The sequence below is a fragment of the Vreelandella populi genome, assembly GCF_003989825.1.
In the GTDB taxonomy this organism is placed as follows: Bacteria; Pseudomonadota; Gammaproteobacteria; order Pseudomonadales; family Halomonadaceae; genus Vreelandella; species Vreelandella populi.
This window is the reverse complement of record NZ_RZHE01000006.1, coordinates 399873-457543: the sequence shown is the minus strand read 5'-3', so window position 1 is coordinate 457543 and position 57671 is coordinate 399873. Positions and strand designations below refer to the sequence as shown.

The window sequence follows — 57671 nt, the reverse complement described above, 5'->3', positions numbered from 1 at the left end:
CAAGTTTACCGCGCTTGTCAGCCAGGACGACCCGGCCTTTGCCAGCCATACGCTGGTAATGGGTTATGACCCTGAGCAGCAGAGCCTCAAACAGGCGCTGGCCGCGCTGTGCCAGGAAGCCGAAAGCCAGGTTAAAGCGGGCAAGGTGATTCTGGTACTGACCGACGCTGATCTGCCCAAGGGGCAGATTCCTATTCAGGCGGCGCTGGCTGTGGGCGCGGTGCATACCCATCTGGGCCGTCTGACGCTGCGCCCGAATGCCAATATCATCGTGGAAACCGGCTATGCCCGGGATGCCCACCAGATGGCCGTGCTGTTCGGCGTGGGCGCTACCGCGGTTTATCCGTGGCTTGCCTACCAGGTCATGGCGGATATGCACCGCTGCGGCGAGCTGACCGGTAACCCGGCCGATGGTCGCGAAAACTACCGCAAGGGGCTGCAGAAAGGCCTGTTCAAGATCCTTTCCAAGATGGGGATCTCGACGCTCGCTTCTTATCGCGGCTCGATGCTGTTTGAAGCGGTCGGTCTTTCTGCTGAAGTCATGGACACCTGCTTTGTAGGTATGGCATCACGCATAGAGGGCGCAGGCTTTGCGGAACTGCAGATTCAGCAGGAGCTGCTTGCCAGAGATGCCTGGATTCCCCGTAAGGGAATCTCCCAGGGCGGCATGCTCAAGTATGTGCACGGTCACGAGTACCACGCCTATAACCCGGACGTGGTGATGTCGCTGCAAGCCGCTGTACAAGAGGGCAGCTACGCCAAGTGGAAGAAGTTTGCCCAGCTGGTCAACGAGCGTCCGGTGGCCACTATTCGTGATCTTCTGATCCTCAAGCCTGCACAAACGCCCGTGGCGCTGGACGAGGTCGAGCCGATTGAAGCTCTGTTGCCGCGCTTTGATAGTGCAGGCATGTCGCTTGGCGCGCTGTCACCCGAGGCCCACGAGGCGCTGGCTCAGGCCATGAATGAAGCCGGCGGGCGCTCCAACTCGGGCGAAGGCGGGGAAGACCCGGCGCGTTATGGCACAATCCGCAGCTCCAAGATCAAGCAGATTGCTTCTGGCCGCTTTGGAGTTACACCTGCTTACCTAGTCAACGCCGAAGTGCTCCAGATCAAGGTGGCTCAGGGAGCCAAGCCGGGCGAGGGCGGTCAGTTGCCAGGCGGCAAGGTCAACGAGCTTATCGCTCGCCTGCGCCACGCGGTGCCCGGCGTGACGCTGATCTCACCGCCGCCACACCACGATATCTATTCCATCGAGGATTTGGCGCAGCTGATTTTTGACCTTAAGCAGATTAACCCGGAAGCCCAGGTATCGGTCAAACTGGTATCTGAGCCGGGTATCGGCACTATCGCTACAGGTGTGGCCAAGGCCTACGCCGACCTGATTACCGTGTCCGGTTATGACGGCGGCACTGCGGCAAGCCCGCTCACCTCGATCAAGCATGCGGGTTCGCCTTGGGAGCTGGGCCTGCCTGAAGTACACCAGGCGCTGCGTATCAACGGCTTGCGCGACAAGATTCGCCTGCAGACCGATGGCGGCCTCAAAACCGGATTAGACGTCGTCAAGGCGGCGATTCTTGGGGCAGAGAGCTTCGGCTTCGGTACCGCGCCAATGGTCGCGCTGGGCTGCAAGTTCCTGCGTATCTGTCATCTGAACAACTGCGCCACCGGGGTCGCCACTCAGGATGACTTCCTGCGCGGTGAGCATTTCCGCGGCACCGTGGATATGGTCAAGAACTACTTCCGCTTTATCGCCGAAGAAGTGCGTGAATTGATGGCGCTGCTGGGTGTGCGCCAGTTGACCGACCTGATCGGGCGTACCGATCTGCTGGAAGTGCTTGAAGGCAACACGGCAAGCCAGCGCAAGCTGGATCTTACTCCGCTGCTGGCGAACGATTTTGTACCTTCTGATGCGCCGCAGTTCTGCACGGTGAGCCGTAACGTGCCGCACGACCCGGGTGCCAAAAACCAGGAAGTGTTGGCTGCATTGCAAGAGGCTATCGAGAACCAGTCGGGCGGCGAGTTCAGTTTTACTATCACCAACTGCGACCGCAGTGTGGGCGCGCTGACTTCAGGTGCTATCGCCAAACGCTACGGTGAGGAGGGGCTGGAGAGCGCCCCGGTCACCGCCCGCTTTACTGGCGTTGCGGGGCAAAGCTTCGGGGTGTGGAACGCGCGTGGCCTGAATCTGTATCTGGAAGGCGATGCCAACGACTACGTGGGCAAAGGCATGAACGGTGGCAGTATCGTGATTGTGCCGCCGAAGGTCAGCCAGTTTGAGAGCCATAAAACGGCCATTATCGGTAACACCTGCCTATACGGCGCTACCGGCGGCACGCTGATGGCCGCAGGTACCGCAGGCGAGCGTTTTGCGGTGCGTAATTCAGGCGCTACGGCTGTTATCGAGGGAGCGGGCGATCACTGCTGCGAATACATGACTGGTGGCCTTGTGTGCGTGCTGGGTGAAACCGGCGTCAACTTTGGTGCGGGCATGACCGGCGGATTCGCCTACGTGCTGGATGAAGATCGTACCTTCGTGGACAAGTACAACCACGAGCTGGTCGAGATTCATCGGGTCAGCACCGAAGCCATGGAGGCGTATCGCCGTCATCTTCGCGAGCTGATTACCACCTATGTGGAAGAAACGGGCTCCAGTCGGGGAGCGGCGATTTTGGAAGACTTTGGCGACTATCTGCGCCACTTCTGGCTGGTGAAGCCAAAAGCGGCAAGCCTGGGCAGTCTGCTGGATCAATCTCGGCGTCAACCGCAATAAACTGCCTACGCTTCGAGGAGAAATATCATGGCTAACCGTTTGAACAACGATTTCCAGTTTGTTGATGTGGGTCGCATGGACCCGCAGAAAAAGCCGGCCCATACCCGTGCCAAGGAATTTGCCGAAATCTACGAGCCGTTCAAGCCTTCTGATGCGGCAAGCCAAGCGCACCGCTGTCTGCACTGCGGTAATCCGTACTGCGAGTGGAAGTGCCCGGTACACAACTATATTCCCAACTGGCTACAGCTGGTGGTGGAAGGCAATATCATCGAGGCCGCCGAGCTTTCGCACAAGACCAACTCGCTGCCGGAAGTGTGTGGCCGTGTATGCCCGCAAGATCGGCTGTGCGAAGGCGACTGTACGCTTAACGATGGCTTCGGGGCGGTCACTATCGGCTCTGTCGAGAAGTACATTACCGATACCGCGTTTGCCATGGGCTGGCGCCCGGATATGTCCAAGGTGGTATGGACCGACAAGAAGGTCGCCATCGTGGGTGCGGGCCCTGCGGGCCTGGGCTGCGCCGATATTCTGGCGCGCAACGGCGTCAAGCCCGTGGTGTTTGACAAGTACCCGGAAATTGGTGGCCTCTTAACCTTCGGTATTCCTGAGTTCAAGCTGGAAAAGAACGTCATGGAGCGTCGCCGGGCGGTATTTGAAGAAATGGGCGTCGAGTTTCGTCTGAATACTGAAATCGGTACCGATATTGAATTCGATACCCTGCTTCAGGAGTACGATGCGGTCTTTTTGGGCATGGGTACCTACAAGTACATGGAAGGCGGCTTCCCCGGTGAGGACCTGCCGGGCGTGTACAAGGCGCTCGATTTCCTGATTGCCAACGTCAATCGCCGCCTGGGGTTTGAAAAAGACCCCAGCGATTATATCTCTATGGAAGGCAAGCGCGTGGTGGTGCTCGGTGGTGGTGATACGGCCATGGACTGTAACCGCACCTCCATTCGTCAGCATGCGGCAAGCGTGACCTGCGCCTACCGCCGTGACGAGGGCAACATGCCCGGTTCGCGCCGCGAAGTGGCCAATGCCCGTGAAGAGGGCGTCGAGTTCCTGTTCAATCGTCAACCGGTCGCTGTGGTGGGCGAGGGTAAAGTTGAGGGCGTGAAAGTGGTGCGCACTCGCCTGGGCGAGCCCGACGAAAACGGCCGTCAGCGTCCTGAAGTGGTGCCGGGTTCTGAAGAGATCATTCCGGCCGATGCGGTGGTGGTGGCCTTTGGCTTTCAGGCAAGCCCGGCGCCGTGGTTTGAAGGCTCGCGTATCGAGCTGAACGAGCGCGACCTGGTGAAAGCCCCCGAGCATGGTCAGTACGCTTTCCAGACCAGCAACGAGAAAATCTTTGCCGGTGGCGACATGGTGCGCGGCTCTGACCTGGTAGTTACCGCTATTCATGAAGGGCGTCAGGCCGCAGATGGCATCATGAACTACCTGGGCGTCTGATTCGTTATTATAGAGGCTGAGCGGGGCCTTCATGGCCTCGCAACCCCACCGGGCGCCATCATATGGATCAATGCGCTGCTATCTTTGGCAGTTCAAATTGAGCCTTAAGGCGTAGTCTGCTATTCTGTCGTCCCATCCTGGTGTGGCTTTCTGTTACGCCTTTTGATCACGTTTCGACAGGTTTTCCATGACACGATATATCTTCGTGACCGGCGGCGTTGTGTCCTCTCTTGGCAAGGGCATCGCGTCGGCCTCGCTGGCGGCGATTCTAGAGGCCCGCGGCCTCAAGGTCACCATGCTCAAGCTCGACCCGTACATCAACGTGGACCCGGGCACCATGAGTCCCTTCCAGCACGGCGAGGTGTTCGTCACCGAGGATGGCGCCGAGACGGATCTGGACCTTGGTCACTACGAGCGCTTTATTCGTACCAAGATGACTCAGGGCAACAACTTCACCACCGGCCGCGTGTACGAGCACGTGCTGCGCAAAGAGCGTCGTGGTGATTATCTGGGCGGCACGGTGCAGGTCATTCCGCATATCACCGATGAAATCAAGCAGCGCGTCTACGCCGGCGGTGAAGGCTTCGACGTGGCGCTGGTGGAAATCGGCGGTACCGTGGGCGATATCGAGTCGCTACCTTTCCTGGAGTCCATTCGCCAGATTCGCAGCGAGCAGGGCGCCAACCGTGCGCTGTTCATGCACCTGACGCTGGTGCCCTATATCAAGACGGCGGGCGAGACCAAGACCAAGCCTACCCAGCACAGCGTCAAGGAGCTGCGCTCGATCGGTATCCAGCCGGATATCCTGATCTGCCGCAGCGAAGTCGAGCTTGAAGAGAGCGAGCGCCGCAAGATTGCGCTGTTCACCAACGTCGAAGAGCGCGCCGTGGTACCGCTTCAGGATGCCGATACCATCTATCGCATTCCGCTGATGCTCCACGAGCACGGCCTGGACGACATTGTCTGCGACAAGCTGCGTCTTGAAGCCGAACCCGCCGATTTGTCCGAGTGGGTGAAGGTGCTGGATTCCAAGCTCAACCCGCTGAAGTCGGTCAGCATCGCCATGGTCGGTAAATACATGGAGCTGCTGGACGCGTATAAGTCGCTTAACGAAGCCTTGATTCACGCCGGTATCCAAGGGCGCATCAAGGTCAACGTTGACTATATCGACTCTGAAGATATCGAGCGCCACGGTACTGAGCGTCTGGCAGGTAAAGATGCCATTCTGGTGCCCGGCGGCTTTGGCGAGCGCGGCGTGGAAGGCAAGATTCTGGCCGCTCAGTTTGCGCGCGAAAACAACGTGCCTTACCTGGGTATCTGCTTAGGGATGCAGGTGGCGGTCATCGAGTTTGCACGTAACGTGGCCGGCTGGAAAGACGCCAACTCCACCGAGTTTACCCACGATACCCAGCACCCGGTGGTCGGTCTGATTACCGAATGGATCAACAAGGAAGGCAAAATCGAGCTGCGCGATGCGGCATCCGACCTTGGCGGTACCATGCGTCTGGGCGGTCAGGTGTGCCACCTGAAATCCGGCAGCAAGGCGCGTGAAGCCTACGGTTCTGATGAAATTTTCGAGCGCCACCGCCACCGCTTCGAAGTCAATAACCAGTTTATTGATGAGCTGGAGCAGGCCGGACTTGTGATCTCGGGTAAAAGTGTTGACCAGTCGCTGGTTGAAATGGTCGAGTTGGCTGATCACCCTTGGTACGTGGCCTGTCAGTTCCACCCGGAATTTACCTCTACTCCGCGTGACGGACATCCGCTATTCTCGGGCTTTGTGAATGCCGCGTTTGAGTACAAGACGGCGCGTACCCGGGCCCACGCGACACCTCAGGAATAAGGGGGAAGAAGATGTCTTCTCAAGCACCTTTCCAAGAGCGTCATATCAACGTTGCCGGCCTAACCGCCGGCAATTCTTTGCCGCTAATGTTGTTGGGCGGCATGAATGTGCTGGAGTCGGCCGAGCTTGCCGACGAAGTGGCCAGTGCCTATGTCGAGGTGACGAAAAAGCTCGGCATGCCCTATGTGTACAAGGCGAGCTTTGACAAGGCCAACCGCAGCTCCGTCCACTCCTATCGCGGCCCGGGAATCGAGAAGGGCTTGCAGATTTTGGCCGATATCAAGTCGCGCCATGGCGTGCCGATCATCACTGATGTTCATGAGCCCTGGCAGGCCGCACCGGCGGCCGAAGTGGCCGATATCATCCAACTGCCCGCTTTTCTGGCGCGCCAGACCGACCTGGTAGTGGCCATGGCCAAAACCGGCGCAGCCATCAATATCAAGAAACCCCAGTTTCTCGCGCCTCATGAGGTGCGCCATATCATTACCAAGTTTCAGGAGGCCGGTAACGACCGTCTGATGCTTTGCGAGCGCGGCTCAAGCTTTGGGTACAACAATCTGGTAGTGGATATGCTCGGCTTTGGCGACATGAAGCAGACCGGCTACCCACTCTTTTTTGATGTCACTCATGCGCTTCAACGCCCTGGCGGGCGCGCCGATAGCGCCGACGGCCGTCGTGCGCAGGTGGCAGAGCTTGCCCGTGCAGGTGTGGCGGTAGGTCTTGCCGGGTTGTTCCTTGAAGCGCACCCAGACCCGGACAATGCAAAGTGCGATGGCCCTTGCGCCTTGCCGCTTGACCAGCTTGAACCGTTTTTAACCCAGCTTTCGCAACTGGATTCACTGGTGAAAAATTTTGCGCCGTTGAGCATTCGCTGATCGCGGCCATCCATGCAGTACTCAATCTTCTATTAGACCGACAAACAAGGACACTGTCATGACCAAAATTGTAGATATCAGTGCACTGGAAGTACTCGATTCGCGCGGTAATCCGACGGTACTGGCGCGCGTGCGTCTTGAGAGCGGAGCGGTAGGCGAGGCCTGCGCGCCGAGCGGTGCTTCCACCGGTTCACGCGAGGCGTTAGAGCTGCGTGACGGCGACAAGGCACGCTACCTTGGCAAAGGTGTACTGAAGGCAGTTGAAGCGGTCAATGGCAAGATTCGGGATGCGCTGCTGGGAATGGATGCGCGTGATCAGCGTGGGCTGGACGACGCCATGCTGGCACTCGACGCTACCGAGAACAAGGCGAATCTGGGCGCCAACGCGATTCTAGCGGTTTCCCTGGCAGCTGCCAAAGCGGCCGCTAATGCCAAGGGCGTGCCGCTCTATGCACATATTGCCGAGCTTTATGGTCAGCCGGGCCAGTACAGCATGCCGGTACCCATGATGAATATCATCAATGGTGGCGAGCATGCCGATAACAACGTGGATATTCAGGAGTTCATGGTGCAGCCGGTCGGCGCCAAAAACTTCCGTGAAGGCCTGCGGATGGGCGCGGAAATTTTCCATGCCCTGAAAAAGGTACTGTCTGCCAAAGGGCTATCAACAGCCGTTGGTGATGAGGGTGGTTTTGCACCTGACCTGGCTTCCAATGCAGACGCTCTGGCGGTCATCAAGCAGGCCGTGGCTGATGCCGGTTATACCTTGGGTCAAGATATCACGCTGGCACTCGATTGCGCGTCTTCTGAGTTCTACAAGGATGGCCAGTATAATCTGTCCGGTGAAGGCAAAAGTTACGACGCTCAGGGCTTTACCGACTACTTGGCAGGCCTTTGCGACGAGTATCCAATCGTCTCCATCGAAGACGGCATGGATGAGTCTGACTGGGACGGCTGGAAAGCGCTGACCGACAAGCTGGGCGACAAGGTGCAGCTCGTAGGTGACGATCTGTTCGTGACCAACACGAAAATTCTCAAGCGCGGTATCGATGAGAAAATCGGCAACTCGATCCTGATCAAGTTCAACCAGATCGGCTCGCTTTCTGAAACGCTGGATGCCATCAAGATGGCTCAGGATGCCGGTTTTACCGCAGTTATTTCGCATCGCTCCGGCGAAACGGAAGACACTACGATTGCCGATTTGGCGGTCGGTACCTGTGCAGGCCAGATTAAAACAGGTTCGCTATGCCGTTCTGACCGAGTAGCCAAATACAACCGTTTGCTGGTAATTGAAGCAGAGTTAGGCGATGTTACTTACCCAGGTTTGAAGGCGATCAAGGGTCAGTAAAGGCTGTTTTCGCTTGTCACGTAAGAGATGTCTCAAAAATTTGTAAGACATCTCTTACAAATGACGACGAAAATCGCTCGGTTTAGGGTAAGAAAGATCGAAGTTTCTCATTAGTTAAACTTCATACTTTTGATTTCAAAACGTTTTTTAAAGAAAGGCGGACCCTAAGGGCTCGCCTTTTTGCATTTTGCCCGCCTTGAGAAGCCATCGTTATCTGCCACAATGCTTAACAGGACAGGGGAGGCAGGGATGCTTTAGACAGGATGCAATGTAACGGGGTGTAGACAGGTACGCCGGGTGCCACATTGATGTGAGCCTTGGTAGGGAAGTTACCTGAGGAGTTTGACACAGGGAGTGGTCAGAGGAAGTGCTTGGAGCGGGCGGCCTACGGGCCGCCTTTTTTTATGCCTGCTCGGTACTGAAGCGCCAAGAACTGTTTAAATACAATCAATTATGAAAAGTATTATTAGGTTATAAGTAAAATACATTTTTATTCCATGCTGCTATTACTTACCATGGCGCGCAAGAGTTAGCAGGCTACATTTCACGCCGGGCTGACGTCAGCGGTACATCACTGATGTGCCGTTTTTTTAGTTTAGGGGAGACGGTAAATATGCTTGGGTGGGTTACGATCAACGTGTTGGTCTTTGTGCTGGCCATCGCGTTGTTGGCGCGCTGGCAGCGAAGCGGCGCAAGCCTGTCGAAGGTGGTGTTAGCAGGGCTGGTAATCGGCGTTGGGTTGGGAGCGCTATTACAGTGGCTGTTTGCGGATTCGGCGGTACTTGAGGGGACTATCGACTGGGTCAATCTAGTAGGCGGCGGTTATGTTCAGCTGCTGAAAATGATCATCATGCCTTTGGTGCTGGTCACCATTCTTTCTGCTGTTACCCGGCTGCATGATGCCAGTGCGCTAGGCAAGATCAGTCTGGGCGTACTGGCCATGCTGATGATCACTACCGCCATCTCTGCCGTCATCGGTATCAGCATGACCCAGTTATTTGGTCTTTCTGCCGAAGGACTGGTGCAGGGGGCTCGTGAACTGGAGCGGGGGCAGGCTATCATTGAGCGCAGTGCCCAGGTTGCAGACCTGAGTGTGCCGCAACTGCTGCTTTCGTTTATTCCTGCCAACCCGTTTCAGGACCTGGCGGGTGCGCGCCCCACTTCCATTATCAGTGTGGTGATCTTTGCCACGTTTCTGGGCATGGCGGCGCTGGGTATCAAGCGTGAAAATGCGGCACTTGGCGATAAGCTGATCGAAGGTATCGACCTTGTGCAGAAGTGGATCATGCGCTTGGTGCGCATGGTGATTCGCCTGACGCCTTACGGGGTAATGGCGCTGATGACCAAGGTGGTATCCACCTCTAACATGGGCGATATTCTCGGCCTGCTCGGCTTCGTGGTCGCATCCTACGTCGGCCTGACGCTGATTCTGGTCATGCACGCGCTATTCCTGCTGGGTGTTGGGGTCAATCCGCGGCGCTATTTCTATAAGGTATGGCCGGTGCTGACCTTCGCCTTTACCTCACGCTCCAGCGCGGCCACGATTCCCTTGAATATCGAAGCCCAGGTGAGCCGTATTGGCGTGCCGCCCGCGATTGCTAATTTTGCTGCCTCCTTTGGCGCAACGATTGGGCAAAACGGCTGTGCGGGCCTGTATCCTGCGATGCTGGCCATGATGATCGCGCCTACCGTAGGTATCGATCCGCTATCGTTTGAGTTTTTGGCTACGCTGGTATTGGTGGTTACACTTGCGTCTTTCGGCATTGCCGGTGTCGGCGGTGGGGCAACCTTTGCGGCCATCATCGTGCTTTCGACGCTCGATTTGCCGATTGCCCTGGCGGGCCTTTTGATCTCCATCGAGCCACTGATCGACATGGGCCGCACAGCGATTAACGTGAATGGCTCGATGATGGCGGGCACGGTGACCAGTCGCCTACTCAATCAGCACGATGGCGATGTCTTTGCATCTAATGATGATCAGTTGGGCGAGCCTAAAGCGGCGTAAGCTTATGGGTGTATCGTTCAGCCAGTAGAAAGCAGACAGAGCAGTAGAAAGTCAAAAGCCACCTCCGGGTGGCTTTTCGCTTTTTGAGCGCTATAACAGTCGCCAGGATGGAGAGGCGGCCATAAAAAAACCAGCGAGGACGCTGGTTCTTCAATACGCTGACGCGGCGAGGTTAACGTTCGAGCTTCTCGATTTTGCCGCTCTTGCCATCCCACTCTTCAGCATCCGGCAGGGCATCTTTCTTTTCAGAAATATTGGGCCACACTTCCGAAAGCTCGGCGTTAATCTCGATAAACTGCTCCTGGCCATCGGGCAGCTCATCTTCTGAGAATATCGCCTCGGCCGGACACTCGGGCTCGCACAGGGCGCAGTCGATGCACTCATCCGGGTGAATAACCAGGAAGTTGGGGCCTTCGTAAAAGCAGTCAACCGGGCAAACTTCGACACAGTCGGTGTATTTGCATTGGATGCAGTTTTCGGTAACGACAAACGTCATCGCGCTATCCCTCTTGCGGGACCGGGGTAGGTCCCGGTCATGGTCAATCGTGAATGGTTATAAAACAGCCGTTTTTTATAAGCTAAAAAAAGTATGGGCGACATTCTAGTGGTGCCCATACCTAACGGCAAGCTCTTGGCCGTGTTCTCTTGCGCCAATTACAATAAGTCGCGCCATTGATAGATCAGGGCCAGCGCTTCTCGGGGCGATAAATCATCCACATCCGCCCGCTCAAGTGCCTCTATTACCGGGTGGGGGGAGCTTGCAAACAGGTCGTTTTGCTGAGGTGGCGAAACTGCGGCCGACGATGGCTGGGCCGGGGTTTGCCAAGACGATGGCCGCATCTGCTGAGTGTCCACATCGCGCTGCTCAAGCGCAACCAGCTTTTCGCGGGCGCGGCTGATCACGTGGGTAGGCACACCGGCCAGCTGCGCCACCTGAAGGCCATAGCTCTGGCTGGCGGGCCCTGCTTCAATACGGTGCATGAAGACGATAGTGTCGCCGTGTTCGGTCGCGGTTAGGTGGATGTTGGCAACACCTTCGGCCTGTTCAGGCAGAGCGGTCATTTCAAAATAGTGGGTAGCAAACAGGGTAAGCGCGCGCGCCTGAGCCAGGTGCTCGGCGCTGGCCCATGCAAGGGATAGACCGTCAAAAGTGCTGGTACCCCGGCCAATCTCATCCATCAATACCAGGCTGTGCTCGGTGGCGTTATGCAGAATATTGGCCGTTTCGGTCATCTCGACCATAAAGGTGGAACGCCCCCCGGCCAGGTCATCCGATGAGCCTATACGGGTGAATATGCGATCAATGGGGCCGATCTCTGCCGCATCGGCGGGCACGAAACTGCCGCTATGGGCCAGCAGGGCAATCAGAGCAGTCTGGCGCATATAGGTCGATTTACCGCCCATGTTGGGCCCGGTAATGATCAGCATGTGACGCTCAGGCGATAGCACCACGTCATTGGGGACAAAGGGCTTGTCGCTTACCTGTTCCACCACCGGATGACGACCTGCGGTAATGGTGATGCCAGTTTCGTCACTCAAGGTTGGGCGTACCCAGCCAAGCGCGTCGGCCCGCTCGGCAAAGGCGCACAGCACGTCCAGTTCGGCAAGCGCCCGGGAAGTGCCCTGTAGTTCATTGAGCATCCCATTAAGCTCGCCAAGCAGTCGATCATACAGCCACTTTTCACGGGTAAGGGCGCGCGACTTGGCAGAAAGCGCCTTATCTTCGAACTCCTTGAGTTCGGGAATAATAAACCGCTCGGCGTTTTTCAGCGTCTGGCGGCGAATATAGTCCGCAGGCGCTTGCTGGGCTTGGGAGCGGGGCAGCTCGATAAAGTAGCCGTGCACGCGGTTGTAGCCGACCTTCAGGTTGGCAAGCCCTGTGCGTTCGCGCTCGCGAAGCTCTAGTTGAACCAGGTAGCTGCCCGCGTTTTCGGCCATGCCGCGGTGTTCATCAAGCTCGGCATCAAAACCATCGGCAATCACGCCGCCATCACGGATCACCACCGGCGGGTTCTCAATCAACGCGCGGCTCAGTGTGTCGGCAAGCTCGGGGTAGGGGCGAATGTGAGGGCGCAGGTTATCCAGCGCACTGCCTTGCTCGACGGCGCCCAGCTGCTGCTCAAGAAGCGGTAGCGTATTAAGGGCGTCCCGCAGGCGGGCCAAGTCGCGCGGGCGGGCACTATAAAGGGCCACGCGGGCCAGAATGCGTTCCACATCGCCCACATCGTTAAGCGTATCACGCAGTGACATATACGCTGCGTCCAGGCTTAGTAGGGCAACGCCGGCCTGACGGCCCTGCACGATGTCGCGCTGGCGTAGGGGCCGGTTCAGCCAGCGTTTCAAAAGGCGGGAGCCCATGGCGGTGGTGCAGGTGTCCAGGACGCTTGCAAGCGTATTGTCAGCACTGCCGCCGAGATTGATGTCAATTTCCAGGTTGCGTCGACTGGCGGCATCGATCACTACTGCATCGTCGCGGTTCTCGACGCTGATGGCGGTCACATGCGGCAGGCGCGAGCGTTGGGTGTCGCGAGCGTAATCGATCAACACCCCGGCCGCCACCAGGGCCGTGCTCAGGTGGGCGCAGCCAAATCCGCGTAAATCCTGCACTTCAAACTGGTCGCACAAACTGCGGTTGGCGCTTTCCAGATCGAACAGCCATTCGCCCTGACGCCGCAAGCTACGCTTTTGCGACCACATGTCGGGTAGTGTGAGGCTTTCCGGTACCAGCAGCTCCGCAGGCGAGAGACGGGTAAGTTCAGCGAGCATTTCAGCTTCGCTTTCCACTTCCAGTACGCTAAAACGTCCGCTTGACAGTTCAAGCCAGGCAAGCCCCCAGCGGTCGCTGCCGGGCGCGAGGGCCACCAGCACGTTGTCACGCCGCGCATCCAAAAGCGCCTCATCGTGCAGGGTGCCGGGCGTCACGATACGCACTACCTGCCGCTCAACCGGCCCCTTGCTGGTAGCCGGGTCGCCAATCTGCTCGCAGATAGCCACGGATTCGCCGGTTGCCACTAGGCGTGCCAGGTAACCTTCGGCGCTATGGTAAGGAACGCCCGCCATAGGAATGGGCTTACCCCCTGATTGGCCGCGCTGTGTGAGCGTGATATCCAAAAGCGCCGCCGCGCGCTTGGCATCATCAAAAAACAGCTCGTAAAAGTCCCCCATCCGGTAAAACAGAAGGACTTCAGGGTGTTCGCGTTTGATCTTCAAGTACTGCGTGATCATGGGCGTATTGGGGGGGATGGCCTGTGACATGGGCGTCCTGATTGAGCGTAGCGCAAGCCTCTTGGCTCGCAGCATGTTCATGGGGCAGTTTCTTCTGAACGGTTTTTAAGCAATTTCGTTGAGAAAGCTAAACGCAGTATTCTACGCTGACTGATATCTTACATGAAGGAGCGGTCATGACGCCCAGCGTATCCAGCCTGAAGAATCTTGATTTGTCCCTGCTGGCGCAGCGCCTTGGAAAGCTTTGCCAGCAGTTGCAGGTAGAAGTGACCACGGCAGAGTCGTGTACCGGGGGTGGCATAGCTTGCGCAATTACCTCGGCACCAGGCAGTTCGGCCTATTTCACGACGGGCTATGTGACCTATGCAAATACGGCAAAAACGCGGCTTGTTGGCGTTTCAGACGCTACACTACAGGCACATGGTGCGGTCAGTGAGGCAGTGGTTAAAGCAATGGTCGCCGGTGCCTGCCAAGATAGCGGCGCGCAGCTTGGGGTAGCAGTCAGCGGCGTGGCAGGCCCCGATGGTGGTAGTGCTGAAAAGCCGGTAGGTACCGTGTGGTTGGCCTGGGGTAACGTTAATCACCAGGAGGCCGAGTGTTTTCATTTTCCCGGTGATCGTCAGGCGGTACGCGAGCAGGCGGTACGCGAGGCCCTGGCAGGGCTGGTCGCACGTTTAGATGCTCAGGCTGATGGTCAGGGTGAGAAATAATCGTTAAAAACCGCGTTGAGGATTTATTTAGCGACGGATTTTTGGCATAATACTGGTTAATTATACAGTCTGTGATGAGGGTGTTTGCATGGCTCAGGATGACAATCGTACGAAAGCGTTAAACGCTGCACTTAGCCAGATTGATCGTCAGTTCGGCAAGGGCACGGTCATGCGCTTGGGTGACGCGCCCCGCGTCGTGATGCCGTCAGTATCTACAGGCTCCCTGGGGCTGGATATTGCCTTGGGCATTGGCGGTTTGCCCTTTGGCCGTGTGGTGGAAATTTACGGCCCGGAGTCCTCGGGTAAAACCACACTAACGCTTTCCGTGATCGCCCAGGCGCAGAAGCAGGGTAAGGTATGTGCGTTCGTGGACGCCGAGCACGCGCTCGACCCAACCTATGCCGAAAAGCTGGGCGTCAACCTGGATGACCTGCTGGTATCCCAGCCGGATACCGGTGAGCAGGCGCTTGAAATCACCGATATGCTGGTGCGCTCCGGCGGCGTCGACGTCATCATTATCGACTCCGTGGCGGCGCTGACACCTCGTGCGGAAATCGAAGGTGAAATGGGCGATTCCCACGTTGGTCTGCAGGCGCGTCTTATGTCTCAGGCACTGCGCAAGATTACGGGTAACATCAAAAACGCCAACTGCCTAGTGGTGTTTATCAACCAGATCCGCATGAAGATCGGCGTGATGTTTGGTAGCCCCGAAACCACCACTGGTGGTAACGCACTGAAGTTCTACGCCAGTGTGCGCCTGGATATTCGCCGCACCGGTTCGGTAAAAGCAGGTGATGAAGTCACCGGTAACGAAACCCGTGTGAAAGTGGTGAAAAACAAGGTGGCACCACCATTCCGTCAGGCTGAGTTCCAGATTCTGTACGGCAAGGGGATCTATCATGCCGGTGAGGTGGTTGATCTCGGCGTGCAGTGCAACCTGGTCGACAAGGCGGGTGCCTGGTACAGCTACAAAGGCAGCAAGATCGGTCAGGGCAAGGCAAATGCTGCTCAGTACCTTGAAGAACATCCGGAAATCATGGAAGAGATCGAAAGCCAGATCCGTGATCAGCTGCTGGCCAAGGCCGACCCGAAAAAAGAAGAGGCCCCGGCGGCTGATGTATCGGCCGATGCTGACGACGATCTGCTGTAACGCTTATGTTCGCTTCGTCACGTGATGCAACGCCACGCGACATTGCTGTTCAGCTGCTATCTCGGCGCGAATACTCGCGCGCCGAGATAGCGCAAAAGCTAAAACAGAAAGCGTTTGATAACGCAGATATCGAAGCGTGCTTGGACACGCTTGAAGAGCAGGGACTTCAATCTGACGCCCGCTTTGCCGAAAGCTTTGTGCGGTCGCGGATCATACGCGGCCAAGGTGTGATACGTATCAAGGGTGAATTGCGCCAACGCGGCGTTAATCAGGAAACCCTTAATGAAGCGCTAGCCCACGTCGAAGAAAGCGAAGGCGTGGACTGGTTTGAACTTGCCAAGGAAACCTTGGCACGACGCTTCTCCTCCCCGGGTGAAAACCCCAAAGAGCGAGCCAAGCGTGAGCGCTTTCTAGCGTCACGTGGCTTCGATTTTGAACAAATTCGTTACGCGCTCTCTTGCCTGTAAAGCCTTATTTCATCACTATTATGTCTGATCAACTTCTGGCGTCTTTAGCTTTCAGCCACTAACTGCCGCTTTAGTCGTTTGACAACTGCGCTATAATGGCGCTTTTGCGACCCCAGCGGGTAGTAGCGACAGCGCCCTGGGGCATCATGCTTTATTGTTACGGATACCCTATGAAAAGCGCAGAGATTAGGCAGGCCTTTTTATCCTTTTTCGAAGAGCAGGGACATACTATTGTCCCCACCAGCTCGCTGGTGCCAGATAACGACCCTACGCTGCTATTCACTAATGCGGGTATGGTGCCTTTTAAAGATGTGTTCCTTGGCCGCGATCCGCGCCCCTACGTTCGCGCAACGTCTTCCCAGCGCTGCGTGCGCGCGGGCGGTAAGCACAACGACCTGGATAACGTGGGCTATACAGCGCGTCACCACACCTTTTTCGAGATGCTGGGCAACTTCAGCTTCGGCGATTACTTCAAGCGTGATGCCATTCGTTTCGCCTGGACGTTTCTGACCGAAACACTGGGGCTTCCCAAGGAGAAGCTCTGGGTAACGGTACATATCAGCGACGATGAAGCCGAGCGTATCTGGAAAGATGAGATCGGCATCGACCCCGAGCGCTTCTCCCGCCTGGATGAAGACAACTTCTGGCAAATGGGTGATACCGGCCCTTGCGGCCCCAGTTCGGAAATCTTCTTTGATCATGGCCCTGAGGTCTGGGGTGGCCCTCCCGGCAGCGCCGATGAAGATGGCGACCGCTACATCGAGATCTGGAACCTGGTCTTCATGCAGTTCGACCGCGATGCCCAGGGCACGCTGAACCCGCTGCCCAAGCCTTCCATTGATACCGGCATGGGCCTTGAGCGCGTATCTGCCGTTATGCAGGGCGTGCACTCCAACTACGAGATCGACCTGTTTCAGAACCTGCTTCAGGCGGCGGCCAAGGCGACGGGGCACGCCGATACCGCAACCCCATCGCTGCGCGTTATTGCCGACCATATCCGTTCGTGTGCCTTTTTGATTGCCGATGGCGTGCTGCCGTCCAATGAAGGCCGTGGCTATGTGCTGCGGCGTATCATCCGTCGGGCCATTCGTCATGGCCATAAGCTGGGCGCTACCAAGCCGTTCTTCCATACCCTGGTAGACGCTTTGGATGCCGAAATGGGTGAAGCCTACCCTGAGCTTCGCGATGCCCGTGCGCAAATCGCCCGCGTGCTGCTTAAAGAAGAAGAGCAGTTTGCGCGCACCCTGGATCACGGCATGGGCTTGCTGAATGCGGCCCTTGAAGAGCTTGACGGCGATGTGCTTTCTGGCGAAACCGTGTTCAAGCTTTACGATACCTACGGCTTCCCGTTTGACCTGACGGCCGATGTCTGCCGTGAGCGTGGCGTCACGCTTGATGAAGCAGGCTTTCAGCGCGAGCTTGAAGCCCAGCGTGAGCGCGCCCGCGCCGCCAGCCAGTTTGGCGGGGACTACAGCGCGTCAATCGAGCTTGAGGGCACAACCGACTTTACCGGCTACGACCGGCTGGAAGATCAGGCCAAGGTAACCGCGCTGGTCGACAGCGAAGGCAATGCCCTAGCGGCGCTAGAGGAAGGGCAAAAAGGCACCGTGGTGTTGGATCGCACGCCGTTTTACGGCGAGTCGGGCGGTCAGGTAGGCGATACCGGTTACCTGCATGTAGACGGTGGGCGTTTTCAGGTCACCGATACCCAGAAGCAGAGCGGTCACCACCTGCACCAGGGCATCATGGTGGCAGGTACCCTTGAGGTAGGCGCCAGCGTACGCGGCGAAGTGGACGCCAGCCTGCGTTCGGCAACGATCCGCAATCACTCGGCGACCCACCTGCTGCATAAAGCACTACGCATGGTGCTGGGCGATCACGTACAGCAGAAGGGCTCACTGGTGAATGCTGAGCGCCTGCGCTTTGACTTCAGCCACTTCGAGCCGATGAGCGCTGATCAGCTGGCAGAGGTCGAGCGTCTAGTGAACGAGCAAATTCTGGCCAACGCGGCGACGCAAGTCGAGCAGATGAGTCTGGAGCAAGCCAAGGCCAAAGGGGCGGCAGCGCTGTTTGAAGCCAAGTATGCGGAAAATGTGCGCGTATTGACCATCGGCGCTGACGACTTCTCAATCGAGCTGTGCGGCGGTACTCACGTTGCAAGAAGCGGCGATATCGGCTGCTGCCATATCGTCAGTGAAGTGGGTATTGCTTCTGGCGTGCGACGCATCGAGGCAATTACCGGCGAGAATGCACTGGCTTATTTCTGTGAGCAGGAAGCCCGCGTGCAGCGTCTGGGCGAGCGCTTGAAAACCAAGCCCGAGCAGGTTGAAGCCCGCGTCGAGTCGCTGGTTGAACGTAATCGCAGCCTGGAAAAAGAGCTTGAGCAGTTGAAGGCTAAGCTGGCCAGCGCGGCGGGTAGCGATATGCTAGGTCAGGCGCAGGAAATAGGCGGCGTTAAGCTGCTTGCAACACAGCTGGAAGGGGTATCCGGTAAGGATCTGCGCGGCGTGCTCGATCAGCTGAAAAACAAGATTGGCTCCGGCGTCATCATTCTGGGCGTGGCCGATGAAGCGGCCGGCAAGGTGAGCCTGATTGCCGGCGTGACCCAGGATTTGACCGGGCGTGTTAAAGCCGGTGAGCTGGTGAATCATGTGGCCTCGCAGGTAGGCGGCAAAGGCGGCGGCCGCGCTGACATGGCGCAGGCCGGGGGTAGTCAGCCAGAGGCGCTGCCCGATGCCTTGAATAGCGTGCCTGCGTGGCTTGAAAATATACTTAGCTAATCAAAAAGGCCGGTGGCATTATCAGCAACCGGCCTTTTGCCAACTTAAGAGAAATTACGTTTCATCCTCCATTCCCGAACGAATAGGAAAAAACGGCATATGGCACTATACGTACAGAAGTTCGGTGGCACCTCGGTAGGCTCAGTCGACCGTATTAAAGCCGTGGCGGAAAAGGTCAAGGGCTTTCGTGATCAGGGGCATCAGGTCGTGGTCGTGGTCTCCGCCATGAGCGGAGAGACCAACCGATTGACCGATATGGCCAACGCGCTTAATGAAGACCCCGCCCCGCGCGAAATGGATATGCTGCTCTCCACCGGTGAGCAGGTCACCATTTCACTTCTTGCCATGGCGCTGCAGCAGATTGGTGTATCAGCCACTTCTCACACCGGTGCGCAGGTAGGTATTCATACCGATAGTGCCTACACCAAAGCCCGTATTCAGCGCATTGAAACCGATGATCTCAAGGCCGACCTGGAAGCAGGCAAGGTTGTGGTAGTCGCCGGTTTCCAGGGCGTTGATGAGAACGGCAATATCACGACCCTGGGCCGCGGCGGCTCGGACACCACCGGCGTGGCGCTGGCGGCGGCCCTGGGCGCCGACGAGTGCCAGATCTATACCGATGTCGACGGGGTTTATACCACCGACCCCCGCGTATGCACCAAGGCGCAGCGCCTGGAAAGCATTACGGTGGAAGAAATGCTGGAACTTGCAAGCCTGGGCTCTAAAGTGCTGCAGATTCGCGCGGTAGAGTTTGCAGGCAAGTACAACGTTCCCCTGCGGGTACTGTCGAGCTTCGAAGATGGCCCCGGTACCCTAATTGTTGCAGATGCTGACCAAGACGAGGACTCCATGGAAGAACCGCTGATTTCCGGTATCGCGTTTACCAAAAACGAAGCCAAGCTGACGCTGTTGCATACCCCCGATGTACCGGGTGTTGCCTCGCGTATTCTTGGCCCGATTGCCGATGCCAATATCGAAGTCGACATGATCGTGCAAAATGTGGCGCCGGCAGGTGACTACACCGATTTCACCTTTACCGTCGCGAAAGGCGATTACAAGGCTACCAAGAAGCTGCTCGAAGAAACCGTCATTCCCGATCTGGGCGGTGGCGAGCTGCGTGGCGATGATAATATCGCCAAGGTATCCTTGGTGGGTGTAGGCATGCGCTCGCATGCCGGGGTTGCCTCAAAAATGTTCCGCGTTCTGGCCGATGAAAACGTCAATATCCGCATGGTTTCCACGTCCGAAATCAAGATCTCGGTCGTGATCGATGAAAAGCATATGGAACTGGCGGTTAACGCGTTACATAAAGCATTTGGTTTAGATAAATCAAACATAGAATCTGAATAACGTTTCTGCCTTAAACCTTCTACGCTAAAGAGGTACTCGCTACCGTTGGTGGTGAGCTTTCTTTCAACGGGAGGTTTAAGTGTCATGGAGCAACAGCCATTGGTGACAGCGCCACTATGCCGCATAATGGCGTAGTGGTCCCCTTTGGCGGACACAACCCGTTGTATAAAACGTCTGAGAAGGAGATCAGCCATGCTCATCCTAACTCGCCGTGTTGGCGAAACGCTGATGATTGGTGATGAAATCACCGTCACAGTGCTAGGTGTGAAAGGTAACCAGGTACGTATCGGCGTCAATGCGCCGAAAGATGTTGCTGTACACCGTGAAGAGATCTATCAGCGCATTCAGCGCGAACGTAATAGCGAAAGTGAAACAGAGTAAATGGCCGATTGTGTCACGCCCATTAAAGGGCGTTTAAACGGTAACGTTAAGCTGGCGCGAAAAAAATCGACACAGGGCTAGACACTAGCCGCTAAAATCGGTAACATTCGCGCCGTGCTGTTGAGGAGAGGTGGCCGAGTGGCTGAAGGCGCTCCCCTGCTAAGGGAGTATAGGGTTTATAGCCCTATCGAGGGTTCGAATCCCTCCTTCTCCGCCAGCTGCACATTAGAAGATGCGCCCGTAGCTCAGCTGGATAGAGTACCTGACTACGAATCAGGGGGTCGGAGGTTCGAATCCTCCCGGGCGCGCCATCTTCTAACCTGATGTAAGGCGATAGCCCTTGTGTACTCCATTTTCTTTAATGAGTATTTACATCTCTAAAGCGCCCGTAGCTCAGCTGGATAGAGTACCTGACTACGAATCAGGGGGTCGGAGGTTCGAATCCTCCCGGGCGCGCCAGATTCCAAACCCGTTCTCTTCTTGAGAGCGGGTTTTCTGTTTTCTAGCCTGATCGAGATGGCTCGCGTCTCGATCTTGGATCGTTTAGAGCGCCCCGCTTAGCGTGGGCGCTTTTTTTTGGCCTGTGGTTTGGCCTCCATGCTTCAATTAGAGGCTAAGGCTTTCAAGTTCAGCCAGAGGCATGTCCGCCACCAAGCTTGAAAGCAGGGTCTCAAGGTCGGTTAGGCGCTTGACCCGATGGAAGTGCTGATTGGCCTCTGCGTTGCCCTGGCGCATCTGGGCAAGCCACTGCTTTACCAGTGAAACTACAATGCGGTCGGGTAAATGCTGGCGCTGTAGATCGGCATACTCTCTAAGAACGCTGGCGCGCATTTCCCAGGTGGTTTCAGGCAACCGCTCGCCGGTTTGCTGCCAGTGACGAATGCGCGGCGCAAGCCAGGGGTCAGCCAGCGCGCTACGCCCCAGCATCACATCCCGACAGCCTGAAAGCGTGCGCGCCTTCCAGTAAGCCTCCAAAGACCATATATCCCCATTGGCGACTACCGGTATCGATACTTGCTGACGTACTCGGCCAATCCATTCCCAGTGAGCCGGAGGACGATAGCCTTCATCCCGGGTACGCCCATGTACTACTAATCGCGCAGCGCCCCCCGATTCGGTTGCCTGAGCACAAGCAACCGCCAGACGACGATCAGAAAACCCCAGGCGAATTTTAGCGGTTACCGGGATTTCTCCGCCAAGCGCTTCAGCTACGGCCTTGACCGCCTGATAGACACGCTCAGGACGGCGGAGTAGCGAGGCGCCGCCATCGTGACGATTGACCAGTTTGGCCGGACAGCCGAAATTAAGATCAACGCTTAGCGCGCCGAGCGCAAGCGCCTGGCGGGCGTTCTCGGCAAGCGCCTCAGGATCAGAGCCAAGTAGCTGTATATGCACGGGAACGCCACTTGGCGTCGCCACAGGGCGCTTGGCAAGCTCGGGGCAGTGACGGTAGAACACGCGGGGTGGTAAGCGCGTATCCACCACGCGGACAAACTCGGTAACAGTCCAGTCGAATCCTGCCTGACGCGTCAACAGCTCACGAGTGAGCGCATCGATGACGCCTTCCATCGGGGCAAGGCCAATCTTTCCGTTTTGTAGTAAATTAACAACCATGACTTCCACTATGGCGCGATTGCAAACTATGCTAGGTGTGGCAGGTTAGTGTATTACTTTCATTACGCCAAGGAGCTTTTATCGTCCTTAGGGGCTTGATGAGCGCCTAACAACAGGAGGGGAGTTATGCAGGATTCGGAGCTGCTCCAGGAGGGCCTGGCCATTATGGGGCTGGGTATGGGGTTTGTTTTTGTTTTTCTTACAGTTTTAGTGGTTAGTGTTACGTTGATGTCAAAATTGGTTGGGCGTTTTCAGCCGTTGTCGGCACCGGCCTCGCCAGGTTCTCAAGGCGTGCGTGCACCAGTGCATGCGGATAACGACGCCGAGATTCAGGCGGTCATCAGTGCTGCGGTGCATCGTTATCGTTCTTCGCCACCAAATTAAACGACCCGCACTTTGTTGACTACGACATTCAAATCGGCTTTTTTTGTTAGTTTTACTACATATCTATAATTTCAACGTGTGAGCTATCGCCATGAACGAGACAAAACGCCCGCTGGGAATTACCGATGTTGTGCTGCGCGACGCCCATCAGTCGCTGTTTGCCACTCGCCTGCGCCTTGAAGACATGCTGCCTATCGCCGAAAAGCTGGATCGCGTCGGCTACTGGTCGCTTGAAACCTGGGGCGGCGCCACCTTCGATGCGTGCATTCGCTACCTGGGCGAAGACCCTTGGGAGCGTATTCGGGCTCTGAAAGAAGCCATGCCCAATACGCCGCAAGCCATGCTGCTGCGCGGCCAGAACCTGCTGGGCTATCGGCACTACGCCGATGATGTGGTCGACAAGTTTGTCGAGCGGGCCAAGTATAACGGTGTCGACGTGTTCCGTGTGTTTGATGCCATGAACGACCCGCGCAATTTAGAGCGCGCTATCAAGGCGGTGCGTCAGGTAGGCGGCCACGCTCAGGGCACCATTTCCTATACGGTAAGTCCGGTCCATACCCTGGATAGCTGGGTCGACCTTGCCTCAACCATTGCGGCAATGGGTGCAGACTCGCTGGCTATCAAGGATATGGCGGGGCTTTTGACGCCGTATACAGCGTTTGAGCTGGTAACCCGTCTGAAGAAAAACTTATCTATTCCCGTTCACCTGCACTGTCACGCCACCACCGGACTATCTACCTCCACCATACTTAAAGCGGTAGAAGCCGGCATCGATAACGTGGATACGGCCATTTCCTCCATGTCCATGACCTATGGCCATAGTCCGACTGAGTCCGTTGTGGCGATGCTTAAAGATACCGACCGCGATACCGGATTGGATCTTGAACTACTCGAAGACATCGCCAGCTACTTCCGCGAAGTGCGCAAGAAATATGCCGCCTTTGAAGGCTCGCTGCGCGGTATCGACTCGCGCATTCTAGTAGCACAGGTGCCGGGCGGCATGCTTACTAACATGGAAGGCCAGCTCAAGGAGCAGGGCGCGGGTGACAAGCTGGACGACGTGCTGGAAGAAATCCCCCGCGTGCGCGAGGACTTGGGCTTTATTCCGCTGGTCACGCCTACCTCGCAAATCGTCGGTACCCAGGCGGTCATGAACGTGATGATGGGTGAGCGCTACAAGTCGATCTCCAAGGAAGTGCAGGCGCTTCTGAAAGGCGAGTACGGCGCAGCCCCCGCGCCGTTCAACAAGGAGCTTCAGGCGCGCGTGCTGGAAGGCGGTGAACCGATCACCTGCCGCCCAGCGGATAACCTTCAGCCGGAAATGCAGCGCCTCGCAGCGGAACTTAAAGAGAAGGCCGGTGCGGAAAAAATACGCATGGCCGAAGGCGAACGCGAGCTGGACGACGTATTGACCTACGCCCTGTTCCCTCAGATTGGCCTCAAGTTTCTCAAGAACCGCGACAACCCCGATGCCTTTGAGCCCGCCCCCCAGGCTGCCGGCAGCGAAATGGCCAAGGTGCCGAGTACGATCAAGGCTAGTACCCCGGCGCCCGCCCGTGGCCCGGAAACCTATACCGTCAAGCTCAATGGCAAGGCATTTGTCGTTGAAGTGTCTGAAGGCGGGGATATCGGCCAGGTTCAAGAAACCACGAGCGCCTCGTCTGTGCCTTCACCGGCACCTGTTGCGAGCAGCGGCGAGAGCATTGCCGCGCCGCTTGCCGGCAATATCTTCAAAGTGAACGTGCGCCCGGGCGATCAGGTCGCCGAAGGGGATGTAGTGATCATCCTTGAAGCGATGAAAATGGAAACCGAAATTCGTGCCAGCAGCGCCGGTACGGTCTCGAAAGTTAACGTTAGCGAAGGCGACAGCGTAGCTGTTGGTGACGCACTGATTGAGCTTTAAGGGCACCCGGGCATGGAAAAACTAATCACCTTATGGGAAGGCTCGGGGCTTTATAACCTCGAGCTTGGCCAGGCGGTCATGATCGTGGTGGGGTTATTGCTACTCTACCTGGCGATTCACAAGAAGTTTGAGCCGCTCTTGCTGGTGCCTATCGGCTTTGGCGGGATTCTGGCCAATATCCCAGAAGCGGGGCTTGCCATCTCGGCGTTGGACCAGGCCATTGAAGTGGCAAGGCCGGCAGTGCTGCAACAGATAAGTGCCGCGCTTGGCACCACCCTTGACCCGCTTGCTGGCGTAGAAAATTGGCGCGAGACGTTGAAGCTGCTGGCTCATGGTGACGTAGCGCCGGATCAGCTGCGCGCCGCCAGAGATATCGCGATGAGCGTCGGCTACAGCGACGGCATGTTGTATAACTTCTATCGGGTGGCCATCGCATCAGGCATTGCACCGCTGCTGATCTTTATGGGCGTGGGTGCGATGACCGATTTTGGCCCGCTTCTGGCAAACCCGCGCACGCTGTTTCTGGGGGCGGCCGCCCAGTTTGGGATCTTCGCCACGCTGTTTGGCGCCGTGCTCTTAACCTCGATGGGCGTAATGGATTTCTCGCTCAACCAGGCGGCGGCCATCGGCATCATTGGCGGGGCTGACGGGCCGACCTCGATCTACGTCTCGAGCGTCCTTGCGCCTGAACTGCTTGGCGCGATCGCGGTGGCCGCCTATGCCTATATGGCGCTGGTGCCGTTGATCCAACCGCCTATCATGCGTCTTCTCACTACTGAGAAAGAGCGCCAGATCACCATGACGCAGCTGCGCCCGGTATCCAAGCTGGAAAAGATCGTTTTTCCGCTGATGCTGCTGATTCTGGTAGCACTGTTTCTGCCCGATGCGGCACCGCTTTTAGGCATGTTCTGCTTTGGTAATTTGATGCGCGAATGTGGCGTCGTCGAGCGGCTTTCCGATACGGCTCAGAATGCGCTGATCAATATCGTGACCATCATCTTAGGGCTTTCGGTGGGATCAAAGCTGATGGCCGACAGTTTCCTCTCGGTGCAAACCCTGGGCATTCTAGGCTTGGGTATCATCGCCTTCGGAATTGGTACGGCGGCGGGTGTGTTAATGGCCAAGCTGATGAACCTGATGAGCCGTATGCCGATTAACCCGCTGATTGGCGCGGCCGGCGTATCCGCCGTGCCCATGGCTGCACGGGTAGCCAATAAGGTCGGGCTTGAAGCGAATCCACATAACTTCCTGTTGATGCATGCCATGGGCCCGAATGTGGCGGGAGTGATCGGCTCTGCCGTGGCCGCTGGGGTCATGATTAAATATCTGGGATAAACCCTGAGAATAGGTGGGCGCAGCAGTAATGCCCAATACACGGCTTACGGGTTACTCCGTAAGCCGTTTTTTATGGCTCAGGAAGCGGGTATATTTACCAGGCTAACGTCCAGAGTGCATTTTAAGCGGTTTTCCAGCGGGGAAATATCAAACACCTGATCGCGAGGCCAGCCAATGGTCAGCTGCGCGCCGTTACCGTCGTAATCGACCTGTTCAACGGGAATGGACTGCTCACTGCACCAAGTGCGGGCAATGGCTTCATTAGCAAACGACAACCGCAGATGATAAGCATCGCGCTCGATCACTTCACGGGTAGGCAGGCTTTCCAGCGCATGGCTGACCGCATGGGCATAAGCGCGCGCCAAGCCACCGGTACCCAGTTTGGTGCCACCAAAGTAGCGAATCACCACACCGCCGATTTCACCCAGTTGGCTGCCCTGCAGTACCTGATACATGGGGCGCCCCGCCGTGCCGCCAGGCTCGCCGTCATCAGAGAAGCCAATGCGCGTCTGCTCGCCAGGAGGGCCGGCTATATAAGCCGTGCAGTGATGGCTGGCGTTGGGGTGAGTAGCCCTGGCCGCCTCAAGCAGCGCGCTAAAGGCGTCAATGTCCGGCGCGTGGCATAGCCAGGTAATAAACTGGCTCTTTTCGACTTCGATGTCCGTAACCTGCCACTGCGCGGCAGGTAAATCAGGTACTCGGTAACGCAATCAGTGCTCCAGAGGCCCATGGGCAGCGCTGTCAGCCACTGAGTCGTGCTGAGCCACACCCATGACCATTCCCAATACTTGAATATCACGGTTATGTAAAAAAAGATCCGGCGCGTGGACATCGGCAGGCCATAGATGCACCCCAAAGCGATTGATCGACAGGTGTTTCAAGGCGATTTCCTGTTGATTGATCTGTGCCACGGCGGTCTCTTCATGCGCATCGTGCTGAAAACGACGAATAATAATGACATCTCCATCAAACAGGTTGCAATCGCGCATGCGGTTGCCGCGTATCTTGAGCGCATAGGTGTTATGCCTCGTCATGCGCGGCGCCGTGAAGGAGTGGGCAGACTGAATGCTTTTGGCAGAGCAGGGGGATCCTGCCAGGGCTACACGGCAGGCATGGGTTGGTGCTGACATCGACATATTCATAGGGGATTCTCCAATGCAGCGCCCGTTCCCTAGGCATGTAATCGTGGTAGTTCAGTATGCTTTTTAATATGGTTTTTCATACAGTGGTTTTAGTATACAGCTGTTTTTGCATACAGTGTTAGTGTTGTTTTTAGTCTGCCATCGTGGGTAATACGTCATGTTGCTATATTTAGCATGCTAATTTTATGGCTGGAACAATCCTCACTGGCTGGCGGTAAAGTGGCTTTCCGTGTAGAGTTTTGCCCATTATCAATACGCTGGGAGAGACACTTGAGCCTGTGCCTGCAAGCACGACAGCTAGCCTGCGAGCGCGACGGGCGCTGGTTATTTGAAGGGCTCGATCTGGATATTCGCAGCGGTGAAATCGTTCGAATTGAAGGCCCCAACGGCAGTGGAAAAACCACATTGCTAAAGCTTCTGGCTGGCCAGCTGGGTGATTACCACGGCGAGCTTTATTGGAACGGCGAGCGACTGGCTAAAGTGCGCGAACACTTTCTTGCCAACCTGCTTTATCTGGGCCACTCGCCAGGCGTCAAGGCGGGGCTCACCCCGCTTGAGAACCTTGCCTGGTACCAGGCGCTTAATGGCGATAAAGGCGACGAGGAACAGCGCCTGCGCGCGCTTTTGCACGTGGGGCTAGGCGGCTTTGAAGACGTGCTGGCTGGGCAGCTGTCCGCCGGGCAGCAGCGCCGGGTGGCTTTAGCCCGGTTAACGCTTACGCGTCGCGCGCTCTGGGTGCTGGATGAACCGTTTACCGCTATTGACCGCCAGGGGGTAGACGCGCTTGAAAAGCAGCTGGCCGCCCACGCTCAGACTGGGGGAAGCGTTCTGCTGACAACGCATCATGCCCTGGCCGTTTCACCCGCCGTTCGCAGCGTCCAACTGGGGTAGGAGAGGATAATGCTTGATACCCCACAAGGCGGACTTTGGGTTGCCTTCAAGGCCACGCTTAAACGCGATGTCACCCTGATGTTCAGGCGGCGTGGCGAGTTGCTCAATCCGCTGGTATTTTTTGCTCTGGTGGTAACCCTGTTTCCTATCGGTATTTCACCCGACCCAGCGGTACTGTCGCTCATCGCGCCGGGGCTTTTGTGGGTCGCCGCGCTTTTAGCCGCACTGCTGTCTCTGGATAGCCTTTTTCGCACCGACTATGACGATGGCAGTCTGGAGCAGCTCTTGTTGACGCCCCAGCCATTGGCTGTCCTTGGGTTGGCAAAGGTGGCCGCCCATTGGTTGTTCACCGGACTGCCGCTCGCTATCGTGGCGCCACTTTTAGGTATCATGCTGGCGCTTCCGGCAGGAAGTTACGCAGTGTTGTCGCTTTCACTGGCGATAGGTAGCGCTAGCCTGAGTTTGATTGGTGCCATTGGTGCCGCCCTCACGGTGGGTATTGCCCGGGGTGGTGTACTGCTATCGCTATTGATACTACCGCTTTATATTCCGGTGCTTATTTTTGGGGTAGGGGCAGTGCAGGCCGCGATTAACGGTGATGGCATTGCCGCGCACCTGGCCATGTTGGGAGCCTTACTCGCCGCTTCTCTGCTATTGGCGCCCTGGGCGATTGCCGCTTCGCTACGTATCAGCATTAACGGTTGAGGACAGAACACGTCATGTGGACCTTTATCCATAAGTGGGGCTCACCCAAATGGTTCTATGCAATGAGCGCAAGGGTGCAGCCTTGGTGCTGGGCAGTCTCCCTGCTACTCATTGCGACCGGTACGGTATGGGGATTGGCCTTCGCACCCACCGAGGTGAACCAAGGGCAGGGCGACAGCTTCAGAATCATTTATGTCCACGTGCCCGCCGCCTTTCTTGCCCAGTCGGTGTTTGTTTCGATGGCGGCAGCGAGCCTCGTCTTCATGGTATGGAAGATCAAGGTGGCAGATATGGCGGCGACGGTCATGGCGCCGTTTGGAGCGGTGATGACGTTTGTGGCCCTATTTTCCGGGGCGGTGTGGGGTGTGCCCACCTGGGGTACCTGGTGGATGTGGGATGCCAGGCTGACCTCCATGCTGATTCTGCTGTTTCTGTTTCTCGGCGTTATTGCTCTGCGCGGCGCCTTTGCCAGCCGCGATAGCGGCTCAAAAGCGGCCTCGGTGCTGGCCATGGTAGGGGTGATCAATATTCCGATTATCAAGTACTCGGTCGACTGGTGGTTTACCCTCCACCAGCCAGCGACCTTTACGCTGACCTCACGCCCCGCCATGCCCACGGAAATGTGGCTGCCGTTGCTGGTCATGGTGTTGGGGTTTTACGGCTTTTTTATTGCGCTGACACTGATGCGCACGCGTAATGAAATCCTGCGCCGGGAAATGAACAAGCGCTGGGTGATAGATCTGATCAGGGAGGCGCGCTAATGGCGTTTTCTTCGTTTGCCGCGTTCTTGGCCATGGGCGGGCACGGGCCTTACGTCTGGGCGGCCTGGGGCGTTACGGCACTTTTGATGATCGCCTGTGTGTGGCATGCCCGCATTGAGCGCCGCCTGCTGATACGCTCTTTAACACGCCGCACCCGTCGTGAAAAAATGCGCCCGCCCCAGAGTGGCAAGACAGCGCCGAACTCACTTCAAGCGAGCCAAGCTGATGACACCTAAACGCCGCCAAAAGCTGCTGATCATTCTGGGCTGCCTGATGCTGACCGCCTTGGCCGTAGGCCTGACGCTGTATGCCCTGCGCGCCAACATCAACCTGTTCTTCAGTCCGGTACAGATTGCCCAGGGCGATGCGCCTGTCGAGCGCACTATTCGGGCAGGGGGCATGGTGAAAGAGGGGTCGGTTATTCGCGACCCGCAAAGCCTGGATGTCGAATTTCAGATTACCGACTATGTGGACGAGCTTGGCGTGGCCTACAGCGGCATACTGCCAGATCTTTTCCGTGAGGGGCAGGGTGTGGTGGTGATAGGCAAACTCCAGAACGATGGCCGGTTCGTGGCCGACAAGGTGCTTGCCCGCCATGATGAAAACTATATGCCGCCTGAAGTGGCACAAGCGCTTGAAGAAGCTGGCTACTCGGCTGCTGACTATCAGGCCAAGGCGGCTGAAGTAGGGCAGCGCCTTGAGCAGTAGCTGTCGCTTGAAGAGCGTTACGAGAATTTACCGGTTTAACATGGCTTGCTTGGGGGCCGTGTGCCCTGTTGTCAGTGCCAGGTTGGAGTGCAGATGTTAGTTAAAATTATTCCGGAACTTGGCCATTTCGCGCTGATTATCGCCTTGCTGATGGCGGTGGTGCAGACGATTATGCCGCTGGCCGGTGTCGCTACGCGAAGGCCGCTATGGATGGCCTACGGCCACCCCATGGCGGTTGGTCAGTTTCTGTTTATTGCGATTGCCTATCTATGTTTGACCACAAGCTACGCGCTGGATGATTTCAGCGTGGCGAACGTGGCCAATAATTCCAATTCAATGCTGCCCTGGTACTACAAGCTGAGCGCGGTATGGGGCAACCACGAAGGCTCGGTGCTGCTGTGGAGCCTGATGCTGGCAGGCTGGGGCTATGCGGCCTCGCGCTTCTCAAACAGTTTGCCGAGGAACATGCTGGCCCGGGTGCAGGGTATCATGGGCTTTATCAGCGTGGGCTTTCTGCTGTTTATTCTGCTCACCTCCAACCCGTTCACGCGGCTGCTGCCCAACGTGCCCCAGGATGGCGCGGACCTTAACCCGCTGCTTCAGGATATTGGGCTGATTGTGCACCCGCCCATGCTGTATATGGGCTATGTCGGGTTCTCGGTGGTGTTTGCCTTCGCCATAGCGGCCTTGCTGGGCGGGCGCCTGGATGCCGCCTGGACTCGCTGGGCGCGCCCCTGGACCAATATCGCCTGGGCCTTTTTAACCGTGGGGATTGCGCTGGGCAGCTGGTGGGCCTATTACGAGCTTGGCTGGGGCGGCTGGTGGTTCTGGGACCCGGTGGAAAACGCTTCGCTCCTGCCCTGGCTGACCGGTACGGCGTTGATCCACTCGCTGGCCGTCACCGAGAAACGCGGCTCGTTTAAAAGCTGGACCGTGCTGCTGGCCATCTTCACCTTTTCGCTTTCGCTGATGGGGACTTTTCTGGTGCGCTCGGGCGTGCTTACCTCGGTACACGCGTTTGCCAATGACCCTTCGCGCGGGCTTTTTATCCTGGTGCTGTTGGCCATCACCGTCACGCTGTCGCTGGGAATATTTGCCCTGCGTGCACCGAGGGTAAGCCACCACGTCAGTTTCAGCTGGCTCTCCCGGGATGCGTTGCTGCTGGTCAACAACATCCTGCTGGTCATCATGACCGTAACCATTTTGCTGGGTACGCTTTATCCGCTGATTCTCGACTCGCTCGGGCTTGGCAAAATCAGCGTGGGCCCACCGTACTTCAACGCTCTGTTCGTGCCGCTGACTGTGGTCATGTGCATCTTTATGGGTCTTGGGCCGGTGGCACGTTGGAAGCGCATGGCGTCTCGTGAACTGGTAGGCAAACTGTGGCTTGCCGGTGGCGCGGCGCTGGTACTTGGTATGGTGTTACCGCTTATCTATCGGGGGGAGTGGAACCTGTGGGCCTCGCTTGGCATCGTGGCCGCACTTTGGATTGTGCTGCCCATGGTGCGCGACCTTGTTGATAAAACCCGCCATGGCACGACGCGGTTAGCGGGCCTTCGCAAGCTGTCGCTGGCTTACTGGGGCATGGTGCTTGGGCATCTGGGTATTGCCGTGACGATTATTGGCGTTGCGGTGGTGTCCAACTACGCCAGCGAGCGCACGGTGCGCATGGCGCCGGGCACAACGGTTGAGATGGCGGGCTACCGGTTCACCATGAATGAGCTTGTCAGTCGCCGTGGGGCCAACTTTATAGCCGATACGGCAGTGCTTGAGGTGCACAACATCGATTCAGGCCGCCATTTTCAGATGCGTCCGGAAAAGCGCTTTTATCTCGCCACCGGCATGCCCATGACCCAGGTGGCGCTGCGCCCTGGCCTGTTTCGGGATCTTTATGTCGCCATGGGTGAAGACCTGAACGACGGCAGCTGGGCCATGCGTATTCAGTACAAGCCTTTTGTACGCTGGCTCTGGCTGGGTGGTTTGTTGATGGCGTTGGGTGGCGTACTAGCGGTTATCGACAAACGCTACCGGCGGACCCAGGCGGTAAGCCATGTCCAGCTGGCCAGCCGCCAGCACATCGACGAACAGGAGGTTACCCCATGAACCGCCGATGGCTGCTGTTACTCCTGCCGGTAGGCTTTTTGATGGTAGCGCTGTTTTTCTACCAGCGCCTGCAGCATGACCCATCAGCGCGGGACTCCGCGCTGATGGCGCGGGAGTTCCCGGCGTTCGAGGCGACCACCCTGCGTGATGCGAACCGCCATGTCGACCAGACGCTACTACAAGGTGAAGTTACACTGGTCAACGTGTGGGGCGAATGGTGCCCGGCCTGCAAACAGGAGATGCCCCAACTGCTCGAGCTTGCCGACCGCGGCATTCGCATGGTGGGGGTGAACTACCGCGATACCCGCGAGAAAGGCATGAGCTTTCTCAACGAGTATGGTGATCCTTTTGCCGTCAATATCTTCGACCCTGAAGGAAGCCTAGGTTTTGATCTGGGGGTGTATGGCGCGCCGGAAACGTTTCTGATCGATGACGATGGCATTATCCGCTATCACCACAAGGGTTATATTTCACCTGACGATGTGACGGAGCGCATTTTGCCGGAGGTGGCCAAATGGCGATAATCCGCACCCTTGCCGTGGCTATCTTGCTCACCCTGACGCTCAGCGCAGTGGCCGGTGGGATCGAGATCCGCGAATTCGACGACCCGGTGCTGGCGCAGCGCTACGCCGACCTGACGGCGTCCATGCGCTGCCCGCTGTGTGAAAACCAGGCAATTGGCGACTCCGATGCGCCTATCTCCGCGGATATGCGTGAGCGTGTGTATTTGCTGCTTCGAGAAGGCCGGGCCGATAGCGAAATTGTTGATCATATGGTGGCGCGTTTTGGCGACTATATCCTCTATAACCCGCGCCTGGAGCGCCGCACGTACCTGCTATGGGGTCTACCCATCGGCTTGGGTGTTGTTGGCTGCTTGATCGTCATGCTGATCGTTCGTGCCCGTCGCAACGCCTCCGCCAAGGCCTTGAACGCTGATGAGCGCGCCCGCCTTGATGCCCTGCTTGAACGCCGGAGGTCACCATGACGTTTTTATGGATTGCCGTGGCGCTGCTCATGCTGCCCGCGATTGCCTGCCTACTGGCGCCGCTGCGCTCGGCACGCACGCTTTATAACCAGCAGCAGGCCTTTGAGGCAAGCGACGATGCCACCGAGCAGAACGTGGCAATTTTCAAGCGCCGCCTGGCTTCGCTGAACGCCGCCTTTGAGCGGGATGATATCGACGCCGAGCAGCGGGCCGAAGGGCAGCTGGAGCTTGAGCGCAGCCTTTTGGAAGATACCGCTACACATGCCGTGCGCCCGCTGAAGTCACCCCGTGCCGGGCGGCTGGCCGTGCCGCTCATTGCGCTAGGCGTGACCGCGATCAGCCTGTTCTGGTACATGGAAGAAGGGGCGGAAGGTGACCTTGCCCTATATGGTGTCCAGCAGGCGTTGCTTGAGGACGCGACCGCCACGGCCGCGACCTATATAGCCCGTATCGAGGAGCAGGCGGTACTGCAGCCGGATAACCCCAACGTATGGGCCATGCTGTTTCCGCTCTACCGAGATACCGGCCATGAGGCTAAGGCCGTCAATGCTCTTGAACGTTTGATCGCCCTTGAAGGACGCCTGCCTGAACTGTTGGCTCAGCTTGCCCAGATCCGCTTTTTCATGGCCGGCCGTGAACTCACCAGAGGCGTGCAAGACCTGGTGGATGAAACCCTGGCACAAGATCCACGCCAGCCAACGGTGTTAGGCTTGCTCGGCATTCACGCCTTTGACACCGGCGACTATGAAGCCGCTATTGACTACTGGCGGCGGGCGTTGGCCACCATCAATGATACCTCCATGGCTGAGTCGTTGCGCGAAGGTATTCGCGCGGCCCAGGAGCGCCTGAATGCGCCAGCCGAATTGCCCGACGGGCTTGCCGCCCCTTTAAATGAAGAAAGCCGTGAAAACCGCGCTGAAGATAATGCCACCGAGGTTGTGAGTGATCGTGTATCTGAATAATGCCCCTGTTCTGAACCACCGCCACGCAGGTTCGGCATGCGTTTAACGTCTATTCGCCTGGTGGGGTTCAAGTCGTTTGTCGATCCGGTCACAGTACCTTTTGATGGCAACATGACGGCCATTGTCGGCCCCAATGGCTGTGGCAAATCCAATATTATCGATGCCGTGCGCTGGGTGATGGGTGAATCGTCCGCCAAAACCCTGCGCGGTGAATCCATGGCGGATGTCATCTTCAACGGCTCTACCGGTCGCAAACCGGTGGGCCAGGCGTCTATTGAACTCAAGTTCGACAATCGCGACGGCACCATGGGCGGCGTGTACGCCCAATACGCGGAAATTGTGGTCAAGCGGTTGGTTACCCGTGACGGCCAGTCCAACTATTTCTTCAATGGCCAGAAGTGCCGGCGGCGGGATATCGCTGATCTTTTCATGGGCACCGGCCTTGGGCCACGCTCTTACGCGATTATCGGCCAGGGCATGATTTCGCGCCTGATTGAAGCCCGCCCGGATGATCTGCGTTCAACGCTTGAAGAGGCGGCAGGCATTTCCAAGTACAAGGAGCGCCGCAGGGAAACCGAGAACCGCATGCGCCGCACCCAAGAGAACCTGGAGCGCCTGGATGACATTCGCGAAGAGCTGGATAAACAGCTCGAGCGCTTGAAGCGTCAGGCCGAGGCGGCCAAGCGTTACCAGGAGTTAAAACAGCAGGAATACCGTCTGAAAGGCGAGCTGGCCCTGCTGCGCGGGCGCACTCTGCGTGCTGAACAGTCGCTCCAGGAGAGCCGGGTTCGCGAGCTGGAAATTTCGGTTGAAAAAGATGTCTTTGGCGTACGCCAGTGCGAAACCCGCCTGGAGCAGGCCCGCGAGCAGCATGACGAGCTTGCCGAAGTACTTGAGCGCCACCAGCAGCAATTTTTCGAGACCACCACGCGGATTGCAAGGCTCGAGCAGGACCAGGCCCATCGCAAGAGCCGAGATGCCCAGCTGGCCGCCGATATTGCCACCGCTCGGCGCGAGCTTGACGAGCAGCGCCGGGTCAGCGAAGGCGATCGCGAGCGGCTTGCCGCCATTGAGGAGCGCTTTGAGGACCTGTTACCCGAACACGAAGCGTTGGAAGAGCAGTTGGAAGCCCTGGAACAGGCGCTGGCCGATGCCACACCTGCCATGGAAGCCGCCGAGCAGCAGTGGACCGAGGCGGAAAACCGCTGGCGAGACTCAAGTCGCGAAGCCGAGCGCAGCCAAGATCAGCTGCGCGATCTGGAGCAGCGCATCCAGCGCCTGCAGGCAGAAGGCCAGCGGCGACGTCAGCAGCGCGGCGACCTGGCGGATCTGAGCGCACTACGTGAAGAGCACCAGCACTACCAGGCACAGCTTGAGGAGGCCGAAGAGCGTTCCGAGGCCTTCACCCAAACCCGTGAGCAGTGGCAGCAGCAGTACAGCGATGCCAAAAATGTCTATCAGCAGGCCACGCGCACCCGCGATGACAAGCGCGCTAGTTTGAGCCAGCGCCAAGGCGAACTGGCCTCGCTTCAAGCATTGATTGATGCAGCGCTTACCGACCACGATCCGGATATAGAAGCAGCCCTTGCAACCCACGGGCTGAGTAATGCCCCGCGCCTGGGTGAAACGCTTAGCGTCGCGCCCGGTTGGGAAACGGTCATTTCCTGGCTGCTGGCGCCCTGGCTGAATGCGCGCCTGATGGCAAGCCACAAGCTTGCCGCACTGCCGGAAGCCCTGGCGACCGACTGGTGTCTGATCGATCAGAAAGCGCCCGTCGTATCAACCAGCGGCCAGCGCCTGGATTCACTGGTAAATGGCGCAGGCGCCTTGGGTGAGTGGTTAGCAAGTATTCACTACGTGGATTCCGGCGCGGAAGCCGAGCGGCTTGTGCCGAGCCTTCTGCCTGGGGAAAGCGTCGTCAGTCGGGATGGCGTCTGGCGAGGGCGCGGCTGGCTGCATCAGCAGGCCAATGGCCAAGGTGTCGATGGGCTACTGCTGACCCGCCGCCGGTTTAACGAGCTTGACGCCCAGCGCGAGCAGGATGAACAGACCCTGGCCCTGGCCGAAGAGCAGTGCGAAATGGCCAGCGAAGCAATTGAGGCGCTGGAACTTGCCCGCGAGCAGCAGGCTGAACAGGAGCGCGCCCACGCGGCCAGCCTTCAACAGCTGGCGATCAAGGAGCGCAGCGCCGCCCAGAAGCTGGAGCATCTTGAAAGCCGGGCCTCCGAGCTAGATGACGAGCTTAACCAGCTGCAAGAGGATGAGGCGGAGTTAACACTTACTTTGGAAGAGCAGCGTGCCCGCTGGCACATCGCCATGGAAACGCTGGAAGCGGCTTCAGAGACACGAGAAGTTGCCACTGAGCTGCGCGGCCGCCAGCGTGAACAGCGTGAACAGTTGACCCGCGAGCATGCCCCGTTAAAGACCCAGCAGCAGACCCTGGCGCTGGAGCGCGAGCGCTTAACCGTCGAGCGCGATAGCCTGCGCTCCCAGCAGTCACGCTCAAGTGATAGCGAAGAGCGCCTGACGTTACGCATCGCCGAACTGGAAGAAGCCCGGGAAACGTTACTTGAACCAGATGAAATGGCGGGTGAAGAGCTTGAAGAGTTGCTGCACCAGCGCGAGCAGCAGGAGCGCAGGCTTAACGACATCCGCCAGCAGGCGCAGTCGCTAGCCGAGCAATTGCGCAACGACGAACTGGCCCGCCAGCAGCACGAGCGTAACCTTGAACAAAGCCGCGAGCAGCTTCAACAGCGGCGCATGGACGTTCAGGCGCTGGCCCTGAAAGCGGCGACCCAGGATGAGCATCTTGCCGAACTGGGCCACGACGCCGAGGCCCTGGCCGAGACCCTGCCAAGCGATGCCGGCGAGCAAGCTTGGCAGGAGAAACTGGAAAGCACGGGCGAGAAGATCCGCCGCCTGGGGGCAATCAACCTTGCAGCTATCGAGGAGTACGACCAGCAGGCCGAACGGCGCAACTACCTGGAAGCCCAGCACGCCGAGCTGGTTGAGGCGCTGGAAACCCTTGAACGGGCCATTAAGCGGATCGACCAGGAAACGCGGGTGCGTTTCCGGGAAACCTTTGATCAGGTGAATAGTGGCTTGCAGGAACTCTTTCCCCGCGTGTTTGGCGGTGGTGCTGCCTGGCTGACGCTGACCGGCGATGATTTGCTTGAAACCGGCGTTGCCATCATGGCGCGCCCGCCGGGCAAGAAAAACAGCACGATTCATCTGCTTTCCGGTGGGGAAAAAGCGCTCACCGCGCTTTCATTGGTGTTCTCCATCTTCCAGCTCAACCCCGCGCCGTTCTGTATGCTTGATGAGGTCGACGCGCCGCTGGATGACGCCAACGTGGGCCGCTACGCCAAGCTCGTCAAAGAGATGTCGGAAAACGTCCAGTTCATCTATATCACCCACAACAAGATCGCCATGGAAGCCGCCGAGCGCCTGATGGGGGTGACCATGCAGGAACCCGGCGTTTCGCGTCTGGTATCGGTGGGTATCGATGAAGCCGCGGCGCTGGTGGATTAGGCTAATTTAAGTCAAGTGGCCTAACTTTCGCCCAGCTCGCGCATCACTGCATACAGCTTGGATTTGGCTTCAAAGCCCACGCCGGGAATGTCCGGCAGGCCGACGTAGCCATTTTCAACCTGAATGCCGTCGGCAAAACCGCCAAACGGCTGGAAGACATCCGGGTAGGACTCATTGCCGCCCAGGTGCAGGCCGGCGGCAATGTTGAGCGACATCTGATGGCCTCCGTGAGGCACCACGCGGCGCGACGACCAGCCCATCTCATCCATTACCTTGAGCGTGCGCATGTATTCCACCAAGCCGTAGGAGAGCGCGCAGTCGAACTGCACGAAATCCCGGTCGGCGCGCATACCGCCGTGGCGTAAAAGGTTGCGGGCATCCTGATGGGAAAACAGGTTTTCCCCAGTGGCCATGGGCAGATCATAGTGGTTGGCAAGTTCCGCTTGAAGCGCGTAATCCAACGGGTCGCCAGCCTCCTCGTACCAGAAAAGTTTATAGGGCTTGAGCGCTTCGGCGTAGGCAATCGCGGTTTGCAGATCAAAGCGCCCGTTGGCATCTACTGCCAGGCGGCTGCCATCACCTACCACCTTAAGCACAGCTTCTATCCGGCGAAGATCTTCATCAAGCGGGGCCGCGCCGATCTTCATTTTCACCACGCTATAGCCACGATCCAGATAGCTCTTCATCTCATCCTGCAGCTTGGTGTGATCCTTGCCGGGATAGTAGTAGCCGCCAGCGGCATAGACCCACACTTTGTCATCAGCCTGACCATTACGGTAGCGCTCGGCCAGCAACCGATAGAGCGGCTTGCCTTCAATCTTGGCCACCGCATCCCACACCGCCATGTCGATGGTGCCTACCGCCACCGAGCGCTCGCCGTGGCCGCCGGGCTTCTCGTTTTTCATCAGGGTATCCCAGATGGCGAACGGGTCCAGGTTGTCTCGGTCTTGATCTATTAGGCTATCCGGGGCTGCCTCACTGATACGGTCCAGAAAGCGGTCGCGCATCAGTGCGCCCTGGCCGTAGCGGCCATTGGAGTTGAACCCGTAACCAATCACCGGCTTGCCGTCGCGGATCACGTCCGTGACTACGGCGACCACCGAACAGGTCATCTTGGAAAAATCGATATAGGCGTTGGCAATGGGGGAGGCGATGGAAACGGTTTTCTCGCGAATCTCGACAATGCGCACGGCAGGCTCCTTGGCTGGGTAAGCTCTTTGAGTAGGTAAGCACTTACCCTAAGCGTGACAACCGCCGTTGCCCAATGCTATTACTTTGCCTTCCCATGCAGAAACGGCATTGCCCTATGGAACTCGTCTGGCTTGAAGACTTTACCGCGCTTGCCGAACACGGCAGTTTTGTTCGCGCCGCTGCCGCCCGGCACATTACTCAGCCCGCGTTTAGTCGGCGCATTCGTGCGCTTGAACAGTGGATGGGCGTGAGCCTTTTCCTTCGTACGCCGCAGGGCACTGTCCTGACCGAGGCTGGTAAGCATATTCAGGCCAGCGCCGTGGAGGCGGTAGGGCGGCTTTATCGGCTGCGTGCTGAGGCGCAGGAAATTGACGGTAAGGTAGCCAAGACCCTTCAATTTGCCGCTACCCATTCGCTTTCCTTCACGTTTTTTCCCCGTTGGGTACGCACGTTGGAGCAGGGCGCGCCTATGGAGGCCGTGCGGCTTCATTCAGATACCATGGCCGCCTGCGAGCAATTGCTGCTGCATGGCGATAGCCAGTTTCTTCTCAGTCACCGCCATGTAGCAGTCCCGACCAAGCTCTCGCCGGAGCAGTTTGAAAGCCTCAAAATAGGTGAGGACACGTTGATCCCTTTGGTGGGTTGCGAGCTAGCCGGGACCCAAACGGTGGAAGCGCTGCCGTATCTTGCCTATACCGATGCATCAGGGTTGGGCCGTGTCGTCAGCCACTGGCTTCGCGAAAATGCGGCGTCTACCCAACTGACACCCCGCTTTAACAGCCATTTGGCGGCCGTGCTGATGTCCATGGCACTTGAAAACAAGGGCCTTGCCTGGATTCCTAAAAGTCTGGCAGAACAAGAAATTGCTGAGGGGAGGCTAGTGCGTGGATTAAGCGAACAGTGGGACATACCGTTAGAAATTCATTTAACGCGGCCACGGATACTGGTGAGTGCCTTTGCGGATAGCTTTTGGAAAAAGCTTGTTAGTCGATAGTTACAAAAATGATACAAGACTTAACAAAGAGAATCATATTAACAAAAAAATGTGTAAAAAGGCTCAACTTATCTATATTGACCATTATAAAATCGTTGTTAGTGCTATGGTACAGGCTTAGTGTTAAACCTTATTAAATAGTCGCTGGTGTTATATACAGTATTGATCGTTCCAGCTTTAAGCTGGAACTTGTTAAATGTTTAAGTAAACATGTTAAGTGTAAAAATAATTGCTCTTATCAGTATTAAAGCGAAAATGTACGGCACTATTATCGACAGTTAGAGTCGAAAAACTGCTTTTAAATCGTTAGAAAATCGGCCATAACCTGAAAAATGGCGAAAAAAGGCCTTTTTATAGCAACCGCGCTATGTTTGGTGATAATGAATTATCACCTGGAAGGTTCCCATCTTCAGGCATGGTGCCTTGGCAACCGGTAAGACGACCCATGGAATGTTCGACATGGAACTAAGAGAGTGGTTAATCATTTTAGGTCTGGCGCTGGTATCGCTCATCGTAGTTGACGGTGTTCGACGACTTCAGCGTCAGCGACGTGTACCTCGTCTGGACCAAGCGGTTAAAGATCTTCCCGAAGCGAAGCTCACCGAACTTGATGATGAGGCTAAAGAAGCAGAAATCAATTGGGAGCTGCCTAACGGCGGCGCGCGGGTCGTGAAGCCTGCCGACTACAGCGGGCTGGGTAAAAAGCCCAAGCTGGAGCGCCAAGAGCATCCGGGAGCTTCTCGCGTGCTATCTGAATTTCGGCGTACTTTTGCCAAGGCCGCGCCAAAACGTAAAGCACCTGTTGAACAGGCACCCGTTGCCCAGTCACAACACCAACAGGATGCCCCGGCTTATGCGTCAACGACAGCTACTTCCAAGCCTGACGTCAAGCCGACTCCTATGGTTGAGCAAGAGCGTCGCGAGCCAAGCTTCTCTCTCGCTGATAAACCCGCTAGTACCCCTGAGGTTAAAGCGCCCGCCGCGGCATCAATACCCGCCGCCTCCCAAGCCAGTGTGCAGCAGTCCAGCATAGAACAGCCAGGCGTTGAGCAAGCAAGTATTGAGCAGCCGCCTGTCGAGCAAGCAAGTACAGCACCTCAAGCTACCGCCCAAAGTGAACAGGCTATTGTTGAGCCGTCCATCTCCCTATCCTCTGCCGATGACGCGTCTGCGGCGGTGCATAAGGAGAGTCACGTTGAGGCTGTCGCTACCCGTAAGGAAGATGAGCCTGTACTGCGTGCCGAGCCGGAGGATGCGGTATTTGCCAAGCAGGATTCACCCAAGCGTCGCCAGCTTCGTGAAGATACGGCAGGTGATTATGATGAGCTGGATGATGATGCAGTAGATGAATATCGACTGGTTGACTTTGAAGGCATGGGGCGCTCGTTGAAACGTCGCCTGATTGTTCGGCGTAAAGAGAAAGCACGTAAAAAAGCTGAGAAAGCCCAGCGCGCCGAAGCGCAGGCCAAGCTAAAAGCCGAGCGCAAGGCGCTTGAAGCCGAGCAGCGCCGGGAAGCGAAAGAAGCCGCCGAAGCAGAAAAGGCCCGCCTGGCTCAAGAGCAGGCAGAAGCTCGCGAAGCCGCTGCTCTTGCTGCCGAAGCCCAACGCGCAGCTGCAGCACGTGACGTACCTGCTCAGCCTGAGTATCGCTATGATGAGCCTGCCTACGCGGATGATCCGTATGTCGACGAAGCTTATGCCGAGGGTGCCTACTACGATGAAGCATCTGTCAGCAGCTCGCGGGATTCGGTAGTACGTGCTCACCCAACGCTTGAAAAGGCGCTGCGTCACGATGTGTCCGGTGAACATGCCAAGGAAACCCTTTCCAACGCTGATGAAGTTATCGTTATCAGTGTGCTTTCCCGGGACCCAGAAGGCTTTGACGGTAGTAAACTGCTCGACCTGATCATGGCCTGTGGGTTGCGCTATAGTCGTCCGATGGGAGTTTTCCACCGCTTTGAAACCGAGAGTGCAGACAGCGAGTTGCAGTTCTCGATGATCAATGTGGTCAAGCCTGGCACCTTCCCCATTGAAGAGATGGGCGAATTTGTAACGCCAGGTGTTACCTTCCTGATGCCATTACCAGGAGCGGTGGATTGCTCCGCGGCCTTTGAAGCTATGGTGGAAACGGCCATGGTGGTCGTGCGCCATATGGGTGGCGAGCTTAAAGATGAACACCGCAGCGTCATGACGGCTCAAACCATTGAGTTTGCCCGCCAGCGAGTGCGCGATTTCGAACGTCGCCACCGTTTGCATCGCCATATGCACGCGCACTAAATAGCGCTTGCGGTCAAACACCCGCCTTCTTGCAGAGGGCGGGTGTTTTTGTTCAAAGACGCCCTTTTTTGTTATCGCTTTTAGCCTGTACGATGGAACCAACGTTAATGAGTCAGCCTGACCCCAAACTGCTGGAAGAGGTTGCCCAGCTGCGCGCCGAGCTTGATGAAGCCAACTACCGTTACTACGTATTGGATGAGCCGACATTATCAGACGCCGACTACGACCGTAGATTGCAGCGCCTGAAGCAGCTGGAAGCCGAAACGCCCTCGCTTGTTTCGCCTGATTCGCCTACCCAGCGAGTGGGTGCTGCCCCCGCTGATGGCTTTCCCTCGGTGGCCCACGCCATCCCCATGCTCTCACTGGATAACGCGTTCAGCCGCGAGGACATTACGGCTTTTGCCGAGCGCGTCGCCGAGCGCCTAGAATGCGCGGCGGATGAGGTGGAGTTTACCTGTGAGCCTAAGCTTGATGGCGCGGCGGTATCGTTGGTGTACGAGCAGGGGGTGCTGATAAGCGGGGCCACCCGAGGTGATGGGCGCACCGGTGAGGGCATTACCTCTAACCTGCGCACGCTGCGCTCGGTGCCTTTAAAGCTGATGGGCAAGGATATCCCTGAGCTTTTGGAAGTGCGTGGTGAAGTCATCATGCGCCATAAAGGTTTTGAAGCGCTTAACGAGCGCGCTCGGGAAGAGGGCAGCAAGGTATTTGCCAACCCGCGTAACGCCGCGGCGGGTAGCCTTCGCCAGTTGGACCCTAAAGTGACCGCCACCCGCCCGCTGGAGTTTCACGCCTATCAGGCTGCCCGCCTCGAACCCGACATGAACGACATCACGCACAGCGAACTGATGGCCAGGCTGATCAAACTAGGCTTTCGCTCAAGCGCGGAGTTAAAAGTGTTAACCGGCCCTCAGGCGGTTGCTGAATATTGTGAGCAACTGGGCGAGAAGCGTGATCAGTTGGGCTACGATATCGACGGTGTGGTCATCAAGGTGAATGCGCTGCGCTACCAGCGTGAGCTGGGGTTTGTTGCCCGCGCCCCGCGCTGGGCCACGGCGTTCAAGTACCCCGCCCAGGAAGAAGTCACCACGCTTAACGATGTCGAGTTCCAGGTAGGCCGCACGGGGGCGATTACGCCGGTTGCCCGGCTTGAGCCCGTCTCGGTGGCGGGCGTGACGGTTTCCAACGCTACGCTGCACAACGCCGATGAAATTACCCGCCTCGGCGTGATGATTGGCGATACGGTTGCGATCCGTCGCGCAGGCGATGTGATTCCCCAGGTGGTGCGGGTGGACAAGGAAAAACGCCCGGCGGACGCCCGAGCGATCGTGTTTCCCGAGCACTGCCCGGTGTGCAGCTCGGATATTGAACGCATCGAGGGCGAAGCGGTAGCGCGCTGCTCAGGCGGGCTTTTTTGTCCCGCCCAGCGTAAAGAGGCACTCAAGCACTTTGCCAGCCGCAAGGCGCTGGATGTGGATGGCCTGGGCGTCAAGCTTATCGATCAACTGGTTGAGCTTGACTGGGTAAAAACCCCGGCTGACCTTTTTGGTCTGAGCGTCGCGCAGCTGCAGGAACTACCACGCATGGGCGAGAAGTCCTCGGTCAACCTGGTTAATGCTCTTGAGGCTGCCAAGCACACTACTCTTGCCCGGTTTATCTATGCACTGGGCATTCGTGAGGTAGGCGAAGCCACGGCCGCCAATTTAGCCCGCCACTTTGGCACGCTGCAGGCGCTTCAGGCGGCCGAACAGAGCGCGCTCGAGGCGGTCAATGATGTGGGCCCGATTGTTGCCGCCCACGTACACACGTTTTTCCAGCAGCCGCATAACCAAGACACCATTGCCGATCTAATCAAGGCCGGCGTGACCTGGGAAGAGGCGGAAGTGACGCAAGGCCCCACGCCGCTTGAGGGCCAAACCTGGGTGCTTACCGGCGCCATGGAAAGCATGACGCGGGATGAAGGCAAGGCCCGGCTGCAGGCGTTGGGCGCCAAGGTGGCGGGCAGCGTTTCGAAAAAGACTACGGCCCTGGTGGCTGGTGAAGCCGCCGGCAGCAAGTTGACCAAGGCCGAACAGCTAGGGGTCGAGGTGGTGGATGAAGCGACCTTTATTGAGCGCTTGACCCAGTGGGAGCAAAGCCAATGAGTCGTTTTATCGAAGTGCCTGCCCGCATGCTGCCCCCGGAAACGCTTAATGCGCTGCTGGAGGCGTTTGTTACCCGTCAGGGGTATGACACCACCGATACCGGCGAGGGCATGGCCGGATGGGTGGAAGAACTTAAAAAGCAGCTGGCACGTAGCGAGCTGATCATCGCTCACGATCTCAAGCTTGAAATGACCGAAGTAATGACCCTTGCCCAGTGGCGTTCCTTCGGTCGGGACCTGGCTGATGATGAGGAAGAGGGCGACTACTGAGCGCGAACGATGGCGCTGATAATACGCCGCCCCGGATGAAGGTGATCAACCAGCGGCGCTTCCAGCGGCATGGGGTCGTCACACAGCCTTGAGGCAATCAGCTCGGCGCACAGCGGGGCGCTTGAAAGCCCGCGAGAGCCGTGTGCGGTGGATATCCAAAGCCCTAAGTAATGCACGCCGGGTATATCCGGTACCTTTGAGGCATCCTTGCTGAGCAGCGCATAAGCCGACTGCCAGGCAGGTGTGTTAGGCACTGGCCCTGCATAGGGCGTTTTATCTGGGCTTGCCGCGCGCACGGCCGCACGGCCTTCTAACGTTTGGGGTGTCAGGGGCGTGCCTGCCTCTTCAAACGCTGCCACCAGCGCGGGGAGTGTTTGACGCAGTTCATCCACATTGCGCTGATGATCCTCCGCCGTTACATCGGTATTGGCATTATTGGGTACAAAGCTTGCTCCAAAAGTAAGCACGCCTTCAATCGCTGGCGACACATAGCCACCGGCACATACCACCCGCTTGGGGCCTTCAATAGTATCTGGCAGCGTCATTTCACTTACCTGACCCCGCACCTGCTGCAGCGGCAGGTTTGCCGTCTGGGCAAACTCGTTGGCGTAGTGAGCGCTCGCAATCACCACTTGGTCGGCTTTTATCGTACGACCATCCTCCAGCTGCAGCTGCCAGGCACTGTTTTCACGATCAAGGCGTGTCACGTTGCCCTGCTCAAGGGTAATGTTTGGCTTGCCCAGTAAGTGCTTACAAAGCGCCTTAGGACGCACCCAGCCCGCTTGTGGATAAAAGAGGCCGTGCTCGGCATCAATGGCGACCCCGGCCGTTTCACTCAAGCCGCAGGTCAGCGGGGCAACCACGCTTTCGGGTAACGCATGCTGCTCGCTAAAGCGCTGCTGGCGCTTGGCTTCCTTCGCGCTTGTCGCCAGCTGTACCACGCCGCAGGACTGCCAAAGCTCGGCAGGTTGCTGACTCAGCCAGCGCTGGCTGTACAGCAAGCCGGAAAGATAGAACCGGCTCTGGAGGTTGGTTTCAGCCGCCAGCTTTACATAAAGTGCCCCCTGACGATTGCCCGAAGCACCCGCGCCGGGAGCGTCACGCTCAATTACGCTGACTTTGATGCCACGCTTGGCAAGAGCCGCCGCCATGCAGCAACCGGCAATGCCTGCACCGATGACCGCCACATGCTGGGTTGGAAGAGGGGCCGGCGGCGTAAACCAGGGCGTTGATGCGCGGCGCGTGTCGTCAGGCGGCGTTTCAATCATACCGGCGAGTATTTCGCGCTTGCGCCCGCAACCCGGCACCTTTTTCCAGGCAAAGCCCGCCGCTTTCAAGCCCCGTTTAACGATTCCCGCACAGGTGAACGTAGCGAAGGTGGCGCCTGGACGAGAGCGCGCCGCCATGGCCTCAAACAGCTCGGGCTGCCACATCTGGGGGTTTTTGGAGGGGGCAAAGCCGTCCAGAAACCAGGCATCGACCTGACCATCTAAAAGCGCCAAGCGCTCGGTGGTATCGCCGTAATGCAGATCCAGCGTAACGCGATCGCTCAAGTGCAGGCGGTGTACCCCGCTAACCGGGGCGGGCCACTGCGCGCACAGTACCTGTGAATAACCGGCAAGCGAAGGCCAGGCGCGCAGAGCCCGCTCAATAGAGGCCCGGTCCAGCGGGTACTTTTCTGTGGATAACAGATGCAGCCGTGCCCCGGCAGGTGCGTGCTGTTCAAAGCAGGCCCAGGCGCAGAGCATATTAAGCCCCGTACCAAAGCCGGTTTCACCGATCACAAAGGCCCGCGTATTTTCCCAGGCGGCAAACCGCTCGGGCAAGCGGTTGGTATTCAAGAAAACGTGCTCGGTTTCGGCGAGTCCACCCTCACGGGAAAAGTACACGTCATCAAAGGCATCGGAGTGCGGTGAAGTGTCGCTCCAGGTGAGTGAAGGCGCGCTTAACGCCGTTAATGGGGGCAAAGCAGTAGGGCGCTTGGTCACGCGGATACCCGTGGTGATGAAGGTGGTTAAAAAATAGACAATCTGTTAACGGGGGCGCTATCTCTGGCTTAGCGCAAAGCGTCCGCCGGGTTTGCACAGAGTTTTCCACAGGCTCTGTGAAAAAGCCGGCCGACCCTCCATAGTCACCCCTCTCGGTCAAGGCAAAACTTTCTTGAACGGCTTAACAATTACCTTGGCATAGACGCCTGCAATGATGTATGGATCGGCATCTGCCCAGCTCTTGGCGGCTTCCAGACTGTCGAATTCAGCAACAATCAAACTGCCGGTGAAGCCCGCGTCACCCGGGTTTTCCGTATCCACAGCGGGGTGGGGCCCTGCCAATACCAGACGGCCTTCATCGCGCAGCGTTTCAACACGCGCCAAGTGGGCTGGCCGGGCGGACATGCGACGCTCCAGACTGTTGGCTACGTCTTCACTAATAATCGCGTAGAGCATAGGGATAACTCCTTAAAAGCATACGATAAGGCGCCTTACGCGGCATTGACCGCACCCGCATAAGCGCGCACCATGGCGAGCATTTGTAGACTGTCCCACACGCAGCATTATGACTGTTCGTGTACGACGCTCCTATTCTGACAAACTCGCTACACGGCGTCATGTCCATGCCTCTATTTCCAACGTTACTTCCGGCGGTGTTTGATGCCGACCAGCGCTACCCGGTTGATCTGCATATGCACTCAACGGCGTCCGATGGCGCCATGACGCCTTCTGATCTGGTGTCGCTATGCGCCGAGCGCGGCCTTACCCACATGGCGCTGACTGACCATGACACCATGGATGGCGTTGAAGAGGCTGGCCAAGCCGCCAAGCAGGCAGGGCTTTGCCTGGTGCCCGGCAGCGAGCTATCCACCCGTTGGCAGGGCATCAATATTCACGTGGTGGCACTCATGCCCGGCGGGCTGCAGGGCCCGCTGGTCGAAGGGCTTGAGCGTCAGCGGCACGCGCGTATTCAGCGTGCCGAGGTGATTGCCCAGCGTCTGGAAAAGCTGGGCCTTGAAGACGCTCTTGAAAAGGCCCGTCAGCAGGCAGGTAGTGACCGCCCGCTTGGCCGCCCTGATTTTGCCCGTGCGCTGGTAGTCGAAGGCCTGGTGGCTGACTGGGCCACGGCGTTCAAGCGCTACCTGGGCAGCGGCAAGAAAGGCGATGTAAAAGCCCACTGGCCGGAAATAAGCGAGGTTGTCGAGTGGATAGTGGCCTCCGGTGGGGTAGCGGTGATCGCGCACCCCTTGCGCTACGGGCTAACCCGGCGCAAGCGCGGGCTTTTAATGGATACCTTTCAGGCCGCCGGTGGCGAGGGCGTTGAGCTGGTCAGCGGGCAGCAAAACCTGGACAGCACGCGAGACCTGGCTCGCCAGCTGGTTGAACGCGGGCTTTACGCTTCGCTGGGAAGCGATTTTCACTTCCCCGGCAGCCACGCAGCACCCGGCAGCATGAGTATGGTGCCGCGTACGGCCGCGCCGCCCATCTGGCAGCACCCCCGCCTTCTGCATCTGCGTGATGCACCGCCTGGGCCATTAGCCGCCGGGTCAGCTATGGTATGAGTAAGCGTATGGAATGAGTACGTGAACATTCCAATGGACTGAAACGCACCCACGGGCAGGAGCAGACAATGAGCCAGTATTTCCAGATTCATCCAGAGAATCCGCAAAAGCGCCTGATCGATCAGGCCATCGAGATTATTCGCAAGGGTGGCGTCGTGGCTTACCCCACTGACTCAGGCTATGCGTTGGGCTGTCATCTGGGCGAGAAAAAAGCCGTCGAGAAGATTAAATGGCTGCGCTCGCTGGATGATAAGCATAACTTTACGCTGGTATGTTCCGACCTATCTGAAATTGGCACCTACGCCAAGGTGGATAACGCCATTTTCCGGTTGCTGAAAGCGCATACGCCGGGGCCGTATACCTACATTCTGGATGCCACCACGGAAGTGCCGCGCCTGCTTTTGCACCCCAAGCGCCGCTCGATTGGCGTGCGCGTACCCGATCACCGGATTACCCATGCGTTGCTTGAGGCACTTGGCGAGCCGTTGATGAGCGTGACGCTGATTCCGGAGGGCGAGGCGCTGCCCATGAGCGACCCTGAAGAGATTCGAGACCGTTTCGGTGCGCACCTGGACTTGATCATTGATGGCGGGGCCTGTCATCTCGACCCCACCAGCGTGATCGATTTACGTGAGCTTCCGCCCAAGGTGGTACGTGAAGGGCGCGGCGATATTACACCGTTTACCAGCTAGTCGGGCTTGTCTGATGAGGCTGCCTGCTTCGCTTTACGCGGGTCTTCCGTCGTTTCATCCAGCCAGGTGCCACAGCGTAGGCAGTAGCGGGCACGCTTTTCGTGACGTTCATGGCCACAGCCGGGGCACGCCTCTTCGGAATAACGGTCTTCGCGAATAGAGCGGATAACCTGGGCGGAGAAAATCCCGGTGGGCACGGCAATAATTGAGTAACCAATCAGCATCAGAATCATGGTGATCGCTTTGCCCACCGGCGTCCCTGGCACGATATCGCCATAACCTACCGTGGTCACGCTGACTACGGCCCAGTAAATCGACATGGGAATGCTGGTGAATCCGGTTTCCGGCGACTCAATGGTGTACATGAGTGCCCCAAACATGGTCACCACCATTAAAATACTGAAGAAAAACAGCATCACCTGGTGGACGCTGCGCTTTAGCGCATCAATCAGCAAGCGCCCTTCGCCCACAAACTCCATCAGGCGCAGGATGCGGAAAATACGCAGCACGCGCAGAATACGAATAATCACCAGCGCATGAAAACCGGGTACCAGCAGCACAAGCCAAGCAGGCAGAATGGCAATCATATCCACTACGCCGTAAAAGCTTTTCAAGTAGAGTGAGGGTCGCTCAAGACAGTAGATGCGTACCGCAAGCTCCAGAGTAAACAGTACTGTAAAGGCCCACTCCAAGTAGTAAAAAAGCCAGCCATACTCCTGGGAAATACCTTGAACACTACCGAGCAAGATCACTGCGACACTGCCCAGGATCATAGCAATCAGTGCAATATCGAATCCCTTGGCAGCCGGTGTATCGGATTCAAAAATAATATGAAAAAGCTGCGTACGAAGCCCTTCAGCAGCAGGGGTCAGATGAAAACTCATGGCGGTCCCAGCGAAGTGGAAAAACACTTACTCGTGCGATATGCAAGGCAGGTAAGCGCGTGTTCAGTGTTAATGTTTTTTTAATAGCAAGGTTAGCTTAGCGCGCTTTGCAGCGCTAAACGATGGGAAAGCGTTAACAGCGTAACGCCATAAATGATGCTGGGCTGGCCGTTGGCATCCAACGCCTGAGGCAGGGCGCCCGCCAGTTCCTTAAGGTCATCAGGCAATGCCGGGTGCTCTGTCAGCTGTTGCAAGGCATCGCGGGTGCTTTGCAGATAGTCCGGTGTCTGGCTGTCGTGAAAGGCATCCAGCGCGAGTGTGGCGCGGTGCAGCCACTGCGCGGGTGAGTGCGCGTCCGGCAGTGGCCACTGCTGGGCACGTAGTGCTCCCCCGCGGGTGGCCTTGCTGCTATCCGACGGGCGCAGCGGGACTTTTTCGGCAAGCGCAATGGCCAGCGACCAAAGGGCTTCCGGCGCGCCGTTCTTCAGCTCAAGCTCTACCTCGCAAATAGGTGTTGTATACGCGCCGCTTTCAATCTCGCCTTTATCCAACGCCAGCTCAATATGACTGCCTTGCCAGTCAAGTTGCCAGCTACGCCGGGTAAAGTCGGTTCGCAATGTAGGCGTTAGATAGGCTATCTGCTCGGCCAGCTCACCCTGGAAAGGGGGCAGGGCGGCCAAGCCCTGCTGATCAAGCCCGTCATGGGTCACAGGCCACTCCCACTCCTGGCGGCTGGATAGCCCGCCGCCGCCCTGGCCTGCGGTTTTTACCGTTTGCAGTACGCGGCCATCCACCTTGCGAAGGCGTAGGGCGATCTGGACGCTAGCCAAGGCATGAGTGGGCGTATCAAAGTAAGTATTGGCTAATGTCTGGGTTAACGGTGGCCTTGCCGCGAGCAGCGGGTGGCATTCAAGCGCCTCAATACTTGATGGTGCCAGCGCAAGTTTTAATTCTACTTCAATAGGAGTTGCATTTTTCATGACAATAGCCACCCTTAGGTAATGAAGGTTGTGTGAAATTTTTTATATCAATATGAACTTTTCATGACGGCGGCGAGCGCACTCTTTATACTGGCATCGCCATTTCCAGGCTCCCCGAAAACAGGCTAAAAGGCTCTATGGTTACCTCCAACCCTTTTTCTGCGATGTTTGGCCGCTCGCCATTCCAGCCGTTGCTGGCCCACATCGTCAAGGCCAATGAATGTGCCGATCAGTTGTTGCCGTTTTTTGAAGCATCCCTTGCTGGCGACTGGGACAAAGCAACTGAGCTGCGTGAAAACGTGACCCGTCTAGAGCACGAGGCGGATGTGCTGAAGACGGATTTGCGGCTCAACCTGCCCAACACCATGTTCTTACCGGTTTCCCGGACTGATCTGCTGGATTTGATTAGCGTTCAAGACAAAATTGCCAACAAGGTGCGCGACATTACCGGCATTATGCTGGGGCGTAAAATGCGCGTGCCGGATGAACTTGCCGACCCCATGCGCGATTACATGATCACCAGTGTGGCGTGTGTCGCCCAGGCGCGCCAGGCGCTTGAAGAGCTCATGGAGCTTCTGGAGTCCGGGTTTGGTCGTCATGTCTGCGATGTTATCCACAACATGATCCGAGAACTACATAACCTTGAACATCAAGCCGATGCCCAGCAAGTGGCGATTCGCCGTCAGCTGTTTCAGCTTGAAAGCCAGTTACCACCGGTCGATGTCATGTTTCTTTACAAGATCATCGAATGGGTGGGTGAAGTGTCCGACCGCGCTGAGCGCGTGGGCAGCCGCCTGCAGATTTTGACCGCACGCTAAGGGAACCCCATGCAGATTATTGCCCAGCACGGTGAGATTTTTATCATCCTGGCCTGTTTGTTTGGCTTTTTTATGGCCTGGGGCGTTGGCGCGAACGACGTTGCCAACGCCATGGGAACATCGGTGGGGTCCAAAGCGATCACCATCAAGCAAGCCATCATTATTGCCGTTATATTTGAGTTTTTAGGTGCCTGGCTTGCCGGTGGAGAGGTGACCGCCACTATCCGCGGCGGAATCATCGACGCCAACCTGCTCCAAGCAGACCCGCAGTATCTGGTTTACGGCATGCTTTCGGCCCTTTTGGCTGCCGGTATTTGGCTGATGGTGGCTTCTTCACGCGGGTGGCCGGTTTCCACGACCCACTCAATTGTTGGGGCGATTGTAGGGTTTGCCGCCGTCGGTCTTGGTGTGGATGCCGTGGCCTGGGGCAAAGTCGGCCAGATCGCTTCAAGCTGGGTCGTGTCGCCGCTGTTGGCTGGTACCATCGGTTTCGTACTGTTCAAATCCGTGCACCATCTGATCTTCGAAAACGACGATCCGTTTGCTGCCGCCAAGCGTTATGTGCCGGGCTATGTATTCCTAGTCGGCTTTATTGTCGCCATGGTGACATTGACCAAAGGGCTGTCTCACGTTGGTTTGCATCTGACCTTCAGCCAAAGCCTGCTGCTCTCGATTCTGATTGGCGTGCTGCTGATGGGCCTTGGCGTGATCATGCAGCGGCGTGTCAAGTACGTCCAAAATGCCAACGACCATTTTGGCTATGCCAATGTAGAGCGCGTGTTTGGCGTACTGATGATCTTTACTGCATGCGCCATGGCGTTTGCCCATGGTTCTAACGATGTGGCGAACGCAGTGGGCCCGCTTGCTGCGGTTATCAGCGTGGTGCGCAGTGAAGGCATGATTGATAGCGCAGCGTTGGTGCCCTGGTGGGTGCTGGTACTGGGCGGCGGCGGTATCGTGGTTGGTTTGGTGACTTATGGGCACAAGGTAATTGCCACGGTGGGAACCGGGATTACCGAGCTGACCCCAAGCCGCGGCTTTGCCGCAACGCTTGCCGCAGCCACTACGGTGGTCGTTGCCTCCGGCACTGGCCTACCCATTTCCACCACTCATACGCTGGTAGGCGCTGTATTGGGGGTGGGTCTGGCACGCGGTATGGCAGCCCTTAACCTGCGTGTCATTGGCACCATTGTGCTCTCTTGGCTGATTACGCTACCCGCAGGCGCAGGCTTGGCTATCGTGTTCTTCTTCATGTTCAAAGGCATGTTTGGGTAACTACTCACCTACGCCAGGGCTTAAACGTTGGCTTAAAAGCCTGACCGGACAGCGGCACCTTCATGCAGATTTGCAATAGCAAATGGCGATTGAAGGTGCCGCTGTTTTTTATGCTCTGGTAAAGTAGCCCGCACGGTTTTTATAAATGCCTGACTTCTTCTTTCACCTGCTGCCGGAGAGCGGCCTTGGACAAGCACTTCCCTTTTGTTGACTGGTTTCGTAATGCGTCCCCCTATATCAACGCGCACCGGGGGCGAACCTTCGTCATTTTAATCGAGGGCGAAGCCATGGCGTCGGGCCGCGGGGAGCAGTTGGTGCAGGACCTGGCGCTGCTGCACACCCTGGGCGTACGGCTGGTGGTGGTATTCGGCACGCGCCCTCAGGTGCAAGAGGCCCTGATCAATGCCAACGTTGAACCCACACGAATTAATGGCCACTGGGTGGCCGACCACGCGGTCATGACCCATGTTGAACAGGTGGCCGCCCATCAGCGCCTGTGGCTGGAGGCGCGGTTATCGCTGGGCCTGCCCAGCACGCCGCTGCATGGTGTTGAACTCAGCGTGATTTCCGGCAATCTGGTCACTGCCAAACCATTGGGCGTGCGTGAAGGGGTCGATTTTGACCACAGCGGTGAAGTGCGTCGCGTTCGGGCGAACGCCATTGAGGGGCTGTTGGATAAAGGCTCTTTGGTGCTTCTGCCGCCGCTGGGGTTCTCAAGCACGGGCGAAGTGTTTGACTTAAATGCCTCGGAAGTCGCCCAGCACGCCGCCGTTGCGCTAAAAGCTGACAAGCTGATACTGCTGGGTGAATCGGAAGGATTAGAGGATGAAGAAGGCGAGCTTTTGCGCCAGCTGACGCCAGCCGAAGCCGAACCTCGTCTGGAAGGTGCCCAGCCGGGCAGCGAGCTTGCCCGGCATCTGCAGGCGGCCTGCAATGCAGCCCTTGAGGGCGTTGCCCGCACGCACTTGCTTTCATGGCGTAACCACGATGCATTGCTGGGCGAACTGTTCACTCGTGACGGTGTGGGCACCATGATTACCCAGCATCGCTATGAACAGCTGCGCCCGGCCAAGCTGAATGATATTGCAGGGCTACTGGAGCTGCTTGAGCCGCTGGAGCGCCGTGGCATGCTGGTGGCCCGCTCCCGCGAGCGCCTGGAGCATGAAATTGATGACTATATGGTGATCGAGCGTGACGGCATGGTCATCGGCTGCGCGGCATTGCACCTCTATCCGGACACTGCGATTGCTGAACTTGCCTGCGTGGCCGTACACGGTAATTACCGGGGCGGAGAGCGGGGCGAGCGGTTGGTAGACGCATTAGAACGCCGCGCCCGCAAGCGCGGCCTGACCGATATCTTTGTACTTACCACCCACACCGCCCACTGGTTTGTGGAGCATGGCTTTCGCCCGGCAAGCTTTGAGGATTTACCGCCCTTAAAACGCGAAGCCTATAACCACGCACGTAAGTCCAAAGTGCTGGTGAAAAACCTGACCGGGTAACGGTGAGGGAAAAGTGAGAGGTAAGGGTAAGGAAGAAGGCGGGGCACAAAAAGGGGCGGCAGCGCCGCCCCATAACCAATTACGTATTCAAAATAACCCCACCGTTAAGGTGCAGCGTCTGCCCGGTCATGTACGATGATTCTTCGCTTGCCAGATACACGTAAGCGGGGCCCATTTCGCTGGGTTGCCCAGCACGCTTCATGGGCACCTGGCCGCCAAACGAGGCCACTTTCTCATCGTCAAAGCTTGCCGGAATCAGCGGTGTCCAAACCGGGCCTGGGGCCACAGCATTAACGCGAATGCCGCGATCCATCAACGACATCGCCATTGAGCGCATAAACCCTTGAATCGCTCCTTTTGTGGCGCTGTAATCAATCAGCGTATCGTTGCCTTTGAAGGCATTGATGGAGGAGGTCTCGATAATCGTATCGCCCTTTTGCAAATGCGGCAGCGCGGCTTTCGTCAAATAAAAGTGGCTGAAAATGTTGGTCTGGAAGGTGCGCATTATCTGTTCATCGGGGATTTCGGTCAGATCACTCCAGTCGTACTGCTCGGCGGCATTGTTAACCACTATATTGAGCTTACCGAAGTGATCCAGCGTCTTCTGGACTATCTCGCGGCAAAACTCGGGTTCGACGACATCACCTTTTAGCACCAAGCAGCGGCGGCCTTCGGCTTCTACCAGCGCCTTGGTATCTTCGGCATCTTTATCCTCTTTAAGGTGGATAATAACGCTATCAGCGCCTTCGCGAGCGTAATGCACCGCAACGGCACGACCAATACCGCTGTCACCGCCGGTAATAATGGCGACCTTATCTAAAAGCTTCTGGGCGCCTTTATAGCTATCGCGGATAAACTCAGGTTCGGGGCGCATTTCATGTTCATCGCCCGGCTGCTTTTCCTGATGCTGGGGGGGCTGCTTCTGTTCACTCATGTGCATTGACTCCTTGTTGGCACGTTAATCCTTCATTTTTCATCCTTAACTACCCTAGCTTACGATAGCAACGAGGGCCAAAGCCCGATGCTGGCAATAGATGAGTTTTACTATTGTTGGTAGCGATTGTTAAAGCTATGCAAGGCAATCTTTAAGCTAATTGACGAATTTTAAAGCGGTTAAATTCGATTTTAATCGGTAGCTACGCTCAGGTTACCCAGTGTTTAAGGGGTTCGTTTTAGAGACTGCTTTTATTAATTATTCTTTAATAAGCATGGCAATAAAACTAAACAATGGCAGGAAGGAGCCATATAGTTTAAGTATGCAATTCATAGCAGATGGCGCTTGGTTGGCCGTGTTTTACGACGTTTTCCGCCACGTATGGGGGAATCATTAAGGTGTTTGATATATGTTAATTAAAAATGGTTGATTTTGATTAAATGTTTCTGCAACTCGCTATAGCAAGTGAGCATAAATTGACAGGGTAGGTAAGGGCACTATATTGAAATAGCGATTTATATTAAACGTCATTCAAGATAATCGATTATTTATCTTTAAATGCGTTTATTGCTTTAGCGGTCAAGTTCGTTTTGTTTCATCTTTAATTCGCATCTATTAATGCAGTCACAGATGAGACGCCAAGGAGGAGATGACAAATGATTGATCATGGAAAACAGGCTGACCCAGGTTCTTCATCAACGCCGAACACTGGCACGTCACATTCGAGTTCCCCCTCTGCTGATTCACTCAAGCAGCAAGGTCGGGACACCGTACACGATGTCAGCGAAGCGGCTCAGCATCAGGCGGAAAGCCTTTTTAATCGGCAGCGCGACACCGCCGCCGAGCAGACAAACAAGTTTACCAACGCCATTAATAAGATGGCCGATGAATTCGACAGCCAGGAACAGCCCTATTTCTCCCAACAGGCGAGAAAGCTTGCTGATACGGCTGACCGTTTCTCTAACAAGCTACGCGATAAAGACCTGAAAAGCCTATGTCAGGAAGCGCAAAGCTATAGCCGCCGTGAGCCGGCGCTATTCTTTGGCGGGGCGATTGCTGCGGGCTTTTTACTAACCCGTTTTCTACGCAGCTCCGGTCAGCATTCGCACTCATCCAGCCAGCATTCTCAGTCATCTGGCAACCAGTCGCACCAGTCATCTGGCGCTTATTCAAACCATGCATCGCCCACGCCCGGCAACCCGTCAGACGGCATCATGCACGGCTCGTCGCCCGGCGCCTCCCAGGATCCTACCGCGCATCCAGGTTCTTCACAGCCAGGCGCTACCTCATTAGGTGTCACCACATCACCTACGCCCGGCACCTCCAATGCGCCCGGTACTTCCAATACATCTGGTACTTCTAACACGCCAGGAAGTAGTACGGGTTCAGTGAACAAGCCCGGCGGGCCTGGTCGTATATAGACAGGCATGCAAGGTAAGTAATGGCTCCAGACGCTGTTAGCCTAATAGCCTTGGTATTTAAGGTTCAAAGTGGTTAGCAGCTCTTAATAGAGACACAGACCCTGCATAGGGTAAGGGAGGCTAAGAATGGATTCAGATCATAAAACGACATCGTCACAGCCGGGTTCTACTCAAGGCGCGTCGGTTGGTTCGCTGCTATCAACGGTGATGCAGGAAATCACATCGCTGGTACGCAACGAAGCTCAGCTTGCCAAGGCGGAAATGTCGGAAAAAACACATGACGTCATGATGGCTCTGGCTGCCATTGCGATAGCGGGTGCGGTTCTGCTGGGCGGCTTTCTCACACTACTTGCGGCACTGGTCTTTGTGCTCAATGAGGTGCTGCCACCTGATATGACGCCTTGGCTGTCTGCCATCATTGTGGGCGTGGTGGTAACGATCATTGGCATCGTGATGCTCAAAGGTGGCCTTGCCAAGCTTCAGGCGCGTAACTTAGTGCCTAATCGCACCTTGCATAGCCTACAGACCGATAAGGAGCTCGCCAAGGAGCATCAGAATAACGTCAAGGAGGAGTTAAAATGAGCGACCACGATCACGATCATAAGCACAGTGACCGTACTCACAGTGATCATCAGGATCATCGCAGTACCGAAGAGATTGAAAAGGATATTCATCGTTCGCGTGAGCGCCTCGACTCCACGCTGCACGAAATTGAGGATCGGTTCTCTCCTCAGCAGCTGCTGAACACGTCCTATGACTATATACGTCATGGCGGTGCCAATGAGTTTGTCTCTAATCTGGGTAACACCATCAAGCAAAACCCGGTACCGTTCTTGGTGACTACCGCAGGTTTGGGCTGGCTAATGATGGCTCAGCGTAACCCCAATCAGGGGCAGAGCCAGAAGCGCATGTCTCAGAACCGTTATTCGGATGAACATGCGGCTACTGGCTACAGCGGTTCTCATGGTACGCCTGGTACGCCGGGTATCCCTGTGCATGAAGGGACCAAGGCCAACAGTAGTACATCCACCTATAGCGGCCCCTCCAGTTATAGCAGCGCATCGGGCCATCAAGGTGAAAACCAAGGCCGCATGAGCAGTATGAAAGAGGGGGCGAAAGATAAAGCCCAGAATTTTAGCGAAAAAGCCAAAGATGTCGCGCATCAGTTAAGTGACAAAGCGCATCAACTTGGCGATAAGGCACAGCATATGGGAGGAAGCATGCGCGATTCTACATCCCACCTTCAGCACGGCACGCAGGATCACCTGCACAATATGTCTGACCGGGCTCGCCATATGGGCAGCAGCTCATCTGACTTTATTCAGGAACACCCGCTGGTGGTAGGCGCTTTAGGAATTGCTCTGGG

General features: G+C 57.0%; 48 protein-coding genes and 3 tRNA genes (2 of these 51 cut by a window edge). 40 read left to right on the top strand and 11 right to left on the bottom strand.

Annotation, left to right across the window (positions count from 1 at the left end):
• The 6 genes from gltB to ELY25_RS07065 form a co-directional block, all read left to right on the top strand.
• On the top strand, positions 1–2770 hold the 3' portion of the coding sequence (gene gltB / locus ELY25_RS07090) for a glutamate synthase large subunit (protein ID WP_126950575.1). Its footprint begins 1673 nt before the window's first position; 2770 of the gene's 4443 nt are visible here — the last part of the coding sequence; its start codon lies beyond the left edge, outside the window; it ends in the stop codon at positions 2768–2770.
• 27 nt (positions 2771–2797) lie between these two features.
• Positions 2798–4216: an FAD-dependent oxidoreductase gene (locus tag ELY25_RS07085; protein WP_126950574.1), complete on the top strand. Its 1419-nt coding sequence runs from the start codon at positions 2798–2800 to the stop codon at positions 4214–4216.
• Positions 4217–4403: 187 nt separating this feature from the next.
• Entirely contained in the window at positions 4404–6059 is a 1656-nt protein-coding gene (locus ELY25_RS07080) for a CTP synthase (RefSeq protein WP_126950573.1), read from the top strand.
• Between the two features lie 11 nt (positions 6060–6070).
• A complete protein-coding gene (gene kdsA / locus ELY25_RS07075; protein ID WP_126950572.1) occupies positions 6071–6934 on the top strand; it encodes a 3-deoxy-8-phosphooctulonate synthase in 864 nt (287 codons plus the stop codon).
• 58 nt (positions 6935–6992) lie between these two features.
• Positions 6993–8282: a phosphopyruvate hydratase gene (gene eno / locus ELY25_RS07070; protein ID WP_126950571.1), complete on the top strand. Its 1290-nt coding sequence runs from the start codon at positions 6993–6995 to the stop codon at positions 8280–8282.
• Between the two features lie 613 nt (positions 8283–8895).
• A complete protein-coding gene (locus ELY25_RS07065) occupies positions 8896–10287 on the top strand; it encodes an L-cystine transporter (protein WP_126950570.1) in 1392 nt (463 codons plus the stop codon).
• A gap of 172 nt (positions 10288–10459) precedes the next feature.
• On the opposite strand, the gene fdxA is transcribed toward ELY25_RS07065, so the two are convergent.
• Positions 10460–10783 carry a ferredoxin FdxA gene (gene fdxA, locus ELY25_RS07060; protein ID WP_126950569.1) on the bottom strand — a complete coding sequence of 108 codons (324 nt, stop codon included), beginning with the start codon at positions 10781–10783 and terminating at the stop codon, positions 10460–10462.
• A 158-nt stretch (positions 10784–10941) separates the two neighbouring features.
• Complete coding sequence (gene mutS, locus ELY25_RS07055) at positions 10942–13542, bottom strand: DNA mismatch repair protein MutS (protein WP_126950568.1); 2601 nt, start codon at positions 13540–13542, stop codon at positions 10942–10944.
• A 146-nt stretch (positions 13543–13688) separates the two neighbouring features.
• On the opposite strand from mutS, the gene ELY25_RS07050 reads away from it, so the two are divergent.
• From ELY25_RS07050 to ELY25_RS07010, 9 genes are all read left to right on the top strand, one after another.
• Positions 13689–14222 carry a CinA family protein gene (locus tag ELY25_RS07050; protein ID WP_126950567.1) on the top strand — a complete coding sequence of 178 codons (534 nt, stop codon included), beginning with the start codon at positions 13689–13691 and terminating at the stop codon, positions 14220–14222.
• Between the two features lie 88 nt (positions 14223–14310).
• Entirely contained in the window at positions 14311–15372 is a 1062-nt protein-coding gene (gene recA, locus ELY25_RS07045; RefSeq protein WP_126950566.1) for a recombinase RecA, read from the top strand.
• 5 nt (positions 15373–15377) lie between these two features.
• Complete coding sequence (locus tag ELY25_RS07040) at positions 15378–15839, top strand: regulatory protein RecX (RefSeq protein ID WP_126950565.1); 462 nt, start codon at positions 15378–15380, stop codon at positions 15837–15839.
• 170 nt (positions 15840–16009) lie between these two features.
• Positions 16010–18619, top strand: a complete 2610-nt coding sequence (gene alaS, locus ELY25_RS07035) for an alanine--tRNA ligase (RefSeq protein WP_126950564.1) — start codon at positions 16010–16012, stop codon at positions 18617–18619.
• A gap of 99 nt (positions 18620–18718) precedes the next feature.
• Positions 18719–19969 (top strand): aspartate kinase, encoded by a 1251-nt coding sequence (locus ELY25_RS07030; protein ID WP_126950563.1) that lies wholly within the window; start codon positions 18719–18721, stop codon positions 19967–19969.
• 192 nt (positions 19970–20161) lie between these two features.
• Positions 20162–20350, top strand: coding sequence for a carbon storage regulator CsrA (gene csrA, locus ELY25_RS07025; protein ID WP_018918037.1), 189 nt, complete (start codon positions 20162–20164; stop codon positions 20348–20350).
• 124 nt (positions 20351–20474) lie between these two features.
• Positions 20475–20567: transfer RNA gene (locus tag ELY25_RS07020), tRNA-Ser, on the top strand.
• A 17-nt stretch (positions 20568–20584) separates the two neighbouring features.
• A tRNA-Arg gene (locus ELY25_RS07015) sits at positions 20585–20661 on the top strand.
• A 71-nt stretch (positions 20662–20732) separates the two neighbouring features.
• Positions 20733–20809, top strand: a tRNA-Arg gene (locus ELY25_RS07010).
• Positions 20810–20956: 147 nt separating this feature from the next.
• On the opposite strand, the gene ELY25_RS07005 is transcribed toward ELY25_RS07010, so the two are convergent.
• Complete coding sequence (locus ELY25_RS07005; protein ID WP_236995667.1) at positions 20957–21964, bottom strand: tRNA dihydrouridine synthase; 1008 nt, start codon at positions 21962–21964, stop codon at positions 20957–20959.
• A gap of 126 nt (positions 21965–22090) precedes the next feature.
• Between ELY25_RS07005 and ELY25_RS07000 the strand changes: the two genes are divergently transcribed.
• The 3 genes from ELY25_RS07000 (at position 22091) to ELY25_RS06990 (ending at position 25586) form a co-directional block, all read left to right on the top strand.
• A complete protein-coding gene (locus ELY25_RS07000) occupies positions 22091–22348 on the top strand; it encodes an OadG family protein (protein WP_126950562.1) in 258 nt (85 codons plus the stop codon).
• A 91-nt stretch (positions 22349–22439) separates the two neighbouring features.
• Entirely contained in the window at positions 22440–24251 is a 1812-nt protein-coding gene (gene oadA, locus ELY25_RS06995; protein ID WP_126950561.1) for a sodium-extruding oxaloacetate decarboxylase subunit alpha, read from the top strand.
• Positions 24252–24263: 12 nt separating this feature from the next.
• Entirely contained in the window at positions 24264–25586 is a 1323-nt protein-coding gene (locus ELY25_RS06990) for a sodium ion-translocating decarboxylase subunit beta (protein WP_126950560.1), read from the top strand.
• A 77-nt stretch (positions 25587–25663) separates the two neighbouring features.
• Here the strand turns inward: ELY25_RS06990 and ELY25_RS06985 are convergent, their stop codons facing one another.
• Both ELY25_RS06985 and ELY25_RS06980 read right to left on the bottom strand, forming a co-directional pair.
• On the bottom strand, positions 25664–26296 hold the full coding sequence (locus ELY25_RS06985; RefSeq protein WP_126950559.1) for an IMPACT family protein: 633 nt from the start codon (positions 26294–26296) through the stop codon (positions 25664–25666).
• Positions 26297–26728 carry a LexA family protein gene (locus ELY25_RS06980; RefSeq protein ID WP_126950558.1) on the bottom strand — a complete coding sequence of 144 codons (432 nt, stop codon included), beginning with the start codon at positions 26726–26728 and terminating at the stop codon, positions 26297–26299.
• Positions 26729–26998: 270 nt separating this feature from the next.
• On the opposite strand from ELY25_RS06980, the gene ccmA reads away from it, so the two are divergent.
• From ccmA to smc, 10 genes are all read left to right on the top strand, one after another.
• Positions 26999–27619 carry a cytochrome c biogenesis heme-transporting ATPase CcmA gene (gene ccmA, locus ELY25_RS06975; RefSeq protein WP_126950557.1) on the top strand — a complete coding sequence of 207 codons (621 nt, stop codon included), beginning with the start codon at positions 26999–27001 and terminating at the stop codon, positions 27617–27619.
• A 9-nt stretch (positions 27620–27628) separates the two neighbouring features.
• Complete coding sequence (ccmB, locus tag ELY25_RS06970) at positions 27629–28324, top strand: heme exporter protein CcmB (protein ID WP_126950556.1); 696 nt, start codon at positions 27629–27631, stop codon at positions 28322–28324.
• Positions 28325–28338: 14 nt separating this feature from the next.
• Positions 28339–29085: a heme ABC transporter permease gene (locus tag ELY25_RS06965; RefSeq protein WP_126950555.1), complete on the top strand. Its 747-nt coding sequence runs from the start codon at positions 28339–28341 to the stop codon at positions 29083–29085.
• A complete protein-coding gene (gene ccmD / locus ELY25_RS06960; RefSeq protein ID WP_126950554.1) occupies positions 29085–29321 on the top strand; it encodes a heme exporter protein CcmD in 237 nt (78 codons plus the stop codon). Before ELY25_RS06965 ends, ccmD begins: the two co-directional genes overlap by 1 nt.
• Positions 29311–29793, top strand: coding sequence for a cytochrome c maturation protein CcmE (gene ccmE, locus ELY25_RS06955; RefSeq protein WP_126950553.1), 483 nt, complete (start codon positions 29311–29313; stop codon positions 29791–29793). The genes ccmD and ccmE overlap by 11 nt, the downstream gene beginning before the upstream one ends.
• Positions 29794–29886: 93 nt before the next feature.
• Positions 29887–31896: a heme lyase CcmF/NrfE family subunit gene (locus ELY25_RS06950; protein WP_126950552.1), complete on the top strand. Its 2010-nt coding sequence runs from the start codon at positions 29887–29889 to the stop codon at positions 31894–31896.
• Positions 31893–32420, top strand: a complete 528-nt coding sequence (locus ELY25_RS06945) for a DsbE family thiol:disulfide interchange protein (protein ID WP_126950551.1) — start codon at positions 31893–31895, stop codon at positions 32418–32420. Before ELY25_RS06950 ends, ELY25_RS06945 begins: the two co-directional genes overlap by 4 nt.
• Positions 32411–32881, top strand: coding sequence for a cytochrome c-type biogenesis protein (locus ELY25_RS06940; protein ID WP_126950550.1), 471 nt, complete (start codon positions 32411–32413; stop codon positions 32879–32881). The genes ELY25_RS06945 and ELY25_RS06940 overlap by 10 nt, the downstream gene beginning before the upstream one ends.
• Positions 32878–33843: a c-type cytochrome biogenesis protein CcmI gene (ccmI, locus tag ELY25_RS06935; RefSeq protein ID WP_126950549.1), complete on the top strand. Its 966-nt coding sequence runs from the start codon at positions 32878–32880 to the stop codon at positions 33841–33843. The genes ELY25_RS06940 and ccmI overlap by 4 nt, the downstream gene beginning before the upstream one ends.
• 36 nt (positions 33844–33879) lie before the next feature.
• On the top strand, positions 33880–37374 hold the full coding sequence (gene smc, locus ELY25_RS06930) for a chromosome segregation protein SMC (RefSeq protein WP_126950548.1): 3495 nt from the start codon (positions 33880–33882) through the stop codon (positions 37372–37374).
• A gap of 20 nt (positions 37375–37394) precedes the next feature.
• Here smc and ELY25_RS06925 read toward each other — a convergent pair whose 3' ends face one another.
• Positions 37395–38564: a mandelate racemase/muconate lactonizing enzyme family protein gene (locus ELY25_RS06925; protein ID WP_126950547.1), complete on the bottom strand. Its 1170-nt coding sequence runs from the start codon at positions 38562–38564 to the stop codon at positions 37395–37397.
• Between the two features lie 116 nt (positions 38565–38680).
• On the opposite strand from ELY25_RS06925, the gene ELY25_RS06920 reads away from it, so the two are divergent.
• The 4 genes from ELY25_RS06920 to ELY25_RS06905 all read left to right on the top strand — a co-directional run bounded on the left by ELY25_RS06920 (position 38681) and on the right by ELY25_RS06905 (position 44249).
• A complete protein-coding gene (locus ELY25_RS06920) occupies positions 38681–39559 on the top strand; it encodes a LysR family transcriptional regulator (protein WP_126950546.1) in 879 nt (292 codons plus the stop codon).
• Between the two features lie 459 nt (positions 39560–40018).
• Entirely contained in the window at positions 40019–41836 is a 1818-nt protein-coding gene (zipA, locus tag ELY25_RS06915; protein ID WP_126950545.1) for a cell division protein ZipA, read from the top strand.
• 107 nt (positions 41837–41943) lie between these two features.
• A complete protein-coding gene (ligA, locus tag ELY25_RS06910; RefSeq protein WP_126950544.1) occupies positions 41944–43980 on the top strand; it encodes an NAD-dependent DNA ligase LigA in 2037 nt (678 codons plus the stop codon).
• The gene (locus ELY25_RS06905) at positions 43977–44249 is read left to right on the top strand and encodes a YheU family protein (protein ID WP_126950543.1); all 273 of its coding nucleotides are present in this window, start codon (positions 43977–43979) and stop codon (positions 44247–44249) included. Before ligA ends, ELY25_RS06905 begins: the two co-directional genes overlap by 4 nt.
• Here ELY25_RS06905 and mnmC read toward each other — a convergent pair.
• The gene (gene mnmC, locus ELY25_RS06900; protein WP_126950542.1) at positions 44243–46237 is read right to left on the bottom strand and encodes a bifunctional tRNA (5-methylaminomethyl-2-thiouridine)(34)-methyltransferase MnmC2/FAD-dependent 5-carboxymethylaminomethyl-2-thiouridine(34) oxidoreductase MnmC1; all 1995 of its coding nucleotides are present in this window, start codon (positions 46235–46237) and stop codon (positions 44243–44245) included. The two genes, ELY25_RS06905 and mnmC, sit on opposite strands and share 7 nt — an antisense overlap.
• A gap of 156 nt (positions 46238–46393) precedes the next feature.
• Positions 46394–46693, bottom strand: a complete 300-nt coding sequence (locus ELY25_RS06895; protein ID WP_126950541.1) for a YciI family protein — start codon at positions 46691–46693, stop codon at positions 46394–46396.
• A 167-nt stretch (positions 46694–46860) separates the two neighbouring features.
• On the opposite strand from ELY25_RS06895, the gene ELY25_RS06890 reads away from it, so the two are divergent.
• Both ELY25_RS06890 and ELY25_RS06885 read left to right on the top strand, forming a co-directional pair.
• Positions 46861–47799, top strand: a complete 939-nt coding sequence (locus tag ELY25_RS06890; protein WP_126950540.1) for a PHP domain-containing protein — start codon at positions 46861–46863, stop codon at positions 47797–47799.
• Between the two features lie 68 nt (positions 47800–47867).
• On the top strand, positions 47868–48491 hold the full coding sequence (locus ELY25_RS06885) for an L-threonylcarbamoyladenylate synthase (protein WP_126950539.1): 624 nt from the start codon (positions 47868–47870) through the stop codon (positions 48489–48491).
• On the opposite strand, the gene ELY25_RS06880 is transcribed toward ELY25_RS06885, so the two are convergent.
• Both ELY25_RS06880 and ELY25_RS06875 read right to left on the bottom strand, forming a co-directional pair.
• Positions 48488–49375, bottom strand: coding sequence for an ion transporter (locus tag ELY25_RS06880; protein ID WP_126950538.1), 888 nt, complete (start codon positions 49373–49375; stop codon positions 48488–48490). The two genes, ELY25_RS06885 and ELY25_RS06880, sit on opposite strands and share 4 nt — an antisense overlap.
• A 92-nt stretch (positions 49376–49467) precedes the next feature.
• The gene (locus ELY25_RS06875) at positions 49468–50355 is read right to left on the bottom strand and encodes a CYTH domain-containing protein (RefSeq protein ID WP_126950537.1); all 888 of its coding nucleotides are present in this window, start codon (positions 50353–50355) and stop codon (positions 49468–49470) included.
• Between the two features lie 137 nt (positions 50356–50492).
• Here ELY25_RS06875 and ELY25_RS06870 point away from each other — a divergent pair, with 137 nt between their 5' ends.
• The 3 genes from ELY25_RS06870 to argA all read left to right on the top strand — a co-directional run bounded on the left by ELY25_RS06870 (position 50493) and on the right by argA (position 53950).
• Entirely contained in the window at positions 50493–51173 is a 681-nt protein-coding gene (locus tag ELY25_RS06870; RefSeq protein WP_126950536.1) for a TIGR00153 family protein, read from the top strand.
• 9 nt (positions 51174–51182) lie between these two features.
• Positions 51183–52448 (top strand): inorganic phosphate transporter, encoded by a 1266-nt coding sequence (locus tag ELY25_RS06865; RefSeq protein WP_126950535.1) that lies wholly within the window; start codon positions 51183–51185, stop codon positions 52446–52448.
• Between the two features lie 185 nt (positions 52449–52633).
• Positions 52634–53950: an amino-acid N-acetyltransferase gene (gene argA, locus ELY25_RS06860; protein WP_126950534.1), complete on the top strand. Its 1317-nt coding sequence runs from the start codon at positions 52634–52636 to the stop codon at positions 53948–53950.
• A 79-nt stretch (positions 53951–54029) separates the two neighbouring features.
• On the opposite strand, the gene ELY25_RS06855 is transcribed toward argA, so the two are convergent.
• Positions 54030–54884, bottom strand: a complete 855-nt coding sequence (locus ELY25_RS06855; protein ID WP_126950533.1) for an SDR family oxidoreductase — start codon at positions 54882–54884, stop codon at positions 54030–54032.
• A 656-nt stretch (positions 54885–55540) separates the two neighbouring features.
• Between ELY25_RS06855 and ELY25_RS17780 the strand changes: the two genes are divergently transcribed.
• The 3 genes from ELY25_RS17780 to ELY25_RS06840 form a co-directional block, all read left to right on the top strand.
• Positions 55541–56305 (top strand): hypothetical protein, encoded by a 765-nt coding sequence (locus ELY25_RS17780; protein ID WP_185859239.1) that lies wholly within the window; start codon positions 55541–55543, stop codon positions 56303–56305.
• 126 nt (positions 56306–56431) lie between these two features.
• On the top strand, positions 56432–56887 hold the full coding sequence (locus ELY25_RS06845) for a phage holin family protein (protein WP_126950532.1): 456 nt from the start codon (positions 56432–56434) through the stop codon (positions 56885–56887).
• On the top strand, positions 56884–57671 hold the 5' portion of the coding sequence (locus ELY25_RS06840; RefSeq protein ID WP_126950531.1) for a DUF3618 domain-containing protein. The gene runs 394 nt beyond the window's last position; only the first 788 of its 1182 coding nucleotides appear in the window; the start codon lies at positions 56884–56886; the stop codon falls past the right edge of the window. Before ELY25_RS06845 ends, ELY25_RS06840 begins: the two co-directional genes overlap by 4 nt.

Coding starts and splice junctions, on each gene's coding strand:
- ELY25_RS07085 (WP_126950574.1), top strand. CDS start 2,798: ATGGCTAACCGTTTGAACAACGATTTCCAGTTTGTTGATGTGGGTCGC.
- ELY25_RS07080 (WP_126950573.1), top strand. CDS start 4,404: ATGACACGATATATCTTCGTGACCGGCGGCGTTGTGTCCTCTCTTGGC.
- kdsA (WP_126950572.1), top strand. CDS start 6,071: ATGTCTTCTCAAGCACCTTTCCAAGAGCGTCATATCAACGTTGCCGGC.
- eno (WP_126950571.1), top strand. CDS start 6,993: ATGACCAAAATTGTAGATATCAGTGCACTGGAAGTACTCGATTCGCGC.
- ELY25_RS07065 (WP_126950570.1), top strand. CDS start 8,896: ATGCTTGGGTGGGTTACGATCAACGTGTTGGTCTTTGTGCTGGCCATC.
- fdxA (WP_126950569.1), bottom strand. CDS start 10,783: ATGACGTTTGTCGTTACCGAAAACTGCATCCAATGCAAATACACCGAC.
- mutS (WP_126950568.1), bottom strand. CDS start 13,542: ATGTCACAGGCCATCCCCCCCAATACGCCCATGATCACGCAGTACTTG.
- ELY25_RS07050 (WP_126950567.1), top strand. CDS start 13,689: ATGACGCCCAGCGTATCCAGCCTGAAGAATCTTGATTTGTCCCTGCTG.
- recA (WP_126950566.1), top strand. CDS start 14,311: ATGGCTCAGGATGACAATCGTACGAAAGCGTTAAACGCTGCACTTAGC.
- ELY25_RS07040 (WP_126950565.1), top strand. CDS start 15,378: ATGTTCGCTTCGTCACGTGATGCAACGCCACGCGACATTGCTGTTCAG.
- alaS (WP_126950564.1), top strand. CDS start 16,010: ATGAAAAGCGCAGAGATTAGGCAGGCCTTTTTATCCTTTTTCGAAGAG.
- ELY25_RS07030 (WP_126950563.1), top strand. CDS start 18,719: ATGGCACTATACGTACAGAAGTTCGGTGGCACCTCGGTAGGCTCAGTC.
- csrA (WP_018918037.1), top strand. CDS start 20,162: ATGCTCATCCTAACTCGCCGTGTTGGCGAAACGCTGATGATTGGTGAT.
- ELY25_RS07005 (WP_236995667.1), bottom strand. CDS start 21,964: ATGGTTGTTAATTTACTACAAAACGGAAAGATTGGCCTTGCCCCGATG.
- ELY25_RS07000 (WP_126950562.1), top strand. CDS start 22,091: ATGCAGGATTCGGAGCTGCTCCAGGAGGGCCTGGCCATTATGGGGCTG.
- oadA (WP_126950561.1), top strand. CDS start 22,440: ATGAACGAGACAAAACGCCCGCTGGGAATTACCGATGTTGTGCTGCGC.
- ELY25_RS06990 (WP_126950560.1), top strand. CDS start 24,264: ATGGAAAAACTAATCACCTTATGGGAAGGCTCGGGGCTTTATAACCTC.
- ELY25_RS06980 (WP_126950558.1), bottom strand. CDS start 26,728: ATGAATATGTCGATGTCAGCACCAACCCATGCCTGCCGTGTAGCCCTG.
- ccmB (WP_126950556.1), top strand. CDS start 27,629: ATGCTTGATACCCCACAAGGCGGACTTTGGGTTGCCTTCAAGGCCACG.
- ELY25_RS06965 (WP_126950555.1), top strand. CDS start 28,339: ATGTGGACCTTTATCCATAAGTGGGGCTCACCCAAATGGTTCTATGCA.
- ccmD (WP_126950554.1), top strand. CDS start 29,085: ATGGCGTTTTCTTCGTTTGCCGCGTTCTTGGCCATGGGCGGGCACGGG.
- ccmE (WP_126950553.1), top strand. CDS start 29,311: ATGACACCTAAACGCCGCCAAAAGCTGCTGATCATTCTGGGCTGCCTG.
- ELY25_RS06950 (WP_126950552.1), top strand. CDS start 29,887: ATGTTAGTTAAAATTATTCCGGAACTTGGCCATTTCGCGCTGATTATC.
- ELY25_RS06945 (WP_126950551.1), top strand. CDS start 31,893: ATGAACCGCCGATGGCTGCTGTTACTCCTGCCGGTAGGCTTTTTGATG.
- ELY25_RS06940 (WP_126950550.1), top strand. CDS start 32,411: ATGGCGATAATCCGCACCCTTGCCGTGGCTATCTTGCTCACCCTGACG.
- ccmI (WP_126950549.1), top strand. CDS start 32,878: ATGACGTTTTTATGGATTGCCGTGGCGCTGCTCATGCTGCCCGCGATT.
- smc (WP_126950548.1), top strand. CDS start 33,880: ATGCGTTTAACGTCTATTCGCCTGGTGGGGTTCAAGTCGTTTGTCGAT.
- ELY25_RS06920 (WP_126950546.1), top strand. CDS start 38,681: ATGGAACTCGTCTGGCTTGAAGACTTTACCGCGCTTGCCGAACACGGC.
- zipA (WP_126950545.1), top strand. CDS start 40,019: ATGGAACTAAGAGAGTGGTTAATCATTTTAGGTCTGGCGCTGGTATCG.
- ligA (WP_126950544.1), top strand. CDS start 41,944: ATGAGTCAGCCTGACCCCAAACTGCTGGAAGAGGTTGCCCAGCTGCGC.
- ELY25_RS06905 (WP_126950543.1), top strand. CDS start 43,977: ATGAGTCGTTTTATCGAAGTGCCTGCCCGCATGCTGCCCCCGGAAACG.
- ELY25_RS06895 (WP_126950541.1), bottom strand. CDS start 46,693: ATGCTCTACGCGATTATTAGTGAAGACGTAGCCAACAGTCTGGAGCGT.
- ELY25_RS06890 (WP_126950540.1), top strand. CDS start 46,861: ATGCCTCTATTTCCAACGTTACTTCCGGCGGTGTTTGATGCCGACCAG.
- ELY25_RS06885 (WP_126950539.1), top strand. CDS start 47,868: ATGAGCCAGTATTTCCAGATTCATCCAGAGAATCCGCAAAAGCGCCTG.
- ELY25_RS06880 (WP_126950538.1), bottom strand. CDS start 49,375: ATGAGTTTTCATCTGACCCCTGCTGCTGAAGGGCTTCGTACGCAGCTT.
- ELY25_RS06875 (WP_126950537.1), bottom strand. CDS start 50,355: ATGAAAAATGCAACTCCTATTGAAGTAGAATTAAAACTTGCGCTGGCA.
- ELY25_RS06870 (WP_126950536.1), top strand. CDS start 50,493: ATGGTTACCTCCAACCCTTTTTCTGCGATGTTTGGCCGCTCGCCATTC.
- ELY25_RS06865 (WP_126950535.1), top strand. CDS start 51,183: ATGCAGATTATTGCCCAGCACGGTGAGATTTTTATCATCCTGGCCTGT.
- ELY25_RS06855 (WP_126950533.1), bottom strand. CDS start 54,884: ATGAGTGAACAGAAGCAGCCCCCCCAGCATCAGGAAAAGCAGCCGGGC.
- ELY25_RS17780 (WP_185859239.1), top strand. CDS start 55,541: ATGATTGATCATGGAAAACAGGCTGACCCAGGTTCTTCATCAACGCCG.
- ELY25_RS06845 (WP_126950532.1), top strand. CDS start 56,432: ATGGATTCAGATCATAAAACGACATCGTCACAGCCGGGTTCTACTCAA.